This is a genomic window from Cohnella nanjingensis, assembly GCF_014212125.1.
Classification (GTDB): Bacteria; Bacillota; Bacilli; order Paenibacillales; family Paenibacillaceae; genus Cohnella; species Cohnella nanjingensis.
Genome location: NZ_JACJVP010000023.1, coordinates 47,775 through 105,445, shown reverse-complemented (window position 1 = coordinate 105,445; position 57,671 = coordinate 47,775). Strand labels below are relative to the sequence as shown.

The 57,671-nt window shown below is 61.3% G+C and carries 52 protein-coding genes and 1 riboswitch (1 of these 53 only partly in view); of the genes, 44 read left to right on the top strand and 8 right to left on the bottom strand.

Translation table 11 applies throughout. The features are described from left to right. A protein-coding gene (ligD, locus tag H7C19_RS13375) for a non-homologous end-joining DNA ligase (RefSeq protein ID WP_185143153.1) crosses the window boundary here: on the bottom strand, nucleotides 1-482 show its 5' portion. 415 nt of this gene lie to the left of the window's left edge; the window shows 482 of its 897 coding nt (coding positions 1-482); the start codon lies at nucleotides 480-482; its stop codon lies off the left edge, out of view. Nucleotides 483-574: 92 nt separating this feature from the next. Between ligD and H7C19_RS13370 the strand changes: the two genes are divergently transcribed. Then, nucleotides 575-1,525 carry an ATP-dependent DNA ligase gene (locus tag H7C19_RS13370; RefSeq protein ID WP_185143152.1) on the top strand — a complete coding sequence of 317 codons (951 nt, stop codon included), beginning with the start codon at nucleotides 575-577 and terminating at the stop codon, nucleotides 1,523-1,525. Between the two features lie 43 nt (nucleotides 1,526-1,568). On the opposite strand, the gene H7C19_RS13365 is transcribed toward H7C19_RS13370, so the two are convergent. Then, nucleotides 1,569-2,000, bottom strand: coding sequence for an Lrp/AsnC family transcriptional regulator (locus H7C19_RS13365; RefSeq protein ID WP_185143151.1), 432 nt, complete (start codon nucleotides 1,998-2,000; stop codon nucleotides 1,569-1,571). A gap of 167 nt (nucleotides 2,001-2,167) precedes the next feature. Between H7C19_RS13365 and H7C19_RS13360 the strand changes: the two genes are divergently transcribed. Both H7C19_RS13360 and H7C19_RS13355 read left to right on the top strand, forming a co-directional pair. Further along, the gene (locus H7C19_RS13360; protein WP_185143150.1) at nucleotides 2,168-2,914 is read left to right on the top strand and encodes an MBL fold metallo-hydrolase; all 747 of its coding nucleotides are present in this window, start codon (nucleotides 2,168-2,170) and stop codon (nucleotides 2,912-2,914) included. 28 nt (nucleotides 2,915-2,942) lie between these two features. Continuing rightward, a complete protein-coding gene (locus H7C19_RS13355) occupies nucleotides 2,943-3,092 on the top strand; it encodes a GNAT family N-acetyltransferase (protein WP_221469234.1) in 150 nt (49 codons plus the stop codon). On the opposite strand, the gene H7C19_RS13350 is transcribed toward H7C19_RS13355, so the two are convergent. Further along, nucleotides 3,087-4,247, bottom strand: a complete 1,161-nt coding sequence (locus H7C19_RS13350) for an SGNH/GDSL hydrolase family protein (RefSeq protein WP_185143149.1) — start codon at nucleotides 4,245-4,247, stop codon at nucleotides 3,087-3,089. The two genes, H7C19_RS13355 and H7C19_RS13350, sit on opposite strands and share 6 nt — an antisense overlap. A gap of 196 nt (nucleotides 4,248-4,443) precedes the next feature. Here H7C19_RS13350 and H7C19_RS13345 point away from each other — a divergent pair, with 196 nt between their 5' ends. From H7C19_RS13345 to H7C19_RS13305, 9 genes are all read left to right on the top strand, one after another. Then, complete coding sequence (locus H7C19_RS13345) at nucleotides 4,444-4,701, top strand: DUF6199 family natural product biosynthesis protein (RefSeq protein WP_185143148.1); 258 nt, start codon at nucleotides 4,444-4,446, stop codon at nucleotides 4,699-4,701. Between the two features lie 68 nt (nucleotides 4,702-4,769). Beyond that, the gene (locus H7C19_RS13340; RefSeq protein WP_185143147.1) at nucleotides 4,770-5,417 is read left to right on the top strand and encodes a GntR family transcriptional regulator; all 648 of its coding nucleotides are present in this window, start codon (nucleotides 4,770-4,772) and stop codon (nucleotides 5,415-5,417) included. 345 nt (nucleotides 5,418-5,762) lie between these two features. Next, a complete protein-coding gene (locus tag H7C19_RS13335) occupies nucleotides 5,763-6,764 on the top strand; it encodes a metallophosphoesterase family protein (RefSeq protein WP_185143146.1) in 1,002 nt (333 codons plus the stop codon). Nucleotides 6,765-6,767: 3 nt separating this feature from the next. Further along, nucleotides 6,768-7,595: a metallophosphoesterase family protein gene (locus tag H7C19_RS13330; protein ID WP_185143145.1), complete on the top strand. Its 828-nt coding sequence runs from the start codon at nucleotides 6,768-6,770 to the stop codon at nucleotides 7,593-7,595. Nucleotides 7,596-7,631: 36 nt separating this feature from the next. Then, nucleotides 7,632-8,999 (top strand): ABC transporter substrate-binding protein, encoded by a 1,368-nt coding sequence (locus H7C19_RS13325; RefSeq protein WP_185143144.1) that lies wholly within the window; start codon nucleotides 7,632-7,634, stop codon nucleotides 8,997-8,999. Between the two features lie 116 nt (nucleotides 9,000-9,115). Next, the gene (locus H7C19_RS13320) at nucleotides 9,116-10,081 is read left to right on the top strand and encodes a carbohydrate ABC transporter permease (RefSeq protein WP_221469233.1); all 966 of its coding nucleotides are present in this window, start codon (nucleotides 9,116-9,118) and stop codon (nucleotides 10,079-10,081) included. Between the two features lie 14 nt (nucleotides 10,082-10,095). Further along, entirely contained in the window at nucleotides 10,096-10,929 is an 834-nt protein-coding gene (locus tag H7C19_RS13315) for a carbohydrate ABC transporter permease (RefSeq protein ID WP_185143143.1), read from the top strand. Nucleotide 10,930: 1 nt separating this feature from the next. After that, complete coding sequence (locus H7C19_RS13310; protein ID WP_185143142.1) at nucleotides 10,931-11,671, top strand: tyrosine-protein phosphatase; 741 nt, start codon at nucleotides 10,931-10,933, stop codon at nucleotides 11,669-11,671. Nucleotides 11,672-12,239: 568 nt separating this feature from the next. Further along, a complete protein-coding gene (locus H7C19_RS13305; RefSeq protein ID WP_185143141.1) occupies nucleotides 12,240-12,908 on the top strand; it encodes a hypothetical protein in 669 nt (222 codons plus the stop codon). Here the strand turns inward: H7C19_RS13305 and H7C19_RS13300 are convergent. Next, nucleotides 12,905-13,582: a hypothetical protein gene (locus tag H7C19_RS13300; RefSeq protein ID WP_185143140.1), complete on the bottom strand. Its 678-nt coding sequence runs from the start codon at nucleotides 13,580-13,582 to the stop codon at nucleotides 12,905-12,907. The two genes, H7C19_RS13305 and H7C19_RS13300, sit on opposite strands and share 4 nt — an antisense overlap. Nucleotides 13,583-13,743: 161 nt before the next feature. Then, nucleotides 13,744-14,520, bottom strand: coding sequence for a CAP domain-containing protein (locus H7C19_RS13295; protein ID WP_185143139.1), 777 nt, complete (start codon nucleotides 14,518-14,520; stop codon nucleotides 13,744-13,746). Nucleotides 14,521-14,526: 6 nt separating this feature from the next. Then, a riboswitch (cyclic di-AMP (ydaO/yuaA leader) is annotated at nucleotides 14,527-14,657 on the bottom strand. A 376-nt stretch (nucleotides 14,658-15,033) separates the two neighbouring features. Between H7C19_RS13295 and H7C19_RS35485 the strand changes: the two genes are divergently transcribed. From H7C19_RS35485 to H7C19_RS13250, 9 genes are all read left to right on the top strand, one after another. Continuing rightward, nucleotides 15,034-15,798, top strand: coding sequence for a response regulator transcription factor (locus H7C19_RS35485; protein WP_185143138.1), 765 nt, complete (start codon nucleotides 15,034-15,036; stop codon nucleotides 15,796-15,798). Then, on the top strand, nucleotides 15,791-17,602 hold the full coding sequence (locus H7C19_RS13285) for a cache domain-containing sensor histidine kinase (protein ID WP_221469232.1): 1,812 nt from the start codon (nucleotides 15,791-15,793) through the stop codon (nucleotides 17,600-17,602). Before H7C19_RS35485 ends, H7C19_RS13285 begins: the two co-directional genes overlap by 8 nt. Before the next feature lie 249 nt (nucleotides 17,603-17,851). Then, entirely contained in the window at nucleotides 17,852-18,799 is a 948-nt protein-coding gene (locus tag H7C19_RS13280) for an ABC transporter permease (RefSeq protein ID WP_185143136.1), read from the top strand. Then, complete coding sequence (locus H7C19_RS13275; protein WP_376775357.1) at nucleotides 18,793-19,653, top strand: carbohydrate ABC transporter permease; 861 nt, start codon at nucleotides 18,793-18,795, stop codon at nucleotides 19,651-19,653. The genes H7C19_RS13280 and H7C19_RS13275 overlap by 7 nt, the downstream gene beginning before the upstream one ends. Nucleotides 19,654-19,685: 32 nt before the next feature. Continuing rightward, on the top strand, nucleotides 19,686-21,209 hold the full coding sequence (locus H7C19_RS13270; protein ID WP_185143134.1) for an extracellular solute-binding protein: 1,524 nt from the start codon (nucleotides 19,686-19,688) through the stop codon (nucleotides 21,207-21,209). Further along, nucleotides 21,206-23,515, top strand: a complete 2,310-nt coding sequence (locus tag H7C19_RS13265) for an FAD-dependent oxidoreductase (protein ID WP_185143133.1) — start codon at nucleotides 21,206-21,208, stop codon at nucleotides 23,513-23,515. The genes H7C19_RS13270 and H7C19_RS13265 overlap by 4 nt, the downstream gene beginning before the upstream one ends. Next, nucleotides 23,503-24,294, top strand: coding sequence for an SDR family NAD(P)-dependent oxidoreductase (locus tag H7C19_RS13260; protein ID WP_185143132.1), 792 nt, complete (start codon nucleotides 23,503-23,505; stop codon nucleotides 24,292-24,294). Before H7C19_RS13265 ends, H7C19_RS13260 begins: the two co-directional genes overlap by 13 nt. 90 nt (nucleotides 24,295-24,384) lie before the next feature. Next, entirely contained in the window at nucleotides 24,385-25,560 is a 1,176-nt protein-coding gene (locus H7C19_RS13255; RefSeq protein ID WP_185143131.1) for a hypothetical protein, read from the top strand. After that, the gene (locus tag H7C19_RS13250) at nucleotides 25,557-27,809 is read left to right on the top strand and encodes a hypothetical protein (RefSeq protein ID WP_185143130.1); all 2,253 of its coding nucleotides are present in this window, start codon (nucleotides 25,557-25,559) and stop codon (nucleotides 27,807-27,809) included. Before H7C19_RS13255 ends, H7C19_RS13250 begins: the two co-directional genes overlap by 4 nt. Before the next feature lie 142 nt (nucleotides 27,810-27,951). Here H7C19_RS13250 and ku read toward each other — a convergent pair whose 3' ends face one another. Further along, nucleotides 27,952-28,890 carry a non-homologous end joining protein Ku gene (ku, locus tag H7C19_RS13245; RefSeq protein ID WP_185143129.1) on the bottom strand — a complete coding sequence of 313 codons (939 nt, stop codon included), beginning with the start codon at nucleotides 28,888-28,890 and terminating at the stop codon, nucleotides 27,952-27,954. A gap of 133 nt (nucleotides 28,891-29,023) precedes the next feature. Here ku and H7C19_RS13240 point away from each other — a divergent pair, with 133 nt between their 5' ends. From H7C19_RS13240 to H7C19_RS13230, 3 genes are all read left to right on the top strand, one after another. Further along, the gene (locus H7C19_RS13240; RefSeq protein ID WP_185143128.1) at nucleotides 29,024-29,191 is read left to right on the top strand and encodes a hypothetical protein; all 168 of its coding nucleotides are present in this window, start codon (nucleotides 29,024-29,026) and stop codon (nucleotides 29,189-29,191) included. Continuing rightward, a complete protein-coding gene (locus H7C19_RS13235) occupies nucleotides 29,188-29,370 on the top strand; it encodes an H-type small acid-soluble spore protein (protein WP_185143127.1) in 183 nt (60 codons plus the stop codon). The genes H7C19_RS13240 and H7C19_RS13235 overlap by 4 nt, the downstream gene beginning before the upstream one ends. Before the next feature lie 150 nt (nucleotides 29,371-29,520). Beyond that, nucleotides 29,521-30,087: an FAD-dependent oxidoreductase gene (locus tag H7C19_RS13230; protein WP_185143126.1), complete on the top strand. Its 567-nt coding sequence runs from the start codon at nucleotides 29,521-29,523 to the stop codon at nucleotides 30,085-30,087. 68 nt (nucleotides 30,088-30,155) lie between these two features. Here H7C19_RS13230 and H7C19_RS13225 read toward each other — a convergent pair whose 3' ends face one another. Beyond that, nucleotides 30,156-30,569: a DUF1259 domain-containing protein gene (locus tag H7C19_RS13225; RefSeq protein ID WP_185143125.1), complete on the bottom strand. Its 414-nt coding sequence runs from the start codon at nucleotides 30,567-30,569 to the stop codon at nucleotides 30,156-30,158. A gap of 148 nt (nucleotides 30,570-30,717) precedes the next feature. Between H7C19_RS13225 and H7C19_RS13220 the strand changes: the two genes are divergently transcribed. From H7C19_RS13220 to H7C19_RS13200, 5 genes are all read left to right on the top strand, one after another. Then, nucleotides 30,718-30,918 (top strand): CsbD family protein, encoded by a 201-nt coding sequence (locus H7C19_RS13220; protein ID WP_185143124.1) that lies wholly within the window; start codon nucleotides 30,718-30,720, stop codon nucleotides 30,916-30,918. A gap of 174 nt (nucleotides 30,919-31,092) precedes the next feature. After that, nucleotides 31,093-31,509: a GNAT family N-acetyltransferase gene (locus tag H7C19_RS13215; protein WP_185143123.1), complete on the top strand. Its 417-nt coding sequence runs from the start codon at nucleotides 31,093-31,095 to the stop codon at nucleotides 31,507-31,509. Then, complete coding sequence (locus H7C19_RS13210) at nucleotides 31,506-32,303, top strand: APH(3') family aminoglycoside O-phosphotransferase (protein WP_185143122.1); 798 nt, start codon at nucleotides 31,506-31,508, stop codon at nucleotides 32,301-32,303. The genes H7C19_RS13215 and H7C19_RS13210 overlap by 4 nt, the downstream gene beginning before the upstream one ends. 26 nt (nucleotides 32,304-32,329) lie before the next feature. After that, nucleotides 32,330-32,794, top strand: coding sequence for an NUDIX hydrolase (locus H7C19_RS13205; RefSeq protein ID WP_185143121.1), 465 nt, complete (start codon nucleotides 32,330-32,332; stop codon nucleotides 32,792-32,794). Nucleotides 32,795-32,822: 28 nt separating this feature from the next. Further along, nucleotides 32,823-33,317 (top strand): hypothetical protein, encoded by a 495-nt coding sequence (locus H7C19_RS13200; RefSeq protein ID WP_185143120.1) that lies wholly within the window; start codon nucleotides 32,823-32,825, stop codon nucleotides 33,315-33,317. Nucleotides 33,318-33,595: 278 nt separating this feature from the next. On the opposite strand, the gene H7C19_RS13195 is transcribed toward H7C19_RS13200, so the two are convergent. Beyond that, a complete protein-coding gene (locus tag H7C19_RS13195; RefSeq protein ID WP_185143119.1) occupies nucleotides 33,596-35,524 on the bottom strand; it encodes a glycoside hydrolase 5 family protein in 1,929 nt (642 codons plus the stop codon). A gap of 221 nt (nucleotides 35,525-35,745) precedes the next feature. Between H7C19_RS13195 and H7C19_RS13190 the strand changes: the two genes are divergently transcribed. The 15 genes from H7C19_RS13190 to H7C19_RS13120 all read left to right on the top strand — a co-directional run bounded on the left by H7C19_RS13190 (nucleotide 35,746) and on the right by H7C19_RS13120 (nucleotide 57,173). After that, complete coding sequence (locus H7C19_RS13190) at nucleotides 35,746-36,669, top strand: helix-turn-helix transcriptional regulator (RefSeq protein ID WP_185143118.1); 924 nt, start codon at nucleotides 35,746-35,748, stop codon at nucleotides 36,667-36,669. Nucleotides 36,670-36,969: 300 nt separating this feature from the next. After that, nucleotides 36,970-38,625, top strand: a complete 1,656-nt coding sequence (locus H7C19_RS13185; protein WP_313731615.1) for a DUF4091 domain-containing protein — start codon at nucleotides 36,970-36,972, stop codon at nucleotides 38,623-38,625. Between the two features lie 224 nt (nucleotides 38,626-38,849). Then, nucleotides 38,850-40,007, top strand: coding sequence for a right-handed parallel beta-helix repeat-containing protein (locus tag H7C19_RS13180; RefSeq protein WP_221469231.1), 1,158 nt, complete (start codon nucleotides 38,850-38,852; stop codon nucleotides 40,005-40,007). A gap of 150 nt (nucleotides 40,008-40,157) precedes the next feature. Continuing rightward, the gene (locus H7C19_RS13175) at nucleotides 40,158-41,063 is read left to right on the top strand and encodes an ABC transporter permease (RefSeq protein WP_185143117.1); all 906 of its coding nucleotides are present in this window, start codon (nucleotides 40,158-40,160) and stop codon (nucleotides 41,061-41,063) included. A 34-nt stretch (nucleotides 41,064-41,097) separates the two neighbouring features. After that, entirely contained in the window at nucleotides 41,098-41,994 is an 897-nt protein-coding gene (locus H7C19_RS13170) for a carbohydrate ABC transporter permease (RefSeq protein WP_185143116.1), read from the top strand. 95 nt (nucleotides 41,995-42,089) lie between these two features. Then, nucleotides 42,090-43,739 (top strand): extracellular solute-binding protein, encoded by a 1,650-nt coding sequence (locus H7C19_RS13165; protein ID WP_185143115.1) that lies wholly within the window; start codon nucleotides 42,090-42,092, stop codon nucleotides 43,737-43,739. A 93-nt stretch (nucleotides 43,740-43,832) separates the two neighbouring features. Beyond that, a complete protein-coding gene (locus H7C19_RS13160; RefSeq protein ID WP_185143114.1) occupies nucleotides 43,833-45,365 on the top strand; it encodes a response regulator in 1,533 nt (510 codons plus the stop codon). A gap of 14 nt (nucleotides 45,366-45,379) precedes the next feature. Next, nucleotides 45,380-47,146: a cache domain-containing sensor histidine kinase gene (locus H7C19_RS13155; protein ID WP_185143113.1), complete on the top strand. Its 1,767-nt coding sequence runs from the start codon at nucleotides 45,380-45,382 to the stop codon at nucleotides 47,144-47,146. Nucleotides 47,147-47,280: 134 nt separating this feature from the next. Further along, entirely contained in the window at nucleotides 47,281-48,183 is a 903-nt protein-coding gene (locus H7C19_RS13150; RefSeq protein ID WP_313731613.1) for an ABC transporter permease, read from the top strand. Between the two features lie 19 nt (nucleotides 48,184-48,202). Continuing rightward, a complete protein-coding gene (locus H7C19_RS13145; RefSeq protein ID WP_185143112.1) occupies nucleotides 48,203-49,099 on the top strand; it encodes a carbohydrate ABC transporter permease in 897 nt (298 codons plus the stop codon). Nucleotides 49,100-49,186: 87 nt separating this feature from the next. Then, complete coding sequence (locus tag H7C19_RS13140; protein ID WP_221469230.1) at nucleotides 49,187-50,863, top strand: type 2 periplasmic-binding domain-containing protein; 1,677 nt, start codon at nucleotides 49,187-49,189, stop codon at nucleotides 50,861-50,863. 64 nt (nucleotides 50,864-50,927) lie between these two features. Next, entirely contained in the window at nucleotides 50,928-52,724 is a 1,797-nt protein-coding gene (locus H7C19_RS35480; protein ID WP_185143110.1) for a cache domain-containing sensor histidine kinase, read from the top strand. After that, a complete protein-coding gene (locus tag H7C19_RS13130) occupies nucleotides 52,717-54,306 on the top strand; it encodes a response regulator (RefSeq protein WP_185143109.1) in 1,590 nt (529 codons plus the stop codon). Before H7C19_RS35480 ends, H7C19_RS13130 begins: the two co-directional genes overlap by 8 nt. Before the next feature lie 266 nt (nucleotides 54,307-54,572). Next, on the top strand, nucleotides 54,573-55,757 hold the full coding sequence (nagA, locus tag H7C19_RS13125; RefSeq protein WP_185143108.1) for an N-acetylglucosamine-6-phosphate deacetylase: 1,185 nt from the start codon (nucleotides 54,573-54,575) through the stop codon (nucleotides 55,755-55,757). Nucleotides 55,758-55,826: 69 nt separating this feature from the next. Continuing rightward, a complete protein-coding gene (locus H7C19_RS13120; RefSeq protein ID WP_185143107.1) occupies nucleotides 55,827-57,173 on the top strand; it encodes a polysaccharide deacetylase family protein in 1,347 nt (448 codons plus the stop codon). Nucleotides 57,174-57,671: the final 498 nt, after the last annotated feature.

Genomic DNA, 57,671 nt, shown 5'->3' with positions numbered 1-57,671 from the left:
TCGAGACCGAGCGAATGCAGCAGTTCGCCGACGGCGGCGGCCGCCTCCATGATCCGCGGCTCCTCTTCCAGCGACGGGTCGATGTCGAGAATCCACCGGTCCGGCAGCGGCTCGCCGATCCGCTCGCAGGACACGTGGAATTCCAGCGCGTACAAGCTGCCCATCCAGAGCAAGGCAGGCAAGGAATCGAGCACGACATACCGGATGCTTCCCTCCATCGCGGTCCGAACGTAGGACGGCGTCGGCTGGGGAGCGTTTTTCTGATAGAAGGAAGTGCCGCCTACGCCTTCGGGATGGCGAATCGTCGTTAAGTAGCGATTCTCGCAATGGGGCAGCATATAAGGAGCCAACTGCGCCAATGTCTGAACGTATTGGAGCTTCGTGATGCCTGCATCCGGCCAGAGCGGTTTCTCGGGATGGGAGACGGTCAGCTCCTGCTCTCCAAGCCGCAAGATGACGGGGGTTTGCGCCGCCGGCGCCATGTTCATTCCTCCTTGTAAGGTGCGTTGCGCGTTAATCGGCTTAGGTTTCCACTTTCTCGCGTTACCATTCGCAATACGGAGGAGGAGCCCGCATGGAGATGAGACCCGTGCACCCGTTCGAGCCGGTGACGGCCGACCGCTTGCCCGCCGGCGGAGCGTGGACCGCGCAGATCAAATGGGACGGCGTCCGCATGCTGACGTATTACGACGGCGTCCATACCCGGCTCGTCAACCGCCGCTTGAACGACCGCACCGCGCAGTATCCCGAGTTGACGCACGCGCCCGACTTCGTCGAGGCTTCTTCCGTCATTCTCGACGGGGAGTTCATCGCCTTCGACCGCGCGCGGCCTTCATTCCACGAGGTCATGCGCAGGGAGAGCCTGCGGAAAACCGACAGCATCCAGCGGGCGATCGACGCGGTCCCGGTAACTTATATGGTATTCGACGTGCTGTTCGCGAACGGAAGATGGACGGTGGACCTGCCCCTGCGGGAACGGCAAGCGCTCCTGGAGCAGGTGCTGCGTCCCCATGCCCAAGTGCAGGCGGTCGCGAATACGAGCGACCCCGAAGCGCTGTTCGACGTCATGCGCGCCCACCGGATGGAGGGCGTCGTCGCCAAGGATCTGAACAGCATCTACGCGATCGGGGGCAAGGATAAGCGTTGGCGGAAGAAAAAAGTGATCCGCGACTTGACGGCGGCGGTAGGCGGCGTGACGCTCCGCGACGGGACGGTGAACGCGCTGCTGCTGGGCTTATACGACGAGGCGGGGGATCTGCACTATATCGGTCATGCGGGGGCGGGCAAGCTAACATACGCCGATTACCGCGCTCTGACCGAGGCGCTCGCGGAGATGCGCACGGCGGCTCGCCCGTTCAAGAACCGGGTGGAGCGGGAGCGGGAAGCGGTGTGGATCCGGCCCGGCGAACGGGCCGTGAAGGTGAACTATCTCGAGTGGACCGAAGGCGGCACGCTGCGCCAGCCCGTCCTCCAAGCGTTCGTCGACGCGGCGTCCGCTGACTGCACGTTTCGCCAGCTGCAGTAACGGACGGGCGTCGGAGCGGTTGGCGGGCGGGGAGCAGCGCGGCTTACTTGATCCGGGCGGTCGACAGGCTGCAGCGGTAATTGCCGAAGCGGAGCAGGTCGTCGAGGAACCGGTTCAAGTCGGCGTGATCCTGCGTGCGCACCCGCAGCCAGTAGCAGCCCTCGCCGCTGACGCGCTGCGCTTCCTCGACCCGGTCGTCCTCGCGCAGGAAGCGCTGGAACGTCTGGTGGGAGGAAGTCGGATGCATGAACACCGTCACCAGCGCCAACTGGGCGGGGGCGCCCAATCGCTCCTCCCGGACGCGTACGGTGTAGCCTTCGATGATGCCGGCGTCCTCCAGCCGGCGCACGCGCGCGCCGACCGCTTGCCCGGTCAGGTGGACCAGCTGGCCGATCTCTTTGTGGGAGCGGGTGGCGTTCTCCCGCAGGCTGTTCAAGATGAGCAGGTCGATCTCGTCAGGCGCATATTCGATCATGGCGTTTATTCTCTCCCGAGCGCTCCATTCCGTTCTTTCGTTTCATGGTGAAAGCCGGAGCGGGCTTTTTCTTTCATCGGACGATTCCCGCGGGAGTCGTTTTTCTTGTACCATTGTATCAAAAGGTACACCGGCAATGAATACCGGCCCGAGAAGGAGAGTGCGTCATGAAATTGCGCCTGATTCGCAACGCCACGTTATGGATCGAATACGGAGGTCTTCGGATCGTCGTCGACCCCATGCTGTCGGACGCGGGAGCGAACCCGCCGATCCAGAACAGCCCGAACGCGCGGAACAATCCGCTCGTCCCGCTGCCGGTCCCGGCCGGCGAGCTGGCCGCTGCCGATCTTCTGATCGTGACGCATCGCCATCCGGACCATTGGGATGCCGCCGCCGCCGCGTTCTTCTCCCGCGACCTGCGGCTCCTCTGTCAGCCGGAAGACGAGGAAGCGCTGCGCGGCCAAGGCTTCGCGAACGCGACGCCGGTGCCGGATACGCTGACGGTGGACGGCGTTACGGCGACGCGTACCGGCGGACGGCACGGCACCGGCGCGATCGGGGAGCGGATGGGCCCCGTCTCGGGGTTCGTGCTGCGCGCAGCCGGAGAACCGACGTTATATATCGCGGGAGATACGATATGGTGCCCGGAGGTCGAAGCGGCCCTGGCGGCGCATCGTCCGGATTGGACCGTCGTCAATGCGGGCGGCGCCCGGTTCCTGGAGGGCGATCCGATCACGATGACGCCCGAGGACGTGATCGCCGTCAGCCGGACCGATCCGGCCATGCAAGTCGTCGCCGTCCACATGGAGGCGATCAATCACTGCCTCGTCACCCGGGACGACCTTCGCGCGGCGCTGATCGCGGCGGATCTCTCGGAACGGGTACGTCTTCCGAAGGACGGGGATTGGATATGAAAGCTTAGGCCGGCTGATGGAGGCCATCATGGCCCATCCCGATCTGCAGGGCCTGCGCCGGTTCCTCTTGGTCACTTCGGATGCTGCGGGCCTATATGCCAAGTTCGGTTTCGATCCGCTCGCGGACGCGCCGCATTGGATGCAGATCTATCAGGGAAGCTACCCCGAAGAATTATAGATTCATCGCTTCATCGGCGGACCGTTCATTCGGCTCCGCCTGTTCGCCGTTGCCGCTCACGATGATGCTCTTGATCTTCACCGTTCCGCTCGACGCTTCGATCTCGACCGTATGGGCGCCTTCGCTCAGCGTATGGGAGACGTACTTCTCCCAGTCGACCGGGAAGGGGCAATGATTCCCGAGCGTGGCCGCCAGCTTGCCGTCTACGTAGACCTTGAAGTCTCCGCCGTCCGGATCGGCCAGCGTTTCGATGCCGAGCAGGGGCCCGACGAAGGATTGCGCGATCGTATCTCCCGCCATCCCCGTCGCCAGTCCATGCTCGTCGACGTCGAAGCCGTTCGCCCGGGTCCAGTCGGACTGACGTCGGCCGGATGCGAATGCAGCGGCATCCGCGTACAGCGGGGAGGCCGGCAGCGGCCGAATCGCTTCCGGCATCCGGATTCGCGAGTCGATCGCTTCCGCAATCGCGTTGGCGTACAGCGCGTATCCGGCGCTATTCGGGTGCACGCCGTCCGCGGTCAAGGAAGCGTACGGGACGCCGGATGCCTTGAACGCCGTTCGCGTGTCGACCGGGAGCAGTCCGTAATAAGCGGAGATCTTCCGGATCCGTTCGGCATATTCCGGCAGGGACAGGCTGCTCTCGATCAGCGTGACGATCTCCGCATGGGGATAGTCGGACTTCAACCGCCGGACCAGCGCCTCATAGCTGGCGCCGAATGCCGAGACAGGCGTGCCCTGGTCGTTCTGTCCGAAGCAGAGGACGAACAGATCGGGATCTGAGTCTGCCGGAGCGGCGGTGATGTAATCGATCCACCCGCCCAAGGCGATTCCGCCGGGCGTCGTCAGGAGGCGGGAGAAGAACGCGGCCGTGTCGTACTTCTCGTTCAGTATCCCGCTTAACCGCGAGTACCAGACGTCGCCGGGCTTGTCGAGCTTTCCGTCGCTCTGGCCAATACTGTCGCCGATAATCTGATAACGCACCACTTCCCCGGCCCGCAGTTTCTCATATAGCGTCTTGGTTGCCGGAGCGGCGGAGGGGAGCGGCGCAGCCGCCGCCTTCGGCAGCGAGGAGCGCTCTTCTCTGGCCGCTGCTCCGAACAGATAAGCAAGGCAAAGACAAGCAACGATAATAGCGGAAACGTTCCAACGGTTCACGGACAACACCTCCAGAGACGATGGACGTCGTGCGGTTGTACGCAGGCGCTTACTCTATTTTTTCTTCGATGAAAGGGATGGCATATCCTCCCTATATTTGTTAATGTAAGGGGGATTAATTGGCACATTCCGATGCGCGGCAACATAGATAGATTAGAGATGGAATCGACGCAACCATCATTCGAGGGGGTGCGCCATGGCAACGACCCAATCCATGCATACCGCGGCTCTGATGCTGTCTCTGGCGCTCGTGTTCTGGACCGGATCGGCGATCTTCGTCGTCCTGCATCCGCGCGCGGTCTGGCGGCTCGTCCAGGGGCGGCGCTGGGAGACGAGCCGCGAGCCGGAATCGGACAATCTATGGCTGATTCGGATTCAAGGGATCTTCATGGGGGCGGCGGGTCTGCTCCTGCTCGTCGTCCCCCAGCTGCGCGAGTGGCTGCCGTTCGGATGACCGTTTGCTTTTCAAGCGGGCGCGATTTTGTTACGATGATTGCAAAAAGGTAAAGGAATCGTGCGCAGATGTCCACCCTATCACTGGAAACGACTGCTTACCGCGAAATTTGGAATCGGATCGTACGCGCGGACTATATGCCGGGGCGAATGCTGTCCGAGAACGAGCTGGCCGGCGAGCTCGGCATGAGCCGCACGCCGATTCGCGCCGCGATCTCGCAGCTGGAAGACGAAGGACTCGTGGAATCGTACAAAGGCCGGGGCGTTCTGGTCAAAGAGATTTCGTTTCACGACTTTAGCGAGATGCTGGAAGTCCTCGTCTCTCTCCAGCTGTTCGCGCTCGATACGGCCGCCAAGCGGAAGCTGAAGTTCGATCTGGACACCCTCGGCGAATGCTTGGGGCGCCAACTGGAAGCTTCGCGCAACGGAGACACGCTCGGCTATTACGACAATTCGCTGACCTTCATCGAGACGATCCTGCGAACGATCCGCAACGAGAACATGATCCGGATCGTCGAGCGGTTCCGGGGCAAGTTCACGTTCAAGATGGTCTCTTACCGCAAGCAGTTCCCGCAATTCAAGCCGCAGAAATCGATCGGGACGAACGAGCGGGTCTTCGGCGCGCTCCAGGAAGGCGACATCGAGCGAGCCAAGACGGTCCTCCTCGAGCATTACTCCGATACGTACGAACAGCTCGTGATGAACGGCGTGATTTAACTTCGAATACGGATAGACGAACTCCGGGAGCCTTCAGGCTGCCCGGTCTTCGTCATGTCCGCGGACCCGATCGGTCGCCCTGACAGGACGCACGCTGGCGGCTGCCGGAGATCCCCGACTTACGCTTGTACGAGCCGCTCGCGTTGCGGTGCCGTTTCTAAATTCGGGAATGTCAGGCTAAATACGAATGCGCCTTCGCAATGTTTACATACAATTAGTCCAGCGTTGACATTCTACTTACATACAACCTGCATACTACTTGTGTGAAGCCATTAACGAGCACTTAGCGCTCACTTCGTCGGACATCGGACAGGAATCGGCAGGCAAATCGAGAGGAGCGATCGAATGACCACTTTACCTATTGCGCGGAGCAACGCCATTTGGTTTGACGAGCGGAGATTCCAGACGGACAAGCGTCCCTGGTTCGGCGAATGGCCGAACGTCGGGGGCGGCGACTTCGCTTTCGCCGTCGTCGGCGACCGCTGCGGCATGGCGACGGCAGGCGTGTTCGAAGGCGCGCTCGCGCTGCTGGCGGACTTGAAGCCGGACTTCGTCATCTCCGTCGGCGATCTCATCGAAGGCTATTGGAGAGAAGCCGAGGACGCCAGAGCCGAGTGGGAGGACATCGACGCCAAGATCGCGGCTACCGGTCTTCCGTTCTTCCACACGGTCGGCAACCACGACTATGGCAACGATACGATGCGGGACGTGTGGCGCGAACGCAAAGGCTTCGAATATTACGGCTTCCGCCTAGGCGATATCCTGTTCGTCACCCTGAATACCGAAGATCCGCCGATGGAGCTGTCGGACGCATTCATCGATATCATCAAGCGGGCAACGGCGAACGTCCAGGGCGATCCGGCGAACGCGGATGCCCATATGCAGGCGTTTTTCCAGGACATCATGAGCCAATTGTCGCCTGAGCAGTTGAAGGACATGGCGAAGATCGACCTGGCCATCGGCGACGAGCAGCTGGACTTCATCGGACGCTTGCTCGAGGACAACCGCGACGCCAAGTGGACGTTCGTGAACATGCACAAACCGGGCTGGAAGTCCGACAATCATCCGCAATACGCCAGGCTTCTGGAGATGCTGGGAGACCGCCCTTATACGATGTTCGCCGGTCACCTTCATTCGATGGAGTATACGGCGAACGGTCATCAGCACCATATCCAGCTGGGACGGACCGGCGGACATGGACACGGCAACGGCCGGGGCGACGAGAACCTCATCCTGTGGGTGAGCGTACGCGCAGGCGTTCCCTCCTACCGCGTCATTCATCTGGACGGCACGGCCGACATTGCATCCTATCCCCCCAAGACGCACGCCCAACACGAGGAGGCTTAATCCATGGAACCGATCTTCTTTCTGCATCTCACCGATACCCACATTAACGTCCCCGGCAAAAATCCGTTGTTCCAGCTCGACATGACCGACAAGCTGCGCGCCGTATTCGCGGAAGCCGCCAAGCTCGCCCGCAAGCCTGCGTTCGTCATCATCAGCGGCGATCTGACCCAGGACGGGGACGTCGACGACTATCGTCATCTCCGTGCGGTGCTGGACGAAGAGCAAGCGAAGCTGGGCGTGCCGATCCACGTCTCGCTGGGCAACCACGATTCGCGCCCGGCGTTCCGCGAGGGCTTCCTCGGCGAGGCGCCGTCCGAACAAAGCTACTACTACAACGTCATGGAAGGCGATCTTCGCCTTGTGGTGCTGAACACGCAGGTGCCGGGAACGAACGACGGCCGATTGGACGCGGAGCAGCTGGCTTGGCTGAAGGACACGCTCGCCGTACCTGCCCCTGCCGGCACCGTCGTCGTGCTGCACCATCCCGTCGTCAAGACGCCGTCCGCATTGATGGACACCCATCTGCTGGACAACCCGGACGATCTGGCTGCCGCGATCGCGGGCTCCGACGTCATCGGCCTCTTGTCCGGCCATATTCACTTCAACAGCATCGGCCTGTTCCACGGCATCCCGAGCGCGGCCGGCACCGGCGTGGCATTCGGCCTGGATCCGACCTCGACGGACAGCATGAAGTTCATCGACAATAGCGGCTACAATCTCGTACTCGTGAAGGAAGGGCGCATGATCGTGACGCCGCAGGCGATGCCGGGCGACCAGCGCGTGGCGTTTGAGTGGAAGATCGATCCCGACAAGCTTCATGCGCACGCTTAAGAAGATAGATCCAAGAATCGAAAAGGGAGATGGCTCATGACACGCAAAACAGGTTGGACGGCAGCGCTATTGACGCTGACGATGATCGCGACGGCGGCTTGCGACAAGACGGCCGCGGAGACGAATGGGGAAGCTGCGGGCGCAGGCGGCGATGCGAGCGAGACGGGAACGGCGACGTCGGCGGCTTCTGCCTCCAGTTCCGGCGATAAGATCACGATTAAGCTGTACAGCTACAATCTCGCGACGGTCGGCCAGAAGGAAGGGACGCAGCAACTGATCGACGAATTCGAAGCCGCGCACCCGAACATTCACGTAGAAGGCATCCCGGTCGCGTCGACGGATATCAATGCGAAGGTGCAGGCCGACATCGCCGCGGGTTCTCCGCCGGACGTGGCGCAGCTCGTATTCGACGGACTCGACTACGCCGTGAACAACTTCGGCGCCAAGCCGCTGGAGGATATCGTGCCGGCGGACGAGCTGGCGAAGAACTTCGAAGGCTTCTCGCCGAACGGCCTGAAGCTCGGCCAATTGAACGGCAAGACGTACGGGCTGCCGTTCACCTTCAGCACGCCGGTCTTGTTCTACAATGCCAAGCTGTTCAAGGACGCGGGCCTGAACCCGGATCAAGGTCCGGCCACCTGGGCGGAATTGAAGCAGGACGGCTTGCAGATCAAGGAAAAGACGAAGGCGGCGGGCTTCCATATCACCGGCGCGGTCGGCGCGGATTGGATCGTGCAGTCGCTCATCGGCAGCAACGGCGGCCAGGTGCTGTCCGACGACCGCAAGACGCTTCGCTTCGGCGAGCCGGAAGCGGTGGGCGCCATTCAAATGTGGCAAGACCTCGTGCAGAGCGGCGCGCACGACAAGCTGAACGACACGGAGGCGTTCGAGGCGTTCACGCAAGGCAAGACCGCTATGGTGTTGACTTCGAGCGCGGTGCAGAACATGCTGCTCGGTGCGGCGAAGGCCGGGGGTTGGGAGCTGAAGGCGTCGGCGATGCCTTCCTTCGACGGCAAGCCGACGGCGCCGGTCAACTCCGGCAGCGCGCTGTTCATCCTGTCGGGCGACAAAGCCAAGCAACAAGCCGCTTGGGAATTCCTCAAGTTTGCGACCAGCGAGCGCGGCTATACGATCATCACCTCGAAGATCGGCTATCTGCCGCTGCGTCCGGCCATCGTCGACGATCCGCAATACTTGAAGGACTGGGTAGAGGCGAATCCGCTCGTGAAGCCGAACTTGGAACAGCTGTCGCGGCTGCAGCCTTGGGTCTCCTATCCGGGACCGAGCTGGTACCAAATCGAGACCACGCTGCTCGAAGCGGTGCAGAAGTCCATCGCGAGCGCGGGCGACATCACGCCGATCATGCAGGATGCGCAGAATCGCGCGCAGGCCTTGATGCCTTGATGGCTTAACGGCAACTGCAACGAACGGCAATCCCAATTACGCAGCGTTCGAAGACAGGAGGCGTCCCGTCCTACTGTCTTCTCGCTTTTTTAACCTACATGAAGGAGGAGTAAGCCATGAGCATGGAAGCGGCGTCCGCGTCTCTGCCGGCCTCCCCGCCCGCTCCGGTCGTCCGCGAGCGCAGAACGCGCCGTCGGCGTCTCGGACGGCTCAAGCCTTACCTGTATCTGCTCCCGGCGCTCTTGTCGATCGGCTATTGGATCTACCGGCCCCTCATTCAGACCTTCCGCCTGAGCTTGTACCAATGGAACTTGCTCCCGACATCCCCTCAAGTGTACGTAGGGACGCAGAACTTCGAGCGGCTGTTCCATCTGCCCGAGATAGGCAAGGCGCTGCTCAATACGTTGATCTACACGGTAGGCGTAATGCCGTTCTCGCTCCTCATCCCGCTCGTCATCGCCATCTCGACGGACAATATCGCGCCCAAGGCACGCAATCTGTACCGCGCGCTCATTTTCGTGCCGATGATCATGGCGCCGGTAGCCGTCTCGTCGGTCTGGCGCTGGATCATGCACCCGACGAACGGGATTCTGAACAAAACGCTGGATTCGGCGTTCCACCTCAGCGAACCGATTCGCTATTTTACCGACGAACACCTGGCCATCTGGTCGATCACCTTCATCACCGGCTGGAAGCTGATCGGCTTCAGCACGCTGATCTTCTCCGCGGCGATGACCGGCATCAACAAGGAATATCTGGAAGCCGCTCGCATGGACCAGGCGAACCGCTGGCAGATCATCCGTCACGTCATCCTGCCGCTGCTCAGCCCGAGCATCCTGTTCATGGCCATGCTCAGCACCTTGTTCGCATCGGAATGGAGCTTCACCTACATTAACGTGCTCACGCAGGGCGGGCCGCTCAGCGCGACGACGAACATCTATTACCTGCTCTGGACGTATGGCTTCAAGTCGTTCTCGGTGGGCTGGAGCTCCGCGGCGGCGGTGGTCGTCTTCGTCGGATTCGGCATCATCGCCTGGGGCTTTATGAAGCTGAACCGCAAACTGTCGTTCTTCGACGACTAGAAGGAGGGACAGGTATGGGACAACATGCACGCTTCAGACGCCTGAGCGCGACTGCCGTAGGCAAGCACGCGGTGCTGATCGCGCTCAGCTTTCTCGCCGTCTTCCCGTTCTACTGGATGATCGTCACGTCCTTCAAGCCGGAGACGGATATCTTCGGCTCCAGCTTGCTGCCCGCCCATTGGACGTTCCAGAATTACGTGCAAGCCTGGACGGCGATCCCGATGTCCAGAATGATGGCCAACTCGCTCCTGACGGCCGCTGCGCAGACGGTCATGCAGCTGCTCACGAGCATCCTGGCCGCCTATGCCTTTACGCGCTGGCAGTTCCGGGGCAGCAACTTGATCTTTACGCTGATCGCCCTGACATGGTTGGTGCCGTTCCAAGTGATTATGATCCCGAACTACGTCGTCATCTCGGGTTGGGGCTTGCGCGATACGCTGATGGGGCTTATCATCCCCAACATCGCCTCGGCGTTTGCGGTCATGCAGCTCTACGCGGCCTTTAAGTCGTTCCCCAAAGCGCTCATCGAGGCGGCGCATCTGGACGGCGCTTCCGATTGGGCGGTGCTATGGAAGATGATCTTCCCGAACCTTCGCGCCTCTATCGCTTCCATCGCGGTGCTGCTGTTCATCACCGGTTGGAACGATTACTTCTGGCCGCTTCTCGTGACGACGAAGCTCGAGCACTCGACCCTCCAGATCGGCCTGCAGATGTTCATGTCTTCCGACTCCAATCTGTGGGGACCGCTCATGGCGGCGACGACCGTCGCCAGCTTGCCGATTCTCGTGATCTACCTGCTCCTGCAGCGACAAATTATCGAATCCTTCGTGAAAGGCGGACTGCGCTAAAATGAACGCATTGACCCACGTACCCGAACGTCGCCTGATCGTGGAAGGCGCGTATAACGTCCGCGATCTCGGCGGCTACCCGACGGCGGACGGCCGGACGACCCGGTGGGGGCGGCTGTACCGGGCCGACGGCCTGCACAAGCTGACCGAGGCCGGTCAACAAGCCATTCTCGAACGCGGCGTCGCGGCCGTGGTGGACCTACGCCATGCGAGCGAGCTCGAGACGATGCCGAACGTGTTCGCGGACTCGTCCCGCGTCGCCTACCACAATGTCGATCTGATCAATCCTACGACCTCGGCCCGTCCTACGATCAAGAACTTGGGCGATATGTACGTGAACATGCTCGACGACTGCCAGCCCGCGCTGACCCGCATCCTGTCGCTACTCGCGGACAGCGAAGGTACGGCTGCATTGTATCACTGTACGGCCGGCAAGGACCGCACCGGCTTGGTATCGGCGCTGCTGCTCGATCTCGCCCGCGTTCCGCACGACGTGATCGCCGCGGACTACGCGCTGACGGCCGAGTGCCTCCTGCCGATCATGGACGAGCTGCGCCAAGGACGTCCGGAGCAGGTTCCGGCCGAGATGTACGAGAAGTTCCTGGGCTGCGACCCGGAGAACATGGAGCTGCTGCTGGCACACCTGGTTGCGCGTTACGGCGGCGCCGAGCGCTTCATGCTGGAGATTGGACTGACCGAGGCGCAAGTAGATGCGTTGAAGGCGAAGCTGTTGGGGGAGTGAGTCAACAGTTTGCCATCGCATTGCACGAGATTGAGGCGGAAGCGTTAAAGGCGAAATTGTTGGGGGAGTGAGTCAACAGTTTGCCATCGCATTGCACGAGATTGAGGCGGAAGCGTTAAAGGCGAAGTTGTTGGGGGAGTGAGGGGCTTTTGTAAGCCCTGGGCTAACCGTCCCTTTTTCGCGCGCCCCCTCCGGCAGGCGTATATGACGCCAAGAGGCGTTGTGCATCAGAACGCTGCACGATAAGTTACGCCGACTGACGGCATTTTGACTTCGTTCGTGGATTTCCCAATTTTGTGGACATTCATAATCCGCGCGTGTTACATTAAAGCTAATCGGATTACGCGCGTGAAGCACACGCCGCTTGTTTCCCTTAGGGAGCAGGCGGCGTTTTTGCGTTGCGGGGCGATAGCGCGAAGAGCGGGCGTTTATGCGTTGCGAGGCGATAACGCGAATAGTCGGCGTTGTTCGCTGCAAGACCATTTTATTTTTCGCTTGATTCGCGTTAACGTCGAGGTTTCGCCATGCTGTCCAACCCCAAATTTTCTTTAGGAGGAGGATACGAATAATGAGTGAATTCGATCGGTTGTTCGAAGCGTACGTCGAGGAGCAGAAGCGTTCCGCCGCCGGGCAGCGGCTGGAGATGCTGGGGCGGGATTTGACCGGCACGAAGAAGATGCTCGAAGTCGCGTTGCTGCCGGCGTTGAAGTCGTTCAACGGACTCGTCTTGGAGTACGAGATGATGAGTTTGTCCGGCATGCGGATCTACGTCGACGCGTTTTACATGCCATTGGGCTTGGCCTTCGACAGCGACGGGTATGTCTCGCACGGCGAGAACCTCACCCGGGACCGCTTCTCGTTCGAGCGGATGCGGGTACGGTCCATCGGCGTACAAGGGTATCGTTACTTTCCGTTCAGCTATGACGAGTTGGACAAGAAGCCCGAAGCCTGTCGCCGCTCGGTCTACGAGTTGTTGGGCAGATTCGGGAGCGCGCCGGGAGCTGCTCTCATGTCGCTGCCCGTTTACGAGCGAGAGCTCCTCCGTTTCGGATGGATGCGGGGCGGGAATCCGTTTACTTTAGCTGAGGCGTGTACGTGTTTGCAGCTTCGGGACGATACCACGAGAAAAATCCTGAAAGCAATGACTGGCAAAGAAATATTGCTTCCACTGGGCGTAGGAGGGCAACGAACGCACTCTTACAAACTGACGGACAAAGCAGATTTATATTTATACTAGTTAAGGGGGGGATTTTGGAGTGATATTGGTGACACCGGTAAATTTGATGACATCCATTTTTTTTGGAACGGTTGCGGCGTGTAACCCGAAAAAATCGGGTTGCAGCCGAGAATGCGCGCCTTTGGAGCGTGTAACCCGAAAAAATCGGGTTGCAGCCCCGAATGCGCCGCCTTTGGGGCGTGTAACCCGAAAAAATCGGGTTGCAGCCCGCGAATGCGCGCCTTTGCGGCGTGCAACCCGAAAAAATCGGGTTGCAGCCCCGAATGCGCCGCCTTTGGGGCGTGTAACCCGAAAAAATCGGGTTGCAGCCCGCGAATGCGCACCTTTGCAGCGTGCAACCCGAAAAAATCGGGTTGCAGCCCGCAAATGCGCACCTTTGCGGCGTGTAACCCGAAAAAAACGGGTTGCAGCCCGCGAATGCGCGCCTTTGCGGCGTGCAACCCGAAAAAATCGGGTTGCAGCCCCCGAAAGCGCGCCTTTGGATGCGTGTAACCCGAAAAAATCGGGTTGCAGCCCGCGAATACGCACCTTTGCAGCGTGTAACCCGAAAAAATCGGGTTACAGCCGCGAATGCGCCGCCTTTGGGGCGTGTAACCCGAAAAAATCGGGTTGCAGCCCGCGAATGCGCCGCCTTTGGGGCGTGAAACCCGAAAAAATCGGGTTGCAGCCAGCAAATGCGCCGCCTTTGCAGCGTGTAACCCGAAAAAATCGAGTTACACTCCCAAATTGCGGTTCGCCGCCGGGTGCAGCACCCGTGCCATCATACGAGCATAAAAAAAGAGCCGAACAGGGGGCCCTGTTCAGCTCTTCGCATGATGATCTAACGTATGATTGCTCAGCCCGTGAACTCTTGAACCCATTCGCCGTTGTAGTAAGCGACGCCGATCGACTTGAAGTTGCCGTTCAGGATGTTCGCTTTGTGGCCCGGGCTGTTCATCCAGGCGTTCATGACTTCGGTTGGCGTACGTTGGCCTTTGGCGATATTCTCGCCGGCATAGTTATAAGATACGCCGAATTGCTTCATCATATCGAATGGAGAGCCGTACGTCGGCGAGTTGTGGTCGAAGTAGTTGTTGTTATACATGTCTTTTGCTTTGGCCGTGGCGACTTGCGTCAGCTTGCTGTCCGTTTTAAGGGCGCCAAGACCGGCTTTGCCGCGTTCTTGGTTTACCAAGTTAACGACTTGAGCCGCATAATCCGACACTTGGGTGTTGGAGCCCGAACCTGCGTTGCCAGAGCCAGCCGAGCCGGAGTTGCCGGAGCCCGTAGAAGGCTTGGAAGGCGTAGTTGGCTTGGAAGGCGTCGTTGGTTTCGAAGGCGTCGTCGGTTTCGTCGGCGTAGTCGGTTTAGAAGGCGTCGTCGGTTGCGAAGGGATAACCGGCTTCGTCGTGATATTGCCGGAACCGCCTTGGAGCTGCGCCAGCAGAGACTGCCAATCGAAACCGAATTGGCCGGCGATTTGCGAGATTTGATCTTCATTAAGCGTATATGTGTAAACCTTTGCCGTGGTCGTCGGAGTGACGCTTGCCGCGGAAGCAGCCGCACCTACGGGAACGGACAGCGCCAGAACGAGTGCACTCGACAAAGCCAATTTACCGATGTTTTTCTTCATGAAGCGAATTCCTCCCTTTGTTTAGCCTGCGAGGTTAGCTGCCGGGTTAGGGTCAAGAGGCGCCCCCGCCGCTTGCGCGGCTTCACCCCACGAACTTGGTTCCCCCGTGCCCTGTCGGGCTTCGGCTCGGATGTCTCACATTCTAGCAGGTGGAATGCGCCGGTTCACGGCATAAAAAATGGTAGACTCCAGAAGCTGGGAGAGGATGAGGAAAGCCAAAAAGCGCGGAAATGACAAAAACCGCGCGATGTTGGGGTTTTTATACGAGCGGAGATGGATGGCTAGGTCGAAAGATGAGGTTTATTAAGCTTTTCTCAGCAAACGAAAAGCAGCGAAAAGCGCCGTTCAAAAAAATAGATGGTCTTTCATTGGGCTTGTTTATCCGTGGCTGCGCCGAGGATCGTTCATTTTCTGACGTTTTTGCGAAGCTTCAGCCTGTTCCGGCGCAAGGCGCTCCATATATAATGAAAATACTGAGCCATCATATCGCCCTGAGCGAACGGAGGGAGCGCCGTGAACCGGACGAAGGTTGTGATCGCGGACGACGAGGTGCCGATTCGGGAAAGACTGCGTCTGTTTGCCTGGGACCGGCACGGATTCGAGCTTGCGGGCGAAGCGCGTCACGGTCAGGAAGCGCTGGAGCTGTGCAGCCGGGTTCAACCGGGCATCGTCGTGACGGATATCGTCATGCCGATGATGAACGGCCTTGAGCTGACGGGCCGCCTGAAGGAAAGACAGCCGGAGCTCCAAGTGATCCTGCTTACCTGCCACCGCGAATTCGACTATGTCCACCAGGCGCTGGCGCTGGGGGCATGCGGCTATTTGCTGAAAGCGACTTACCGCGATCAAGACCTGCTGGATGCGCTCCGCAAGGCGAAGGAGCGACTTCCTCGACCGGAATCGTATCCGCTTACGCAGCCGTTCGAAGCGGATGCTTCTGCAGCGCCGGCAACCGGCGTGCGTTACGAAATCCGTCAAGCGCTCGCCTTCATGGAGAAGCATATCGCGGAATCGGTGGATCTGCAGAGCGCAGCCGCGCAAGTCGGATTGAGCCCGAACTATTTCGGGCTGCTGTTCCGCCGGGAGACGGGCGTCAGCTTTCATGAATATGTGAGGAGGAAGCGTCTCGAGCGGGCCGCCTACCTGCTTTGCAACAGCCATCTGAAGGTGTACGAGGTGGCGGCCGAAGCGGGTTTTTCGAATTATCGGTATTTTACGGACGTGTTTTATCAAGAATATGGTGAAAGTCCGCGAGAATATAGAGGCCGTCATGGGTAAACCAGGCGGCTTTTTCGCTCAGCCGTCCAAAACGGGAAATCGTGTCCGGTTCATCCGCCCTTCGGCGGGAAGTCTTGCGAGGCCGTTTCTTTCCAGCATGTTTTTCAAGCTGTTTTTGGCGCTCGCGACCGCCAGCCTGCTTGTCCTGTCGGGGCTGCTGTACAGCGCGCTGAGCAGCTCCCGGGAAGCGCTGATCCGGCAAAAGTCGGACGATATGACGCTGTTCATCGAACGGACCGGCCAATACCTCGATCTCTACGTGCAAAATATCCGCAATCTCCTGATCAACGTCTCGGCCAGCATTGACGGTCCTCTCATGGAAGACGACGAGGGACTGCGCAAGCTGCTGCAGGTTCAAATCGGGCGGAACAGCGGAATCGTTGCCGATTTGTTCGTCCTGCGCCATGACGGGACGGTGCTGTCCAGCAACCAGCTGATGTACGACGTCGTCGGCCATTCGGAGCTGACCCGGGTTTTTCGGATCGTCGACGAACATCCGGGGCTGATCAATTGGAGCGAACCGTACTACTCCCCGCTGCAGACGAGACGGACGATCGCCTTCGCGGTCGCCTTGAAGGACGGAACGGGCGCTTTGCTGGCGGAAGTGAACACGGCGCAGCTGACCTCGCGGCTGAATGAGCTGCTGTACGACTCCGGTCAGGGGTTTACGCTGTTTACGGGAAAAGGGAATATCGTCTCGGACGATCCCAAAAGCCAAATCGTCCCGTACAAGACCGGTACGCTGCCGCCCGAAATGGAAGACGATTTCGTCAAGGAGCTGACCGGTCTTCCGAACGGCATCAATCATATTCAAGGCAAAGGCGGACCGCTCATGGCCGTCAAAAGCGAGCGGAATCAGTTGGGCTGGTACCTCGTGGCTTTGACCGATGAACGGACGTTCCGCGCGATGGACGGAAGACTGTATGTACGCTTTATGATCCTCGGCTCGCTCTGGTTTTCCCTGCTTCTCGCTTTGACGTTGGCGATCAGCCGGCATTTCACGAAGCCGATCAACCGCCTTGCGCTCCAGATGGACCGGCTGCGCGGGGAGCGGGTAGCCTTGCCATTCCGCCAAAGCGAGCGCCGCGACGAGATCGGCCGGCTTTCCCGCAGCTTTTCTACCATGCTGGAACACATCCAGGAGCTGCTGCTGGCCGTGAAGATGACCGAGGAACGGAAGAAGGAGACCGAGCTGAAGCTGTTGCTCAGCCAAATCCGGCCGCATTTTCTGTATAATACGCTTGCCTGCATCAGCAGCCTAGCTTTGCAGCACCGCGTTGTCGAGGTGGACGAGACGATCCGCTCCCTCGTCAAGCTGCTAAGCTACAGTCTCGGAAGAAGCCAATTCGCGCCGCTGGAGGAAGAACTGCAGGCGCTGCGCCAATATATGCAGATACAGAACGTGAGATACGGAGACGCTTTCCGTCTGGTCGAGGAGGTGGACCCGTCGCTGCTGCCGGTGCCCGTTCCGAAGCTGATGCTGCAGACGCTCGTCGAGAATGCGATCTTTCACGGATTCGCGTCGAAAGGAACGGGCGTCGCCCGCGTCGGCGCCCTTGCGGAAGACGGCAGGCTGCTGCTGACGGTTTGGGACGACGGGGAGGGCATGACCCAAGCGCAGATTGAAGCGGTACTTACAGGCCTGCTTCATGATGAAGGCGGGCAAGCGCAACGGTCGGGAGGCATCGGCCTGGCCAACGTGAGGGAGCGCATCCGGCTCCACTACGGGCCGGAGTATGGGCTTCGGATCCAATCCGAGCCGGGGCGGTGGACCAAAGCGACGATCGAATTGCCTTTGCCGTAGGCGACGCAGCCTGCGGCTTTTTTACCATTTAGAATGTAAAAGTTTCACGCTTACCCATGTCTAAATGGTCTCGATAAAAACGTATCGCCCTCTTCCGAGGACGGCGAAGCCGTTTTTACTTGCGTATGCGCGTCGACTTCAAACTTCATCGGCAATCTGACGATTTCACGAGATCGATGTATATTTTCCGAGGGTCTGACTCCTATAAAATGGGACTATCGCGAGGCACCGCGGCAGAAAGGAGAACGTATGGAGAAAACGATCGCCGAAGCGAAGGCGCCAAACCTCGGAACCCGATGGAGGAGAAATGCGTGGAGATACCGCGCGCTGTATCTGATGATGATCCCCGGACTGCTCTATTACGCCATATACGTGTACGGACCGATGTACGGCGCGGTGATCGCGTTCAAGGATTACAACGTAACCAAGGGCATATTCGGCAGTCCGTGGGCGGATCCGTGGTATCGCTATTTCAAAATGTACCTGGATTCGCCCTACGCCTGGCAAACGCTGCGCAATACGCTGCTCATCAGCCTGTACAAGTTGGTTTGGGGGATGCCGCCCGGTATTATCCTCGCCATCATGCTGAACGAGGTGAAGCACAAATTTTTCAAACGGTTCGTGCAAACCGTCAGCTATTTGCCGCATTTTCTGTCCATGGTCATCATTTACGGCCTCGTCGTCGCGCTGTTGTCGCAAACGGACGGCCTCGTCAACCAATGGATTAAAGCGCTTACAGGCGAAAGCGTGCCTTTTCTGACCTCCACGGATTGGTTCCGGACGATTCTCGTCTCGACGGGGATCTGGCAGAATATCGGCTGGAGCGCGATCATTTACCTCGCCGCCTTCTCTAGCATCGACCCGTCGCTGTACGAGGCCGCCCGTTGCGACGGAGCGGGACGGCGCCGCATGATTTGGCACATCACGCTTCCGGGCATCCGCAGCGTCATTCTACTGCTGCTCGTGCTCCGGCTCGGCCACGTGCTCGACGCCGGTTTCGAACAAATCTACATTATGTACAACGTACACGTCTATCCGGTGGCCGACATTATCGACACCTGGGTGTTCCGGGTCGGGCTCGTGGATATGAATTTCAGTCTGGCGACGGCCGTCGGCCTGTTCAAGACGCTGATCGGGGTCGTCCTGATCGTCGGCGCGAACCGGCTGGCCAAGCGATGGGAGGGGTCCATTTGGTGACGGTCTGGAAGGATCGGCTCTTTCTGTCCGTCGTTTATATCCTCCTTGCGGGGCTCGTCGTCAGCGTTATCTTTCCCCTTCTGTACGTCATCAGCGTCTCCTTGACGCCTTACAGCGAAGTGCTGAAGCAGGGAGGGTTTCTCGTCTTCCCGCGGCACGTTACGCTCGCGGCGTACAAAGCGTTTCTCCGAGACGGCCTTATTCCGCACGCTTACGGGGTCACGGTGTTCATCACCGTCGTCGGGACGTTCGTCAATCTCGTGCTTACTTCGCTGATGGCTTACCCCTTGACCAAGAAATACTTGCCGGGCCGCAACGCGTTCCTCTTGCTGATCGTGTTCACGACGCTGTTCGGCGGCGGCATGATCCCGACTTATCTGATCGTCAAAGAAACGGGCCTTCTTGATACGGTCTGGGCGATGATCGTTCCGGGCGCGGTCGGCTCGTTCAATCTGCTCGTCATGAAGGCGTTCTTCGAAAATTTGCCGGAAAGCCTGGACGAGGCCGCCCGTATCGACGGAGCGGGAGAGACGGGCATCTTGCTGCGGATCGTGCTGCCGCTCTCGATGCCGATCATGGCGACGATCGGACTCTTCTATGCGGTCGGCCACTGGAACGAGTATTTCGCTGCGATCATTTACGTCAGCGACCGCAAGCTGCATCCGCTGCAGGTGATGCTGCAGGGCATATTGAGGGCCGGGCAAAGTCCGGAGATGAACATCGAGGAAACGATGCCTACGATTTCTTTGCAAATGGCCGCCGTCGTCTTGACCGCGCTGCCGATTGTCGTGATCTACCCTTTCATTCAAAAGCATTTTACGAAAGGCGTGCTGTTGGGCTCGGTGAAAGGTTGAGGGATAAAACGAAGCGAAAGGGGAGTTTGGCCATGCATCGAAAGTGGAGCGCCGGGATGGTTCTGTTTGCGGGCGTATGCTTGACGCTGGCAGGATGTTCGGGAGGTTCGGGCAATCCTTCGGCGAAGCCGCCGGCATCGTCTTCGCCCGGCCAGCCGGAAGCCTCGGCGCCGGTTCGGCAGGAACCGGTGAAGTTCACCGTGTTCATCCAGGGGGGCGGGGGCAACCCGCCGCAGGACAAAGACCCGATCATCCAGCAGTTGAACAAGGATCTGAACATGGCGATGGACTTCAATATCGGCGTGACGGAGTACGATCAGGTGCTGACCGCGAAAATTACCGGCGGAACGCCGCCCGACGTTTTCTCGGTCAATAAGTCGACGATCAAGCAGTTCGCGGATCAAGATCTGCTGCTTGACCTTGGACAATATCTCGACAAGATGCCCAACGTCAAGCAAGCGTATACGGAAACGGATCTGAACAAAGGCAAATACAAAGGGAAAATCTACGCGCTGGATAAGCGGCCGACCATCCCGATGCATACGTACTGGATTCGTTCCGATTGGCTCCGTAAACTCAACCTGCAGATGCCGAAGACGATCGAAGAGTTCAAGAACGTGCTGGTCGCCTTCACGGAACGAGACCCGGACGGCAACGGCAAAAAGGATACGTTCGGCTTGACGGGGGCCGATCTCCCGGCTTTCAGCGGCGTTTTTACGGCGTTCGGCGTGGCGAATCCGGGCAACTGGCAGATCAAGGACGACCAAGCCGTCTACTCGACGACGGAACCGGCCATGAAGACGGCGATCGGCTATATCGCGGATCTGATCCGGACAGGAGCCGTAGACCCGGAAGTTTTGACGAACCAGAATCCGCACGACAAAGCGTTCAAGGGGCAAGCCGGCATCATCTGGACCAACTGGCCGTCGATCAGCGTGGACGCGAAAATGAAGGTGTGGAAGGACATCAACCCGAACGCCGACTGGGTGCAAATGGATGCATTGACGGGACCGGGAGGGAAATTCCAGGGGATCTGGGACGCCGGCAACGTGCAAGGGATGATCGCCATTTCGAAGTCGCTGGAAAAAGAGCCCGACAAGCTGAACAAAGTGCTGGAATACCTCGATTACATTACCGATCCGGGTAAAGGCCAATTGACCGTGAATTACGGCATCGAAGGCACGCACTACAAAATGGAAAACGGCACAATCGTCGCGCTGCCGGCCATGGGCGATTTGGGTTACGCGTACCAGGAGCAGCTGACGGGCCGATCCGAGCAGGATTATTTGAAAGTCAAATTCGCGAACCAAGGGTCTTATATCGAATTCGCGATGAATCAGCCCCGGATTCCGGTGTACAGCTCTTTCGTGCCGCTGCCGGAGGGGGCGATCGCCGACGACCGCTACGAATATGAAGAGCTGGTCAAATTCATGTACGGGAAGCGTCCGCTGACGCAATGGGACGATTACGTCAAGACGCTGAATACCAAGTTCAACATCACGGCGCGCACGGCGGAAGCGGAGAGCGCGCTCAAGGAACTGGGATACGTGAAATGAGTGTGCCCGAAATCGCGCAAGGGAAAACCGGAGGTCGTCCGCGTACGGTCGAGGAGCATTACGAAGTGGTCGTTTGCGGCGGCGGATTGGCGGGCTTTTGCGCCGCCGTCGCCGCGGCCCGCCACGGCGCGCGGGTTTGTCTCGTACAGGACCGCCCGGTATTCGGCGGGAACAGCTCGTCGGAGATCCGGGTTCCTCCGCAGGGGGCGGCGAGCTTTCACGCTTACGCCCGCGAGACGGGCATCGTGTCGGAGCTTTTGATCGAGGAGCGGGCGCGCAACCATGAGAACCCGACCTTCGACAACGGCTATATCAACAGCGTCTGGGATCTGGTGCTGTACGACATGGCGGTGAAGACGCCGGGGCTCTCGTTCCGGATGAACGCGACGGTGACGGACGTCCGGATGCGCGACGAGCGGACCGTAGAAGCCGTGATCGCGCGGGTCGGCCATGCCGAGACGGTGCTGATCTTACGGGCCGAGACGTTCATCGACTGCACCGGGGACGGGGTCGTCGCCGCCATGGCAGGCTGCGAATGGCGAATGGGAACGGAGAGCCGGGACGCGTTCGGGGAGCCGCATGCTCCGGAGCTGGCCAGCAATGCGGTGATGGGCAGCTCGATTCATTTCAAAGCGAAGGACGTCGGTTATCCGGTTCCTTTCACGGCGCCGGATTGGGCCGTCCGATACGACGATCCGGATTTCTTCTACAAGCAGGGCAGATGGCCGGGCGATCCGCGCAGCGGGTACTGGTGGATCGAGCTGTCCGTGCCGTGGCATACCATTTACGACAACGAAGCGCTGCGTCATGAATTGACGCGGCACGTGCTCGGCGTATGGGACTGGATCAAGAACCGCGATCCTCGACTCAAGCAAGAGGCGGAGACGTACGCGCTCGACTGGATCGGCCAGGTACCGGGCAAGCGGGAAAGCCGGCGGATCGTCGGAGAATACTTCATGACCGAGCACGATCCGCTGCGGAAGACGATGTTTCCCGACGAGATCGCGTACGGCGGCTGGTTTATCGATCTGCACGAGCCGGGCGGACTGCTTGCGCCGTATAGCGAGAGATCCGCCAAGGAAGGGCATGACGGCGGCGCGTACATGGCCAGAAGCTATGTCGGGCCGTATGGCATTCCGCTTCGCATTCTGATCGCCAAAGAGAAACGCAACCTGATGATGGCCGGCCGCAACGTTAGCGTGACGCATGCGGCGCTCGGCACCGTGCGCGTCATGGGCACGACGGCGCTGATGGGCCAGGCGGCCGGCACGGCGGCCGCGCTGGCCGTACGATCCGGCATCCCCGTCCGCGAGGCGCCCGCGCGGCTGGTTCGGGAAGTGCAGCAGGCGCTATTGCGCAGCGGCTGCTTCCTGCCGAACGTCGTAAACGAGGACGCTTGCGATATGGCGAGGTCGGCGGACGTTCGCGCGAGCAGCGAAGCGCTCCTATCCGAGTGCGGACCGGGAGCGTCGGATGCCGCAGCGGCGGCCGAGCCGCTGGCGAAGCGGCGCGGCCAGTGGATCGCCGTCGGCGCGGACCGCATCGAGCGGTTGGACGTCTTTCTCGGCAACGATTCGGAAGAGGCGCAGCGCGTGGAAGCGCGCCTCTACGCGGTCCGGCATGTATGGGACTATCGGGTTGAGCCGGGCGAACCGCTCGCGGCGGCCGTTCTCGAGGTGCCGCCGGGAGGCCCGGGCTGGGTGGCATGGCCCGTCGGCCTGGATACGGCGGCGTGGAAGGGAAGCTACGTCCGGCTGGATTTGCTGGCGAATCCGAATGTCCGCTGGATTGCCGCAGGCGCCGTGGAGCCGGGTCACGTGAGCGCCTCCGAACTCGGCAACGGGCAGATGCGCCGTTTCGGCCAAGGGGCGACGATGGGCTTCCGCATCGATCCCGCCCAAGCCTGCTACGGCGCGGGAAACGTCCTCAGCGGCGTAACCCGGCCTTGCCGGTCGACGAACCTGTGGCGCTCCGATCCATCCTTGCCGCTCCCGCAATGGCTGGAGCTGTCATGGGCGGAGCCGGTCGCGATCGGGCTTGTCGAGCTGACGTTCGCCGGAAACCTGCTGCGCGACTATCGGAGCTATCCGGCCCTGTATCGCGATCCGCAATGCCCGAAGGACGTCGCGGTGGAGGTCTGCGTCGACGGCAGTTGGATCGAAGTCGGCAAGCTGATCGGCAACTACCAGCGCAGGCGGATCATCGCGCTGGAGGAGCCGGTGCAGGCCGGCCGGCTGCGGGTGACGGTTACGGCGACGAACGGCGATCCGTCGGCCGCCATCTATGAGATCAGATGTTACCGGTAGATAGGAAGGATCGGAGGGGAAAAAGCCTGAAGCCACTGGACGGGAAAGTCATTCTCGTTACCGGCTGCCTGGGGACCGCGGGCCGTTCCGCCGTGACGATGTTCCTTCGGAAGGGAGCCGTCGTATTCGGCTGCGACCGCAGGCCGATCGACGGTTCGTTGGAGAAGGAGGCGGCCCGGGCGGCAGGCGGGAAGGAGCGGTTCGCCTATCGGCAAGCCGATCTATGCGAGGAAGAGGAGGTCATGGGCGTGATGACGGAACTGGACCGCCGCTTCGAACGGCTGGACGGCACGTATCACAACGTCTATACGAACGTGTGGAAGCCGGCGCTCGAGCTGACGCTGCCCGAGTGGGACGAGACGATCCGGGGAACGCTGACGAGCACTTTTCTCGTCTGCAAGCACGCCCTTCCTCTCCTGATCCGCTCCGGCGGGGGCTCGATCGTCAATGCGTCGTCGATTCTCGGCCAGCTCGTGCAGCCCGGCTGTCTCGCCTACGGAGCGGCCAAAGCGGGCGTCAACCAGCTGACGCGCGTGCTGGCCGCCGATTACGCGGCGTACGGCATCCGCGCGAACGCGCTCGTTCCCGGCGATTTCAAGCCGGACGAAGCGCTGGCTCGGCAATCCGGACAGGAGAAAGAAGCGATGCGCCGGCACAGCTGGCTTGGCCGCAGCGGGCGGGCGGACGAGATCAACGAAGTCGCCGCGTTTCTGTTGTCGGATGCCGCGGCCTATGTGACGGGTGCGCTATATACGGTCGACGGAGGCTTTCACGTATGACGGCGAACGATTTTCTCGCGAGCATCACGCTCGGGATCCGATCTCCGAGCCGGAGACCGTCCGCGTGATGGAGACGGAAGGAGGCGGCTCGTGAACGAATACGGCGGAGAGCGGAAACGGGTAGCCGCGATCGTGACGGAGTACAGGCACAATTCCCATGCGGAAATGATCGTCGGGCGGCTGCTGGGGGATTTCGGCTATCATCCGCGGGTGGAAGTGGCGACGATATACACGGACCAGGTGCCTGAAGGCGATTTGAGCCGGGCGGCGGCGGCCGAACATGGCATCCCGATTTGCGCGACGATCGGCGACGCGGTGCTTGCCCCGCACGCCGGGGGACCGGTCGACGGCGTCATACTCATTGGGGAGCATGGCGATTATCCGGTCAACGAGAAAGGGCAGATGCTTTATCCGAGGCGCCGATTCCTAGAGGAAACGCTAGCCGCGCTGGATCGGGCGGGACGGACGGTTCCGATTTTCTCCGATAAGCATTTGTCTTGGCATTTCTCCGACGCCCGGTGGATGTACGATCAGCTGAAAAAACGCGGCATCCCGTTTCTGGGCGGCTCTTCGATCCCCCATGCCGACCCGATTCCGGCTTACGATCCGGAAGTCCTGTGCGGCGTAAAGGACATCTTCGTCGTCAGCTCGGGAGGGCTCGAAGCGTACGGCTTTCACGCCGCCGACGTGCTGCAGTCGCTCGCGGAGCGGAGAAAGGGCGGGGAGACCGGCATCCGCTCGGTGCGACTGATGGGCGGCGCCGAAATGGCCGTGCCAATCGGCAGGCATGGAGAGGCATGGGCGGCGATGGACCGCGGGGAATGGCCGGAAGAGCTGCTCCTTGCGGCGCTTCGCGCTTTTCCCGGCTTGCCGCTCGTTCATCCGAGAACGGCGGAGCCGGATCCGGCGCTATTCGTGTATGAATACGCGAACGGGACCACCGGATACGTCCTTCAATTCCAGCGGCTGATCGAACAATGGGGCTTTGCCTGCCGCGACCGTAGAGGGCATGTGACGGCCTCGAGACTCGACAGCGGCCTCGAAAGGCCATTCGGTCATTTCGAGCGGTTGACCCGCTTCATCGAGCGACTCATCCTGACCGGGCGACCGCCGTTTCCGATGGAACGAACGCTGCTATCCACCGGGATGATCAACCTGGCCATGGAGTCGCTGCATGCGGGGAGGAAGCTGGAGACGCCGGAGCTCGCCATCGCCTATGCCCGCGCGGAAGCCGATTTGGATGCCACAGGGGAGGTTGACGAATGAAAAGCAATCTATGGGCGGGAATCCCGGAGACGCACATTCGTTTCGTGAAGCTGCCGAACGAGCGGGGGCATAATGCGGTTTGGGACTTCAAGCGCTCGCCCGACGGCCGGTTCTATCTCAGCATTTGCGGAGAAAACGAAAAGCCGCTTACCGCTTTGCTGTACGAATACGATCCGGCGACGGGCGGATTGCGGCTGATCTTCGACGTGGCGAAGGTTTGGATCATCGATCCGGAACAGATGCCGCCGAGCAAAATCCATACGAGCATCGATTTTTTGCCGGATGGAAGGCTGATCATGGCCACCCACAACACGGCGCCGGCTCCCGGCCACAAGCAATGGATGTTCGAGCAGCATTACGAGCATCCATGGGAAGGATACCCCGGTTCCATCCTGATGATCGTCGATCCCGACACGAACGCGGTTCAGGTGAGAGGCATACCGGTACCGAGGGAAAGCATCTACGGGGGCATGCTCGGGCGCGATCCGCGGTATTATTATTTTTTGGGCTACATGCGCGGGCACTTCTACAGACTGGATTTGGAGACGAACGAGGTGAGGGACTTCGGAAAGGTGTCGGAGTTTTCTTCCTGCCGTTTGGCGAAGGACGATAAAGGGCGTTTGTACGGAAGCTCCTATACGGGCGGTTTGTGGCGGTACGATCCGGATACGGACGAGATCGAGGATTTGAGGGATCGGTTTCGGTCGCCGAACGGAACCAAGCATCGGAGACAATTCATCTTCGCGCTGCATTCCCCCAGAAGCACGTTGTTCCTCGCGGACAACCTGGACGGGGAAATGCTCGAACTTCACCCTGAAACGCTGGAAGTGACGAGGCACGGTCCGATACATCTGCCCGAACAGCGACTGGCCAACGCTTACGGCATCGGAGGACTCGAGGCCGACGAGCAATTCGTGCTCTACTACGGGTTGAAAACGTACGAGGCTGACTACTGCCCGATCCGGCTCGTCCGATGGGACATCCTGAACGGCGGCTTGCCGGAAAACTTAGGGCTCGTCTCGCCGGGCGGGAAGGATTCGCAGTACATTTGCGAAATGATTTTCGGCCCTGACGGTTGGCTACACATGGTGGACGTTTGCGGGGCGTTTTCGCCGTATATCGTGGCCGTCGATGTCAAAAGCCTGCGGCCGCCGGAGGAGGACGCGCCGAGCCTTGCGCTTGCGCCGTACGCCGAGCCGGACTGGAACGGCGTCGGGCGCGCCGCGTTCATGCATATCGAGGCCGACGCGGTTCGCACGCTGCCGCTTCATCAGCATATGGATTGGCGGGATACGGCGGTGGCGCATATGCGGGCATGGAAGGGGACGACGTACGCGATCGGCGGCGATCGGCAGGTCACCTTGACCGCTTTCGACGCAGCCGGCGAAGAGCCGCTGCGCATGGCCGTCGTCTACGGCGGAGGAGGACCGGTATCGTGCATAGACGCAGGAGACCGATGTGCGGCTGTGCTGACGGCGGACGGGCGGCTCGCAGTCATCGATTTGGAAGACGGGAATTGCGTCTCCTGCAAGCCCGTGCCGGACGGTGTCCGGCTTACCAAGCTTCATGACGCGCAGGGCGGGGGAGGAGACTTGCTGGCCAGCGACCGGGAAGGAACGTTGTATGTCTGGGACGTCTATGCGGACCGCGGTCAGTTAAGACCGCTGGAGAACATTCGCCTCGCGACCGAAGATTCGCACGTCGTCCGGCTGGAAAATCGGAGACTCCTGCTCTCCGGCCGCGACGACGAACTCATCGTCTACGATATAGGTCTTATGCGAGCGGAGAAGCTGTCCGTTCAAGCCGCATCGATCCGGGGCAGGGCGTTCCGGGCGGCTTTAACGGGAGGCGCCGTGCTGGAAGGCGGGACGGTCGTTCTCGGCACGCATGACGGCATGCTGTTCACCCTGTCGCCGGATTTGCGGCAGCGAACCGTATATGGCCGGCTGTATGCGAGCGGACAGCTTCGCGGCTTCGTCAAGCGGAACGGGAGGGAAGTGCTTGGCATCTACGGCGGGGCAAGGGACGCCGGCCACGTGTTCCATTTCTCGCAAGACCGCGGGTTCGTCGATTGGGGCCGGCCTCGCGTGATCAAAGACAATGACGAGCTGCGGGACATCGAAACGGAATGGGCCCATATCCACTACTTATCCTGTCTGGCGTATTCGGAAGCGGACGATTGGCTGAGCGTGGCATCCGGGGAACGATACGGGTGCATCGTCCGGTACCGGGGGATGAGGGGGATTTGACGCTCGATCCGGGCGGCGTCATTCAGGCGGGGACGCAGAAAGGCGTCGTGCTCGGAGATGCCCCCTGTTAAGAACACCAGGAAGACGCTGGCTGCCATGGCTGGCGTCCTGATGAACTGAATTTAGCAGCGTGTCGTCGACCTTAAGGCTCCTTCGGCTTGCGGGCGCGCGGGCCCCCCGCCTTCGGCCCGGCCGGTGCGGCGCCGCTCTCGCCCCCTGCGGCAGCGGCCGGCTCGGTCTTCTTGGCGCGCGCGCTTTTTTTCTTGGCCGCGCCTTCGCCCGGATCCGTCGCGATCGCGCTTGCGGGCGTCTTGACGGCCTCGAGGCTCGCCTGGAGCGCCGCCATCAGGTCGATGACGTTCGTCCGCTCCGCCGCCGGCGCGGTTACGACGTCTACGCCCTGACCCGCTACCTTGCGCTGGATCGCATCGAGCATCGCGATGCGGTAATCGTCCGTGTACTTCTCCGGCTCGAACGGCGTGGACAGCTGATCGATCAGCAGCTTGGCCATGTTCAGCTCCCGGTCGTTCACCTGAAGATTCTGCGGCAGATTAGGCACGGCAGAGATGGCCCGAATCTCGTCGGGATAGAACATCGTCTCCATGCAGATGCAATTGTCCACGCAGCGGATCGCGGCCAGGCTGCTCTTGCTGCGGATGGCGACCTTCGCGATGCCGATCCGCCCGGACTGGCGCATCGCCTCGAGCAGCAGCCCGTAGGCGCCGGCTCCGGCCTGATCGGGCGACAGATAGTACGTCTTCTGATAGAACATCGGATCGATCTCTTCCAGGGCGACGAAGTCCAGAATTTGAATCGTACGCGTATTCTCCGGCTTCACCGCCTCCAGTTCCTCGTTCTCGAACAGCACGAAGCGCCCTTTCTCGTACTCGTAGCCGCGGGAGATCTCTTCCCACTCCACGGCTTTCTCGCAATGCGGGCAGCTGCGCGTATACGCGATCGGAGTGCCGCACGGTTTGTGAATGTACCTTAAATGCACGTCTTTGTCCTCGGTCGCGGTGAACATCTTCACGGGCACGTGGACGAGGCCGAAGCTGATGGCGCCTTTCCAAACGGTATGCATGGCGGGGATCCGCTCCTTTTTCGCAGGGATGTTATAGTCAGGGTGCCCCGCGCGCATGCAAAAAACCCGTCCGGGGCATATTGAAAAGGACTGATCCGACCTCGAACAATCCCATACGGACGGAGGCATGAAGATGACCGAGCTCGACAACGGCGATACGCGCTACGAAGGCCGGGAAGACTACGACATGGACATCGACCGCATGATCAACGAGGGCTTGGGCGGCGGACAAGTAACCAAGCATAACGGCCTTATCGAGGAGACGACGACGCATACGATGAAGGAGGACGGCGGGCTATGAACGCGGAACGCGCGCAGCAGATTTATGAATCGGCGGATACGATCGCGGTCGAGCTGGAAGGCGAGTCGGTGTGGATCGAGAACGTAGACGAAGCGAACGGCATGGCGACCGTGCAGGTCGGCCCTAAACCGATTAACACGAAGACCGTCTCGGTGGATCGCCTGAAGGAAACCCGTTGACTTAGGCAGGGCGAGTCGAAACCGATGCGAACGGGGCGAGCGCATCGCCTCGTCTATCGCGGTTCTTCTTTTTTTTGGAAACGCTCCATTCGGATGGTATAATAAGGCGGAAAGCGGACTTATCCATCGCTGAAGGGAGAGAAGTGTATCATGTATGACGTAGCGATTATCGGCGCCGGACCGGCGGGCGCGAGCGCGGCGATCTTCACGGCCAAGGCGGGCAAGAAGACGCTGGTCATCGACAGCGACCAGAGCATCACGAAGCGGGCCTGGGTCGAGAACCATTACGGCGTCGAGGGCATCTCCGGTCCGGATCTGGTGGATACGGGCAAGCGGCAGGCCGCCAAGTTCGGCGCGGAATTCGTCCAAGCCAAGGTTACCCGTCTGACGGCCGGCGACGGCTTCATCACGATCGAGACGGACGACGGCACGCACGAGGCGCAGCATGTCATTCTCGCCACGGGGCTGTTCGCGGATTTGGCGGAAGCCAGCGGCGTTCGGACGAAGCCGGGCACCGAGCCGCGGATCAAGACGGTGGTGGATGCCACGCCGGAAGGCAAGACGAGCATCGACAACATCTGGGCGGCCGGTACGGCGGCGGGCATCAGCGTGCATACGATCATCACCTCCGGCGACGGCGCCAAAGTGGCGATCAACGTCCTCAGCGAGCTGAACGGCGAGCGTTACGTCGATCATGACGTCCTGAAGCAAGCCTAACGCAGACACGGATTATTATTGTTAGCTCAAGCAGAAGACCATCCGTCGAGGATGGTCTTCTTCGGCATTTATTCGTGCTCCGGGACCGGGTAGGTGCGCAAGACGGTGAAGGCGTTCGCCAGCTTCTGCGCGAAGTGGAGGGGAGGCTCGACCGACTGCAGATGGATGTACAGCAGTTCGGGCTCGGTATAGAGCCAATGGTTGTGCAGCGCGGTCACGTTAAGCCCTTGCCGGGAGACGGACTGCGTAAAAGCGGGCACCTCTTCCGGCAAGAGGGCGATCTCGGACAGATTTAACGCGCGTCCGTCCGGACCGAGCGATTCGAATTGCGCCTCCGCAGACGCGACCGAGACGCTCGGCCGGCCTTGTACGAGAACCGGAAAGCCCCGGTTAAGCGATACGGAGCAGACGCCTCGGGTCAGCCGGCTCTTGCCCCGGAGCAGTTGGCCGAACTGCCGGCAGATCGAATGGATATCCTCCATCGATTGATTTCACTCCTTTTTTCGCTGGGTCGTATAGCGTATTCGCCCATTCCGATTGGGGTTCCCGCAGTCGGCATGATTGCCGAACGGACGGCGGGGGTAAGAGAGAGTGAACGAGAGATTCCCCATCCGAGAGGAGAGATTCGGCATGAACCACGCGAATGATGGCATGAGCGATAAAGTCAAAGGCGCCGTGAACAAAGCGAAGGGCGAGGCCAAAGATCAATGGGGCAACGCGACCGACAATCCGAAGCTACAGGCGGAAGGCAAGTGGGACAAAGCCAAAGGCGAGGTGCAGCACCGCATCGGCGAATGGAAGGAAGCCCGCGAGGAACGTTCCGGACGTTAAAACGATAAGGAAGCGGTGTGGGAGAGTCCGGACGGGCTCTCTTTTTGCGTGTATTCATGCCGTTCGGGGGGCTGTCGGATTAGCCGCGCGCTGCCGCGCGTTCGTCCGTTTCGCCTGTTTCCTAATGGCCGAATCTGGGCTATGATGGGAAAAAGAGTTGGGGGGGACAAGACGATGCGGCATGCGGATTACGGGGATTACTTCATCAGCGACGACAAACGGCGGCTCGACGAGGACACGATCGTCGCCTTTCTCTCACGTAGCTATTGGGCCGACAAACGCTCGGCGGAGCGGACGCTGAAGTCGATCGCGAATTCGCGATGCTACGGCGTATTCGCAGCGGACCGGGGGCAGATCGGATTCGCGCGCGTCATCACCGACGGCGCCACGATGTACTATCTTTGCGACGTCTTCGTGGACGAGGCCTGGCGCGGGAAGGGCGTCGGCAAAAACCTGGTCGCCTTCATCGTGGAAGCCGAGGAGCATCAAGGTATGTCCGGTTTGCTGGCGACGAAGGACGCGCATGGTCTCTACGAATCGTACGGCTTCGTCCGCGACAGCGAGGCGTACATGAGGAGGCCGCCCCAATGATCGATCCGCAGGGGCTGCAGCTGCCTGCCAAGCTGTCGGAACGGCTGAAGGACAGCGACCTGACGCCGAACCAAGTCGGGCAATCCGGCGCATCCGTCTACCGGGTCGATCGCGTCGGGGGGACGAACGCGTCCGCCTATCTGAAGGTAGCGCCGTCGTCCTGGCATGCCGGACTACAGTCCGAAGCCCAGGCGCTGAGATGGCTGCAGGGCCGATTTCCCGCGCCGCGGGGGCTGCACTTCGAGACCTTCGAAGGCTGCGACTACCTCCTCATGACGGAACTCCCTGGCCGCGACGGCTCGGACACGGAGCTGCTGGCGGAGCCCGAAGCGATGGTCCGTCTCTATGCCGAGAGTCTCAAGGCGCTGCACGCCCTTGACATCCGGGACTGCCCGCTCGATCAGCGGCTGGAGAAGAAGCTGTACGCCGCATGGCGGATCGTGCGCGAAGGGCTCGCGGACGACGACGTGGAAGCGGAGAACGCCGGCCGCACGCCGGACGATATCTACGCCCAACTGCTCCGGGACCGGCCGGCGACGGAGGACCTGGTCTTCGCGCACGGCGATTACTGCATGCCCAACCTGATCATCTCCGAGGGTGTACTGTCGGGCATGATCGATCTGGGGAGAGCGGGCGTGGCCGACCGGTACCAGGATATCGCGCTAGCCATTCGCAGTCTCCGGCACAACTTCGGATCGGACGCGTACGCGGAACTATTCGCGGCGTCCTATGGCTTGGCGGAGCTGGATCGCGAGAAGGTCGACTACTACATCCTGCTGGATGAGCTATTCTGATGGATGGATAGGGGAGAGAGAAACGTATGCGCAATCCGATATTCTACGGTTCCGTACATCTGTTGTTCTACCGGGACGAAGACCGCGAGACGCTGCTGCTGAAGCGGCAGAACACCGGCTTCGCGGACGGGCTGTGGAGCGTCGTGGCCGGCCGGATCGACGGGCGGGAGGAAGTGATCGCCGCCGCGATCCGGGAGGCCAAGGAGGAGGCGGGCGTCGTGATCGCGCCGGCGGACCTTGAAGTGACGGGCGTCATGCACCGGCGAAACGGGCAAACCGAATGGATCGACTTTTACCTGAAGGTACGGATGTGGAGCGGGGTGATCGCGAACATGGAGCCGCACAAGTGCGAGGAACTGCGCTGGTACCCGGTCGACGCGCTGCCCGAGGAGATGGTGCCGTACGTTCGCGCCGCCGTCCTCCGCGAAGACCGGTCGCTCTGGTTCGAGAGCTACGGCTGGGCGCCCTCGCCGACCGCCGCGAACGAATAATCCGGGCCCGTCCCGCATAGGATGGAGCATGGACAAGCATTCTAGCGGAAGCGGAAGGACGGAGATCGCGATGTCGGGCAGAGGGACGATGGAGCGCCGCTTGGCGGTTCAATATCCGATGGGGATCAAGCAGATGTCCGGATTCGCTTTTTTGACGCTGTATGCCGTATATGCGCTGCTGCGCGGCGGGGCCGGCAGCGGCTTGTGGCCGGTCTACGGCACGTGGATGCTCCTCTGCGGCGGCACCCTGATCTATTTGTTCCTTAGGCGTCGGCTGGGCCGACCCCGGCTGCAGATAGGAGCTGACACGCTGACGGCGAACGGCGCCGCGCTGCGACCGGATCGCATTCGGGTCATCCGGATGGACCGCGACCTTTTCGGCATCGTACCGGAAGGCCGCCGGATCGCGCCGACGACGCTGTGTCTGCGGATCGTCGATCTCGAGGACCGCAAAGCGCTCATTCGCTGGGCGACGAGCCGGGGCGTCGAGATTCGGGAAGGTACGTTCCTGCGCTGGTTATAACAATGGCAAATAATCAACCTCCATCCCCCGCGTCGTTAGCGGAGATGGAGGTTGAATTGTTTTATTTCGAGCGGCTAAAGAAGCAAACGGTCGCCGTAACGATAGAAAGTATCGTTACAGGAGCATCGCCGGTGCGATCTGGCGCTGTAACGATAGTAAGTATCGTTACAGCTCGGTGCCGCGAGGAAGCCGGCTTGGGTCCCGCCCCGCCGCCGCTTGTTCACGCATTCGCGCGAGACGAACGTGCCGTCGCACAGGCGCTAAACCGTCGTCCCTGTTCACCGCCTGCGCAGCCGGACGACCGCGCCGTCGTTCGCGGCAAGCGCGCAAGCCGGAACGGCTGCCCGCCGGACTTCGCCATATAGACAGTCCTCGTACGACCAATCCTCGGAGAGCAGCAGGTCCATCGTAGCCGGCTGGTCCGAGTAGTTGACGATGACCGCGATCCGGGCGTCCGCGCCTTCGTCGTGCTCGGTGATGCCGACAAGCGGGTGGGAGGCGCGAATGGCGCGGTCCGAGCGGGCGCGGCGGGAGAGATCCCGATAGATTTTCCAATACGGGAATGTCTCCGGATCGTAGCAGGCGCCCGGCCGGCGGATCAGATCGAGCTCCAGCGGCAGCGAGAGGAAGAAGATCCGACCTTGGCCGTAGGTCGACACGGTGAACACCGGGTTGCCGTCCGCTTCCGTCGCCAGCACCTCCGCATCCACGGCGCGCACCGCCCACTTGAACGCGCCGGCCAGCCGGAAGCCAGCCGTATCTTCCGCGCCTCGGAGCGTCACGACGGCTTCGTCCGTCCGGCGGCTGCGGGCGCTCACTTGGAGGCCCGTCGTCTGCTCGAACTCCAGGAAGTAGCCGTCCTCGATGGAGATGTACAGATCGGCCCCCGCCCGAACGCGGCCCAGGATCTCTTGCCACCGCTGCTTCGGGATGCCCCTCGTCCCGCTGAGGCAAGGGAGCAGGAGGAGCTTCGCATCCGGGATCGGCTGATCCTCGAAGCGGTAGTCCAGATCGAAGCCGGCTTGCTTGGCAAGGATGAAAGCGCCATAAGCGACGGGCCAATGCTCTTGCGACGTATTGAGGATGCAGACCGCCTCCGTTCGCCTAGCCGGCAGCTCGGGCAGCCGGCCGATGGCGCGGCCCAGCCGGCCCATCTCCTGCAGCGCGGGCTTGACGCGTCCCTGCTCCGTGACGAGACCGAGCTCGCCTTCGCACGCATTCGAATCATAGGGCGCGTGAGCGAGGCGCGTCTGATCGAACGAACACCACCAGAGCAGGCCGTGGCACCCGTGCGCCCAGAGGCTCAGCATGCTGCCGCGCAGGAACGCAGCCGCTTCCGCCTCGCCGGATACCATCGGCCCCATCGTGCCGATCTCTTCGGCGAAGCAAGGCTTGCCTCCGATCTGTGCGTAGTACAAGCTCTCCGCGGTCGCGTGCAGCTGCGGACGGATCGTCGTGATCGGATCGTAATCGACGTAGGGCGTCCAGTAGGGATACGGATGCGTGGTGAGAATATCCGTCAGCTCCCCTTGGTCCTGCATGCGCCAGTTGCCCGTAGGCGACAGGCCGTGCATGCCGGAGATGAGCGGTCTGCCGGGGTCCGCGGACTTTACCGCGCCGGAGAGGGCAGCCGTCCAGACATAAGCTTCTTCGCTCGACGCGACCGGCCCCATCGCGTTGCATTCGTTCCCGAGATCCCAGGCGACGATCGCCGGATGGTCGATCATTTGCCTGATGAAGCCTTTGATGAATCGAACCTGCCATTGGATCGCCAGCGGGTCCGTCAGCACGTTGCGGCCCTGCAGCGCGGGCGGCACGAACAGCCTGCCGCTCATCCAGCCGGTGACGAGGCCGACGATGAGCTTCAGTCCGTGCCGCGCGGCGAGATCGGCGAACGTCCGGAATTTGTTCAGCGCCTCCCGCGAGAGACCGAAACGCCCCGATTCGTCGTCCGGCAGCTTCCGCTCGCCGAACCGCACGTCCATCGCATGGCCGTGCCCACCGTACAGCGTCGCGATCGGCTGGAAATCCGGCCATAGCGGGAACACCCGAAGCACCTCCAACCCCTGCTCCGCCAGCAGTTTCAAATCGCGTTCGACGACGTCCGGCCGCCAGTCCGACCACATGGCCGTGCCGGCGTGGGACGCCCAATAGTTGCACCCGACAAAAAAGCGGTCTTGACCGGCCCATAGATGTTGCGTTCCCATGTGCTTAGCCTCCTTTTATGCGGATCGATTGGTTCCCATCCTATTGATCCCGCTCGCGCGCTCTAGATCCCATTCGGCTCAAGAAGCGCCCGGCCGCTTCGGCAGACAGCGGGCGCGATTCGGTCGCTTGTTTTCCACCCTACTAGAATCCGAGGCAGAGAGATATAATGGAGGTGCGAAAAAATATAACGATTCTATGATGCCGATACGGAGGTGCACGCATGAACGCCACGATGCCAGCCGTCAAGACGCTGGCCGAACAACCGTATTTCGAGGCTCACAAAAACCGGGAGGGCGGGTTCGAGTTTCCTTTCTATACGGCTGCAGTCGAAGCCGAGGCGGAAGGCTACGCGGTTCCTCCGCATTGGCACTATCATACGGAGCTCCTGATCTTTGCCGAAGGATCGGCGGACGTGCTCGCCGGCAACCGGACGGTCCGCGCGTCCGCTGGCGATCTGCTGCTCATCCCGCCTTGCGGCGTGCATGCGGTGACCGTCGCGCCGGGGGAGAGGTCCAGGCACTACGTGATCGGCTTCGATCCCGATCTGCTGGCGCCTATGCCCGCCCTGCTCGTGAACGTGAAGTACGTCCTGCCGCATTCGTCCGACGCGTTTCTTCATCTGCATACGGGCGCTCTCGAAGCCGATGGAGTCGCCGGCATATACCGACAGGCGGAGGAGCTGCTGACGGAGTACGGGCGGAGGGCGCCGGCGTTCGAGCTGGCCATCACCGCGGGCATCTACCGACTGCTCGGCGGACTGATCCGCGCGTTGCCGGGGCTCGGGTTGGAGGGGAACGCGCCGGGGACGGACCGGTTCCGGTTCCGGCTCCGCGATACGCTGGCCTATATCGACGCGCACAGCCACGAGCAACTGACTGCGGCGGACATGGCGCGCGTCAGCTTGATGAGCTACAGCCACTTCGCCGCCTGCTTCAAGCGGACGATGCGCACGCCCTTCTCCGCCTATCTCCGGTTCGTGCGCGTGCGGAAGGCGGAGCGCCTGCTCCTCGATCCGACGCGCAGCATCACCCAGATCGCGCTGGAGACGGGCTTTAACGACAGCAGCTACTTTATCAAGCATTTCCGGTTTGTCCGCGGTATCACGCCCTTGCAGTACCGCAAGACCGTCCTGCAGTTGGCTTAACCGCAAGCAGAAGCACGCCAAAGTCCCTTGATTCAAGGGGCTTTTTCGTTGTTTTCGTCGCTTGCGGACGGAGCGGGAGGACTTGTATGTTGAAGGGAGTGCCGGGCGCGGCCCGCGTCGCCGTCCTGCATTCGGGCGGGTAGACTCCTATAGGCCGGCGGGTTTCCCCGGCGGCCGTCTGCCGCCATAATGGACGCGTAAGCGCCGGTGACGCTCTCCTCGCGGCGAGATCCGGTCACTCCCACGCGAGAGAAAGGACAAGTGATCCCTTTGACATCCACCCCGTTTGAGATCCGCTGCGTGAATTCCTTGTGGAAGGTATTCGCCGACGAAGAGTTGGCGGCTCCGGCCTATGAGCGCGGGACGACGCTGAAGAACGAAGTATATGCCTTTCAGGTCGCCTATCGCGCCCCCTGGCTGCATAGAGGAATCCGCGTCGAGGTCGACTCGCAGCTAGCCGACCGGATCGAAGTCCGCTTCGTCGGGCTCGCGCCTTCGGACTTCCCCGCGCGGGACAACCATGACGACGACTTCCTGCGCGAGACCCCCGGACTGTACCCCGATCCGCTCCTGCCGATCGACCCGGCCGAAGGCATCCATGCGCCGCCGAACCAGTGGCGCGCCGTCTGGGTGACGATCGACCCGTGCGATGCGCCGCTGCCGAAGGGCGAACATCCCATTCGGATTCGATTCGTCTCCGAAGAAGGGGAGGCGCTCGGCCAAGCCGAATTCGCGCTGGACGTCATCCCCGCGCTCCTCCCGCAGCAGCGTCTCTTGCATTACGAATGGCTGCATTTCGATTGTCTGGGGACCTACTATCGCGTGCCCGTGTTCAGCGAGCGTCACTGGGAACTGCTGGAGAATTACGTCCGCAAGGCCGTCCGGTACGGCATCAACACGTTTCTGACGCCGATCGTCACCCCGCCGCTGGACACGAAGATCGGCGGAGAGCGTCCTACGGTGCAGCTGGTAGACATCGAGAAGACCGGCGACCGCTATGCTTTCGGCTTCGACAAGCTGAAGCGCTGGGTCGACCTGTGCAACCGCTGCGGCGTCAGCCACTTCGAATTTTCCCATCTGTTCACGCAGTGGGGGGCCAAGCACGCGCCGAAGATCGTCGCGACCGAGGACGGCGAGGAGCGCCGCATCTTCGGTTGGGAGACGGACGCGACCGGTCCGGCCTACCGCGGCTTCCTCGACCAGCTCCTGCCGGAGCTGAACCGGTTCATCCAGGATCACGGGCTGGCCGAGCGCTCGATCTTCCACGTCTCCGACGAACCGGAGCCGCAGGACTTCGAGGCTTATAGCCAGGCCAAGGCGATCATCGCCAAGCATCTGAAGGGGTATCCGATCATGGACGCGCTCTCGGATTACAAGTTCTACGAGAGCGGTCTGGTAGAGCGTCCGATCCCCGCGAGCGATCATATCGGTCCGTTCCTCGAGAACGGCGTGCCCGGCCTCTGGACTTATTACTGCAATGCCCAGCAGGACCAGGTGGCGAACCGGATGTTCAGCATGCCGTCGAGCCGCGGCCGGGTCATCGGGCTGCAGCTGTACAAGTTCGGCCTGGAGGGCTTCGCGCACTGGGGCTACAACTTCTGGTACACCCGCTATGCGACGATGGCCATCGATCCTTATCGGGTCACGGACGCCGGCATGGGGTTCCCGTCCGGAGACTCGCATCTGGTCTATCCGGGCGACGACGGGCAGCCCGTCAGTTCGATCCGCTTCGAGGTTCTTCGCGAAGCGCTCCAGGACCTGCGCGCCTTGCAGCTGTACGAGTCGTTCGCGGGCAAGGAGGCGGCGGTCGCCTTGCTGGAGCAGGGCTTGACGCGGCCGATCACGTTCGCGGACTACCCGCGTGGCGACGCGTGGCTGCTTGCCTTCCGGGAACGGTTGAACGACGCCATTCGGGAGCGGGCGACAAAGCGCGAGGTTGTGAACGAAGAAGAGTAGACTCCATTGATTACGGGTAGCTTTCGTTGGATTCGGGACTTATGCCGGCTTCGGACCGCCTCTTATAATGAGGGTAACCGGTTCAAGCCGGCTTCCCTCCTCGAGAGCCGGCAGTACCCGGGCAACAGGGCGGCGTCGGGAACCGCCAGAGTCGCCGGAACGGGGTTGCAAGCGCATTCTTCTCTCTGCATGCAGCAAGGCCAATCTCGAAAGGAGTGTTGATGATGAACCTGACATGGAACATGAACCGCTTCTCTCTGAAAAACCGCCTGCTCGCACTAACGCTAACCGCTGCGCTGATCGCTTCTTTCGCGACCTTCGGCCCGACGCGGGCGCACGCGAACCAAGTACCCGTAGGCTGTACGAACACGGCTTCGGACGCAGCCACGATCAACTCGGCCATCTCCGGCAGCAACGTCGGCGACGAGATCGTCTTCAAGGGGACCTGCTTGATTAACGCGCCGATCAAGCTGAAGCCCAAGCGCTCCTATCGCGGCGAGAGCCGTACCGGCACGGTGCTGGTGCAAGCGAGCGGTTCGACGCCCGCCGGCATCCTCGTATCGGAAGGCTTCCTGACGACCGGCTCCACCAATACCGACGAGCCCGTGTCCATCTCCTCGCTCACGATCCAAGGACTCGCCTCGGGCTCCACGTCCGGCATCATCCTGAGATCTTGGGAGAGCACCGTCAAGGACGTCCATATCACGAAGATGGGCGGCAACGGCATCCGCGTCACCAATGTTAACAAAGACGGCGTGGCGATCACGAATACGCAAGTCAACGGACAAATCATCGGGAACATGATCGAAGAATCCGGTCAATACGGCGTCTACGTCGAGGATACCGGGAACTCCGTGACCGACTGGCAAGTGACCGACAACTGGATCGCCGACTCCGGCATCGACGGCATCCACATGGAGAACGCGGCCGGCTGGTACGTCGAACGGAACCATATCTACGGCGTGCCGAAGAACGCGATCTACGCCGAACGCCTCTACGGCACTTCGATCTCCGACAACTACATCGAAGGCTTCGGCGAATCGACGACTTCCGGCACGTATTACGGCATTCAAGGCACGGTCCAAGCCGATACAGGATCGACGATCGCGAACAACCGCATCTTCCGTCTAGGCGCAACGGGCAACACCGGCAGCACTTTCCGTTTCATCGGTTTGACGCAGGTCAATTATGACGGCACCGGCGTCGCCAACATAACGGGCAACCTGATCCGCGGCAAAGCCGTCGCCAAAGACATCGGGCTCTACTATGCGGGCAGCTCCGCGGCAAGACCGCTGCAAGTGCTGTCCACGGGCAACCTCGTGACCGACGTAGGCACGGCCAAGACGGTGGGCGCCAACGTCACCGTCGCCACGAACAACTAAGCCGTTCAAGCCTCGATCTTAACCGACTAGTCGCTTGATCCACCCGTTCCGGCGACGCTGGGGGGACCCGACGCCCCCCTTCTTTTTTCCATCCGGCGCGGCGCGCTTCGTGCCGCCACCCGTTCGCCAGGCATGCATATGGAGGTACAGATGAAGGCACGTTGGCTTAAACAATGGGATTTGCAGCTTATGGTCATTCCCGCGCTCCTCTTCGTATTCCTTTTCAGCTACATTCCGATGTGGGGCATCATTATCTCGTTCCAGCAGTACAACTTGTTCAAGGGCGTATTCCACAGCCCCTGGGTCGGCTTCGACAACTTCGAACAGTTCTTCAACGCGCCGGAGTTCTGGCAGATCATGCGCAATACGATCGTCATCAGCCTGCTGAAGTTCGTCACCGCCTTCCCCGCGCCGATCGTGCTGGCGCTTCTCCTGAACGAGATCCGCAGCATGCCCTTCAAGCGCTTCGTACAGACGGTCACCTACTTGCCGCACTTCATGTCCTGGGTCATCGTCGCCACCTTCGTGACCTCGCTGCTCTCCGTGGACAACGGCAGCCTGAACCTGCTGTTCCAGAAGCTTCATCTGATCGGAGAACCGGTCAACTGGCTGTCGATCCCCGAGTACTTCTGGGCCATCGTCACTTCCGTCGGCGTCTGGAAGGAGATCGGCTTCGCCGCCATCGTCTATCTGGCCGCCATCGCCGGCGTCGATCCGTGCCTGTACGAATCGGCGGCGATGGACGGCGCGAGCCGGTTGCGCCAGATGTTCTCGATCACCATTCCGTGCATCTCTCCCGTCATCGTCATTTTCCTGATTCTGGCCATCGGCAACATTCTATACGCGGGGTTCGAGGACTTGCTGCTGCTCGGGAAAAACCCGGTGCTCAGCGACGTCGCGAACGTCATCGACACCTACGTGTACCGCATGGGACTCAAGGACTCCCAGCGCTACTCCTACGCCACGGCGGCCGGCTTGTTCCAGGCCATCGTGAACGTCATTCTGCTGGTCATCGCGAATCGGACGGCCCGCCGCTTTGGACACAGCCTATGGTAAGTCCGATTTTTTGGAATAGAAGAGGGATCCCGTCATGCGATTAAGTCCAAGCGAACGCGTCTTTCAAACCGTCATCTACGTGCTGCTCGCCCTGCTGTCGTTCGTCACGTTGTATCCGTTCTGGAATTCGCTCGTCATCTCCTTCAATCTCGGCTCGGACACGTCGCTGGGCGGCGTCACGTTCTGGCCCCGGTCCTTCACGCTCCAGAATTACGAGGTCGTGCTCCGGGACGGCCGGATCGCGCAGGCGTTCCTCGTCTCGGTCGCGAGGACGGCGGCGGGCACGGCGCTCTCGATCATGGCGACGGCGATCTTCTCGTACGGCATGTCGAAGGCCGAGCTGATCGGCCGCAAGTATTACATGATCTTCTGCATCGTCACGCTGTACTTCAGCGGCGGCCTCATCCCGTACTTCCTGCTGATTCACGATCTCGGGATGATGAATACGTTCTGGGTGCTCATCGTGCCCGGCATGATCAGCATCTGGAACATGATCATCTTCCGCACGTTCTTCAAGGAGATGCCGGCGGGGCTCGAGGAGTCGGCCCGCATCGACGGCTGCGGCTACTTCAGCACGTTCGTGCGGATCGTCCTGCCGCTGTCGGGGCCGGTGATCGCGTCGCTCTCCCTGTTCGTCGCCGTCAATCTATGGAACGACTGGTTCTCCGCGACGCTGTTCATCAACAATCCGAAGCTCGTTCCGATCCAGTCGCTGCTGCAGGAGATCATGAACGCCAACACGGTCACGGAGCAGCTGCGGTCGCAGGGGGGCTCCAACTTCCTCGACAAGATCTTCCAGGCCCGCACGGTCACCACCAAGTCGCTGACGATGGCGACGATGATGGTGGCGACGATCCCGATCATCGCCGTCTATCCGTTCGTGCAGCGGCACTTCGTCAAGGGCGTATTGGTCGGCTCGCTCAAGGGGTGAATCGGGACGCGCATACGGCTTCTCGCCGCAGACCGGAAAGGGTGCAAGACTGCTATATTCGTTCACGTATCCGAAAGTCTAAGGGGGTCCAAGATATGAGATTGCGCAAAGGGATGGTCCTGCTGATCGGCCTCGTCGTCCTGTCGATCGTCGCGGGATGCAGCGGTTCCAAATCGAACGATACGTCTTCGCCGACCGCATCGGCCTCGGCGTCCGGCAGCGCGGATCCGACGGCGTCTGCCGCCGCGGAGCCGCTGACGTTCAGCATTTATCCGAACTACGATTGGTGGACGATGCAGGCTTGGGGCGACGACCCGATCTCCAAGTGGATTCAAGACAACAAGAAGGTCACGCTCAAGCCGATCTCTTCGGGTGGCGCGGCCGCGACGAAGCTGAACACGATGGAAGTGTCCGGCACCCTGCCGGACGTCATCATCCTCGACCGGCGGGACGTGCCGCGGTTCGTCGAGAACGACCAGCTGGTGGCGCTCGATCCGTACCTCGACAAGTACCCGAACGCGAAGGCCGCGATCGGGGAGAAGACGCTCAACATGCTCCGTGCCAAGGACGGCAAGATCTACATGCTGCCGAACTGGTTCGCCACCAAGCCGACGAACAACGCCGGCTGGGTCGTGAACATGAAGATCTATGAAGCGCTCGGCTCGCCGAAGCTGGAGACGTTCGACGACCTCGAGTCCTATCTGAAGCTCGTCAAAGAGAAGTATCCGGACGTCGTGCCGCTGGAGATCGGCTTCCAGGGCGACGGGATCGACACGCTTATCTATGCAGGCATGGCGGAGGACCATCCGTCCTTCTACGCCAACGAATCGATGTTCGTCTATCCGGACGGAGACCGGCTGAAGTCGGTGCTCGAGGACCCTGCGCTCAAAGAGGCCTGGCAGTATGCGTCCCGGCTGTTCCGCGAGAAGCTGATCACGCAGGACGCCTTCACGCAGACGAACGACCAGTACCTGGAGAAGGTCAATACCGGCCGGGTCGCCGTCTTCGCGACCGGCAGCGTCGGCAACGACGGCGAACAGGCGCTTCGCCTGTTGAAGGCGAAGGACCCCTCGTTCAACTACAAAGTGTTCTGGCCGCTCCACAAGGCGGGGCTCGATCCGAACAAGATCTGGCCGGGCAACTGGAACTCGCTGGGCTGGAATGCGGTCGTCATCACGAAGAAAGCCAAAGATCCGGAGAAGATCTTCGCCTTCTACGATTGGCTGGTCTCCTCGGAAGGGCAGACGGTGACGTTCTTCGGTCCCAAGGGGCTGCTCTGGGACGAACTGACGCCCGAAGGCGTCCCCGTCCCGAACGAATACTCGAAGACGGTCTCTCCCGAGGAGCTCGAGAAGATCCATCCGGGCCAATGGACCGACCTGTTGGGCAATTCCGAGATGATCGACCGTATCAAGACGAAGCAGGAAGAGCTGAAGCCCGCCGAACAGCAGAGCTGGCTCGTGCGCAGCCAACTCGACGTGCTGTGGAAGACGTCCATGAATGTCGACCCGTTCGTGAACAGCGATCCCGATCCGAGCTCGCCGGAGGGCATCGCGGGGACGCATATGATCGAATTCTTCAAGCAGACGTTCGCCAAAGCCATCTACGCGAAAAGCGACGAGGAAGTGTCCCAGATCATGGACAAAGCGGCTGCAGACGCGGCTAAGTTCGGATTCGACAAGTACGTGCAATTCAAAAACGACAAATGGAAAGAAAATTTGCAAAAAATCAACGGCAATTCATGATGTGAATCGACAAAGGGTATATACTCGCCTATATACCCTTTTTTTCTCTATCATATGACGGCTATCCGCTCCGCTGGGGAGGTGACCGGTACCGTGTACCAAGTACTGCTCGTCGACGACGATCGCATCGATCTGGAAGGTCTCGTGCGCCTGATTCCTTGGGAGCGCTTGCGCATGCAAGTGTGCGCCGTCGCTTCCGATGCCTATGAAGCGCTGGACCTTGCGGCCGTTCATCCGGTCGACATTCTCGTGACGGATATCAAGATGCCGATCATGACCGGCTTGGAGCTGGCCGAACGGATCGTGAAGCTTTATCCGGCCGTCTCGATCCTGTTCGTCAGCGCTTACGAGGATTTTCATTTCGCCAAACAGGCGATTGCCCTGAATGCCAGCGGCTACGTAACGAAGCCCTATGACAACCGTGAACTGGTCTCGGCGCTGGAGCGGATCCAGGGCGAATTGGACAAGGAGCGCCAGCGCCAGCCGATGCTGGTCGGCGAGACGATCCGGCAGTGGCTGGAGGGCATGCTCGACCGGCAGGCATTCGCCGCCGGCCTGCGGGAATACGGTCTGACGCTCGGCGCGAGACATCCGGCGGTCGCCATCGCGGAGATGGACGACCTGTGGCAGATCAACGCCGACCCGGCGCACCCCTTCCACGGCCGGATCGGCGAAGCGGCCTGGCAGATCGTTCGGGCCTGCGGCGAAGCGGGCATGCCCCTCGCCTGCCCGTTGGACAACCATCGGGTCGCGGTCGTGCTCGACAGGCCGGATTACGCCGAAGCCTTGACGGAGCTGGTGAAGACCGTCGAGGCGCGCGAGCCGTTCACGATTACGGTCGGCATCGGCGCGCCCGTAGAGGACGGGGACGTGCGCGGTTCCTACCTGCAGGCGGCCGAAGCGCTGACCTGCAAGCTGTTCTACGGCAAGAACCGCACGATCGACATCCGGATGGCCAAGAGCAACAACCACCAGTCGAACGCTTCGGATCTCGACGGGCTGTTCGAAGGGCTCTTCGTCGCCGCCTCCGGCTACGATCTGCCCCGCATCGACGACGGCGTCGAGGCGCTGTTCCGATACGCCGCGGAGCTGAACGGCCGGATTCGGGCGAACCACTTCGCCATGTTCGTGCTCTCCAAGCTGGACGCCTATCTGAATACCCTCAACGTGGAGCTGCTCGATCTGCCGGGGACGGACTGGCAGGCCTTCGACGTGCTGGCCAGGCTGGAGACGATCGCGGAGATGAAGATTTGGTTCCGCCGGCGGATGTTCGAGGCGTCCGAGCTGCTGCACAAGCGGAAGCTGAAGAAGGGCCGGCTGATCGAAGAGGTGGAGGCGTTCGTCCGCGAGCGGCTCTCCGACCGGCTGACGCTGCGCGACGTCGCGGACCGGTTCGCGTTCTCGCCCAACTACTTCGGCCAGATGTTCCGGGAGGAGACGGGCGAGAAGTTCAACGACTTCTTGACCCGGCTGCGGATCGAGAAAGCCAGGGAGCTGCTGCGGGATCCCAAGCTCAAAGTGTTCGAGGTCGCCCATCAGGTGGGCTTCAAGAAGATCGCCAATTTCAGCGTGCAGTTCAAGATGGCCTACGGGCTCAGCCCGGGCGACTACCGCAAACAATGCTGAAGGAGACGGAGCCGATGCAGCGGAGGCGCGCGAACGGAAGCCAGATCACGTTCCAATACAAGCTGTTTCTCACTTACTCGCTGGTGGTGCTGCTCCCGGTCGTCGTTCTCGGCACGCTGGCGTATCGGTTCTCCCTCGACGCCGTTCGCGAGCGGACCGACCAGTACATCGCCGGGACGGTCAATCAGATGGTCGACAATATCGGCTACCGGCTGGACGCGTTCGGACGGATGTCCGACCAGATCTTCTTCGACGAATCCATCCAGGAGGCGCTGCGGCTGAGCGAAGCCGGCTGGGAGATGCAAGAGGAAGCCACGAAGACGATCTTCCCCAAGCTGGAGTCGGCGCTCAAGATCGCGCAGGAGAACGTGGCGCTCTCCCTCTACTTGCGCAACGAGACGTTTCCCGAGCTCTATTACGACCATACGAAGATCAAGGCGCTGACGATGGGCAAAGTCTACGAGGTCTATCATTTCAGCCGGCTGAACGAATCGGATTGGTATGCCGAAGCTTCACGCTCGTTGGAGAAGTTCGATCCGATCTGGCGGCAAGTCGGCGACGACCGGGCCGAGGGCAGCATCTCCCTGCTCCGGCAGACGGCGGACCTCAACAACCAGAAGCCCATCGGGCTGCTCCGCATCCGCGCGGAGATGAAGGATGTCTTCCAATCCCTGTTCCTCGAGAAATTCGGGGTGCCGGGCTATTTGTTCGTCCAGGACGCTTCGGGCAAGATCCTCTATGGCAGCGATCCGAACCGCCAGCTCCTCATGAGCTGGACGAAGCCCGACGACGGCTACTATACGATCGATCACGCCATTCCCGATACGGCGTGGACGCTGGTCGTCAAGATCCCGTATGCCGAGCTGCGCAAGGAGAGCGTGAACGTGCGCAACGTCACGATCCTCTCCTGCTTCGCCTGTCTGCTCCTCCTGCTCCTCATCAACTTCGTCGTCTCCGGCTATTTCTCCAAGCGCATCCGCAAGATCGTCTCCTTCCTCGGCGTGCTGAAGGACGGGGAGCTGTCCCGCCGGTTCCGGTACTCCGGCCAGGACGAATTCGGCTATATCGCCTTCGCCTTGAACGAGATGGCGGAGAACATCGACGATCTCATCCGCAAGGTCTACGTAGCCGGCCTCGAGAAGAAGGAGGCGGAGCTGCGGGTGCTCCAGTCCCAGATCAATCCCCATCTGCTGTACAACGCGCTCTCCTCGATCACCAAGATGGCCAAGATGAACATGAACGAAGAGATCCACGATATGGCGCTCGGGCTGGCCAAATTCTATAGGCTGACCTTGAACGAGGGCAAGACGCTGATCGGGATCGATCAGGAGATCGAGCAGATCAAAGCCTATATCGGCATCCAGCACATCCGGTACGGGGACCGGTTCTCGGTGCATTACGACCTCGATCCGGCGGCAATGGGCTACCAGACGATCAAGCTGATCCTGCAGCCGTTCGTGGAGAACGTGTTCGAACACGCCTGGTACCGGGGCCGCGTCCATATCCGCATCGTCGTCCGCAAGGAGGGGGAGCGGATCGTCTTCAAGGTGATCGACGACGGCGCCGGCATCCGTCCGGAGACGACCGCGCAGATCCTCGGGGACGGCGAGGTGAAGCCCGGCTACGGCATCCGCAACGTGGACGAGCGGATCAAGCTGCAGTTCGGAGAGGCCTACGGCGTCGCCATCGCGAGCCGCCCCGGGATCGGCACCGGCGTGCAGATCGACATTCCCGTCTCCCGCCAAGCCCCGCCTGCCTCATCGCCCATCTCCGCCTCCTGATTTCCTGCCGCGCATGCCCCGCTCGTACCCGCCGCCCGCCCATAATCGCGCGGGTACGGTCCTATATTTCCCCCGGTTCCGGTCCGCCTCGGCCGCCTGCATAATGGAGTCAAGAAGGGGGGCCCATCTTCGCCGTGTATCGAAAATGGTTATCGCAATACCAACTGCTGCTCATGTCCATCCCTTTCATGGCTCTGCTCATCCTGTTCACCTATGTGCCGTTGTGGGGCTGGATCATGGCGTTCCAAGACTACTCGCTCAGCAAAGGGATCGCCGGCAGCCCGTTCAGCGGGTTCAGCCACTTCGCGGACCTGTTCCGCGACGACCGGTTCTACCTGGTGCTGCGCAACACGATGGTCATGAGCGGACTCAGCCTCGTCGCCGACTTCGTCGGCGCGATCGCGCTGGCGCTGCTGCTGAACGAAGTGCGCGCGCGCTTCTTCAAGCGGACGGTGCAGACGATCACCTACATCCCGCACTTCGTCTCCTGGGTCGTCATGGCGAACATCGTGCTGGGCAGCCTGTCGCCCGACGGCGGGATCGTGAACGACGTGCTGATGAAGCTGGGCTTCATCGACGAGCCGATCCTATTCATGTCCAAGGGCTCCTGGTTCTGGGCCATTCATACGATGGCCGGGTTCTGGAAGGAGCTGGGCTGGAGCACCATCATCTACCTGGCCGTCATTGCCGGACTCAACCACGACCTGTACGAGGCCGCAGACGTGGACGGGGCGGGAAGGTTCCAGAAGATGTGGCATATCTCCATCCCCGGCTTGATGCCGACGGCGATGCTGCTGCTCATCCTGGCGACCGGCAACCTGATCAACACCGGCTACGAATCCCAGTTCCTGCTCGGGAACGGGCTCAACATCGACTACTCGCAAGTGCTGGACTTGTATGCGCTCGATTACTCCTTCAGCATCGGCGACTACTCGTACGGGGTCGCGATCAGCGTGTTCAAGTCGGCGATCAGCATTCTGCTCGTGGTCTCGGTCAACATGGCAGCTAGACGCTTCGGGGACTTCAAGGCATTCTAGGCCAAAGGAAGTGACGACGATGAAACGCGGCTACGGCGCCGCCGACTACGCTTTTCTCCTGTTCAACTACGGCTTCCTGTTCCTGCTGGGATGTCTGACGCTGTATCCGTTTCTCAACCTGCTGGCGATCTCGCTGAACGACTCGATCGACTCCGTGCGGGGCGGCATCTACTTGTGGCCCAGAGACTTCACGATAGGCAACTACCGGGCGATCTTCCAGACGGACAACTTGGTCGCCGCGACGCTCGTCTCGCTGGCGCGGACCTTGATCGGCACGTTCCTGTCCGTGCTCTGCACGACGATGCTCGCCTACACGATCAGCCGCAGAGGGTTCGTGCTCCGCAAAGCGCTTAATCTGATTCTGATCATGAGCATGTACGTCAACGGGGGACTCATCCCGTACTACCTGCTGATCAAAAATCTCCACATGACCAACAGCTTCTGGGTGTATATCATTCCCGGGCTGATCGGCGCGTTCAACGTCATCATCATCCGCAGCTACTTCGAGCAGCTGCCCGACGGCCTGGGCGAATCGGCGCGCATCGACGGCGCGAGCGACTTCGCGGTGCTGTTCCGCATCCTGGTGCCGCTCAGCATGCCGGTCCTCGCGACCATCACCTTGTTCGTCTCCGTCGGCCATTGGAATTCCTGGTTCGACAACTATCTCTTCAACAGCAAGCAGAATCTATCGACGCTGCAGTATGAACTCATGAAGATTCTGCTCAAATCGGTCCAGCAGGTATCGACGGACGCGGCGCGATCGGGCAAGGTCGACCGGGCGGTGGCCAATACGCTGACGCCGCAGTCGATCCGGGCCAGCATGACGATCCTCGTGACCGCGCCGATCCTCTTCGTCTATCCCTTCATGCAGCGCTACTTCATCAAAGGGATTACGGTCGGCGCCTTAAAAGAGTAAGGGGCAAGGCCACAGCGGGGCCATCGGCCCAATGAACGATTCCGAATAGAGGGGAAGACCGCAACCATGAGGAAACCGCTACTCGCAATGCTATCTGTCGTTACCGCCGCCGCCCTGGCGATCTCGGGCTGCTCGGGGAACAAGAACGAGCCGACCGCCTCCGGCGAGAACGGCAGTCCGGGCGCCAGTCCGGGCGCATCCGGCGAAGCGTCCAAAGCGCCGGACAAGAGTCCGATCAAGATCTCGATCAACAGCATCGATCCGAAGTTCTCGCCGGACAACGACGTGGCGCAGAAGCTCGCCGAGCTGACCGGCGTCACGTTGGACCTCCAGTTCGTCGTCGGAGACTTGACCCAGAAGCTCGACCTGTGGCTGGCCGGGGGCGACTACCCGGACATGGTCGTCATGCATCCGAAGGAGGTCGGCAAATATATCGACGCCGGCGCCGTCATTCCGCTCGAGGATCTGATCGACCAGTACGGCCCGAACATCAAGAAGGCGTTCGGCAAATATTACAATCTGCTCAAGGCGGAGGACGGTCACATCTACACGCTCCCGGCGCCGTATCTCGCCGAGGAGACGCCGGCCGACTGGGAAGCGCCGTGGGCCGTGCAGTACGACGTGCTGCGGGAAGCCGGCTATCCGGAGATCAAGACGCTCGATCAGCTGTTCGACATCTTGAAGGCGTATTACGAGAAGCACCCGACGATCGACGGCAAGCCGACGATCCCGTGGTCCGGCGTCGGCGGGGCGGACCATCCCGACTGGATCCTGAACAATCCGGCGTTCCAGGCGGCCGGGAAGCCGGACCACTCCTGGTTCCTGATCGACGCCAGCAACAACGTCACGCTGAACATCCTGTCCGACTACCAGAAGCGCTACGACAAATTCCTGAACAAGCTGTACCTGAACGGCATGCTGGACAAGGAATTCTTCACCATCAACTATGACGAAGCCGAGGCGAAGACGGCCCAGGGCCGCACGCTGGCGGGCAGCCTGCCGGCCTGGTTCCTCAAGTATCCGGAGCAGTCGCTGCGGGGGCAAGGCAAGCCGGAGCGGCAATTCGCCAATATCGAGCTGCTGTTCGACGAGAACACGCCGGATCATTCGAACACGATCACGCCGATCAACTCCAACAACAACTGGCAGATCTCCAAGAACGCCAAAGACCCCGCCAGGATTATCCAATACGTGGACTTCCTGCTGACCGACGAAGGCCAGAAGCTCATCAACTGGGGGATCGAAGGCAAGCATTACGACGTCGTGAACGGCAAACGCGTCGTGAACGCGGCATGGAAGGCCAAGAAGACGGAGGACCCCGAATACGAGTTCAAGAGCGGACCGACCGGCCCCTTCTACTGGTTCACCTACGGGGACGGCGCCAAGCTGTCGGACGGCGATTACGCGACGCCGAATACCAAGGATTACTGGGTCTCCACCTACGACGACGCGACCAAGGAGCTGCTGTCCAAGTACAATAAGAAGGTGTTCTCCGACTTCATGGCGCCCGTGGAGCGGGTACCGGCCTGGATCTGGCAATTGGCGGAGCCGACCGAAGGACGCGCCGAATTCAAGCGGGTGCAGCAGGTATACAAGAAGGAGTCGCCGAAGATTGTCTATTCCAAGACGGACGAAGAGTTCGAGGCCAACTGGAACCGCTACGCCGAGGAGATCCGCAAAGCGGGCTCGGCGAAGGTAGAAGCGGCCTACGACCGCATCTGGAAAGCGTATATCGATCAGTACAACAAAACGATGGGCCAATAACCGAGCGCCTCATGCCCCGCGGGGCGTGGGGCCGCTCCGGTTCCATCCCCGGGAGAGGACTGCCGTGAGCATTCGGATCAAATGGTTCCTCGCGAACGCGCTGGTCGTCCTGCTCCTGCTGGGCACGCTGACGCTCGCAATGACCGTCTACAGCCGAGACTTTATCGATCAGAAGATCCGGGAGAACTCGCGATATTCCGTATCGCAGCTCGCGCTGAACGTCGACCATCTCATGCAGTCCTACGAACAGATCATGGACTACCTCTACACGAACAACAACCTGCAGGAGCGGTTGCTCGCGCAATACGGCTCCTTTCCGGAAGCGGAGCAGATGTACTTCGAGACGGTCGATCCGGTGCTGCAGTCCGTCAGGGGCATCAGCCAGATGACCCGGCTCGTCTTCTATACCGAGAATCCGCTCTTCGAATTCGCGGGATTCGTGCCGATCGACGAGGACGTCAAGCGTTCGGATTGGTACGCGGCCTTCCGGGCGAATCCGGAGCGGGTTAAGATCTGGTGGCCGCCGCGGCAGGATGCCTTCCGGCATCAGGGCAACTTCCGGCTGACGCAGCGGCTGAACAACTTGAACGAAGACGCGGAGCTGTACGTCACGATGGATCTCGACGTCCGGCTGTTCGACAACCTCATCGCCAACGAGAACAAGCGACACCGGTTCATCGTGACGCTGCCGGACGGCAGCGTCGTGCTCGACAGCCACCGCTCCGAGACGTACGGAGCTAATCTCCGGGATTACGACTTCGCCGACCGGATCGGGCAAGCGGACGCAGGCAGCTTTCGGGTGCGTGACGGGGAGGATTCCGATCTGCTCATCTATCAGACGCTGGTAGGGCGCAGCAGCGTGCGGGGGATGAAAGTCATCTCCCTCATTCCGGAAGACGAGCTGATCGCGAATGCGAACGAGATTCGGCGGATCGCCGTACTGCTCTTGTGCGGGGCGGTCGCGCTGTCGATCGCGCTCATCTACGCCCTGTCGCTCGGGTTGACGAAGCGGCTGACCAAGCTGGCGAGCGCGATGCGAAGCGTGAACACCGAGCAGTTGAAGCCGATGCAAGGGATGAAGGGCAACGACGAGATCAGCGCGCTCGGCCGCATCTTCAACGGGCTCATCGACCGGATCGACCGCCTCATCAAGGACGTGTACCAGTCCGAGATCAACCGGCGCGAGCTGGAGCTGCGAACCAAGGAATCGGAGCTGTACGCGCTGCAGACGCAGATCAATCCGCACTACCTCTTCAACACGCTGACCGCGATCCGCGGCAGCCTGCTGGAGAAGGGGGACAAAGAGAACGCGGAGACGATCAAGCTGCTCGCGCTGTCCTTCCGGCAGGTGCTGGGCAAGAGCGGCCAGGTGATCCGGCTGCAGGAAGAGCTGGAGACGGTAGACACCTACTTGCGGATTCAGCGGTTCCGCTTCGGCGAGCGGCTGTCGTACGAGATCGCCGTGCCGGAGGCGTACCGCGGCTACGCGGTGCCCCGGCTTGCGCTCCAGACGCTCGTCGAGAACGCCGTCGTCCATGCGCTGGAGCAGAACGAGAACCCGACCGCGATCGTCATCCGGGCGGAGGAGGAAGCGGGAGGCGCGCTGCGGGTCACCGTGGCGGACGACGGGCCGGGCATTCCGGCGGCGGCGCTCGCCGAGATCCGGCGGGGACTGGACGAGGCGGCGCCTACGGGCGAGAAGCACATCGGGCTCCGGAACATTCATCAGCGGCTGCGGCATACGTTCGGGCCGGACTACGGGCTCGTCCTCGACAGCGAAGCGGGCGCGGGGACCCGGGTCTCGATGCGGCTGCCGGGCGATCGGCACGGGGATGGCCAAGGAGGGAAGCAGGATGGATAAGGTACTGATCGCGGACGACGAGCCCGGCGCGCTGAAGGCGCTCAAATACTTGCTGGATTGGGAGTCGTACGGCTTCACGATCGCCGGAGAGGCGGCGAACGGCCGGGAAGCGCTCGATCTGCTGAAGGACGGCGATTATGCGCTGCTCGTGACGGATATCCGCATGCCCGGCATCGGAGGGCTGGACCTGATCCGCGAGGTCCGTTCGTTCTCCGGCATCCCGATCCTCGTCATGAGCGGGTTCGGGGAGTTCGAATACGTGAAGGCCGGTCTCCGGTACGGGATCAAGGACTATCTGCTCAAGCCCGTCACGGAGGAGGACATGGACCGCGTGCTGCGGGACGTCCGCGAGGATCTGGCCCGCGAACGCACGCTGCACCGGCAGCTGTACCACGGCATGCAGGCGATGCGGAATCAGGCGTTGCGGAAATGGGCGAGCGGCGCGATGCGCGCGAAGGACGCGGAGGAGCGCTTCCGGCTGCTCGAGCTGGGGCTCGATCCGAATCGCCACGCCGTCTGCTGCCTGCTGGCCGAGATGGACTTCATGGACGAGTCCGACGTCTCGCTGACCGACGCCGAGATCCAAATCCGGCGGTTCGCGGTCCTGAACATCATGGAGGACGTCGTCGGCTCCGGCGGCTACGTGTTCGAGCAGTCGGAGGAGCGGTACGGCGTGCTGCTCTGCGGCGGCAGGGACGGCTTGAACGGCGAGGACGCGCTGGCCGCGGCCGACGCGCTGCGGTCGCAAGTGTCCCGGTACGCCGGCGTCTCCGTCACGATCGGGATCGGAGACGTGGTCTGGCCCGCCAGCCAGGTGGCGCGGTCGTACGCCGTCGCGGAGCGGATGCTGGACCGCAAGTTCTTCGCCGGCCAGAACGCGGTGATCCGCAGCGGCTCGTTCGACGAGGAGGCGGCCGACGGCGGGGAGGCCGACGTCCGGGAACTTCAGCCGCTGCTGGATGCGGTGACGGCCGGCGACGAGCTCCAGGTCCACCTGTGTCTGAAACGCCAGATGGAGCGCTTCGCGGCGGGGGGGCGGACGCCGGCCCAAGTCCGCGCGTTCATGCTGGAGCTGCTCGTGCTGCTGTTCCACTTGCTCATGAAGGAAGGGCACCGGCCGGACCGCCTGTTCAAGACCGACCCGAACGATTACAAATCGCTGCTCGAAGCCAAAACGATCGCCCAATCGTTCGCGTACGCGGAGCGGATGTGCGTGGAAGCGATCGCGCTGCGGACGGCTTCGCGGCCGCCCAAGCCGGTAACGACGGTCCAGGCGGTCAAGGATATCGTCGCCGCCGAGTTCGGGTCGACGGCGATCAGCCTGAAGGCGATCGCCGAGCAGATCTATATGAATCCGGCCTATCTCGGACAGCTGTTCAAGACGAGCGAAGGCGTCTCCTTCAACGACTACCTGCTCCGCGTCCGGATGGAGAAGGCGAAGGAGCTGCTGCGCCGGACGGACAAAAAAGCGTTCGAGGTCGCGACGGACGTCGGCTATCGCGAGCTCGACTGGTTCTACAAAAAATTCAAAGCCTACACGGGGCTCAGCACCGGCGAATACCGTTCCGCCCAAGACCGTTGATTGTTGGCGTTTTTCGTTGATTTGATCACTTGCGGGCATCGCGCGAGGCTTGAGATGATCATAGGGCGGGCAAGGGAGAGGAGAACAAGCAGCGATGGAACGATTGTGCAACTGGATCGGAGGACTCCAAGGCCAATGCGCTGACGACGGACGAATTCGGCGACCTCTCCAGGGGTCCGACCTTCTCGGACACGCGGGTCGAAATCGCCGCCTTGGATCCATGATCGAGCTACGCGCTAGACAATACACATCGGGAGGTTTTACGCATGCGCAATACCGCATCCTTCGACTTGGCGGGCGCCCGCCTGTACACCCCATCCGCCGTGATCGAGAAGGGCGTGCTGGAAGTCCGGGAAGGCCGGATTCATTCGGTCCGTACGCAGGAGGAATGGGAACGAAGCCGCGACAGCGGCACGGCTGTCCGCGACGCGGGCGGGGCGAGGGTCGTGCCCGGATTCGTCGACGTTCACGTCCATGGCGGCGGCGGCTACGACTTCATGACCGGGCATGACGGCAGCCTGGAGGAGATCCGCCTGTACCATGCCGCCCATGGCACCACCTCCCTGCTGGCTACGACCGTCACCGCGGGGCGCGAGCCGATCGCCGAAGCGATCCGCATGATCGTTCGGGAGATGAAGCGGGGGGGCCCCGGAGCGGAGGTCGCCGGCATTCATCTGGAGGGCCCCTACTTAAACCCGGTCCGCTGCGGCGCGCAGAATCCCGAGAACATTCGCGCGGCGGACTTGGACGAGATTCGCGCGTTCTGGGATTTGTCGGAAGGAACCGTCCGGCTGGTCACGCTGGCGCCGGAGCTTGAAGGGGGACTTGAGGCGACCCGGTTTTTCCGGGCACGGGGGGTGACGGTGTCGATCGGCCACTCCGACGCCTCTCTCGCCGAGACCCGCGAGGCCGTGCGGGAAGGCGCCTCGCATATTACCCATTTGTTCAACGGCATGCGTCCGTTCCATCACCGGGAGCCCGGGCTGACCGGAGGCGCGCTTCTGCTCGGCGAACTGACCGTGGAGATGATCTGCGACGGCATTCACATTCATCCGGAGGCCGTCCGCTACGTCTGGGAGACGAAGCCGCGCGACCGGATCGTCTTCATCACCGACAGCATGGGACCGGCGGGCCTGCCGGACGGGACTTTCCGGTTCGAGGGGATGACCGCGGCGATGCGGGACGGTATCCTGCGGCTCGTGCAGGCGGACGGCACGGAAGGCAGCTTGGCGGGCAGCACGCTGACGATGGACAAGGCGATGCGCAACGTGATGCAGTGGACGGGGGCGTCGCTGGAGGATGTGCTGCCCGCGCTCACGCTGCACCCCGCCCGGCAAGCCGGGCTGGCCGGCCGCAAAGGCTCGCTCGAAGCCGGGAAGGACGCCGACTTCGTGTGGCTGAACGATGACGATACCGTTGCGCAGACCTGGGTAGGCGGCGTCAGGGCGTGAGGGCGCATCCATTGAAGAGAATCTAATACGGATAAGTTAGCGAAAATCAAGATCCGGGAGGAGATACGCTTGGTTCAGGTCGTTTTTTTGTTCGATACGGAAGACTATACGTCGCCGGTCTCCGACGACGCCATCCTGCGCTTGGCGGAGCTGCTGCGCAGCGAAGGCATCCGCGGCAGCTTCAACATCGTCGGCGAGCTCGCCCGCATGCTGAAGGAGCGGGGACGGGAGGATATCGTCGCCGCGCTCCGGCATCACGAAGTGAACTATCATACGTATCGCCATTCCTGGCACCCGACGATCGCGGAGTACAGCGACGACGCGGTGTGGGAACGGCCCTACGAGCGTTATCTGGACGAGGAGAGCGAAGGCTCGGCGATCGTGCGGCACGTGTTCGGCGTCGGCGAACTGCCGGCTTACGTGCCGCCCGGCAACAACATCTCCGCCCAATCGCTGCACGCGGCGGCGAAGCTCGGCATGCCCGTGGTCGCCGGCTCGCTCTTCAAGGAGACCGGGGGCAAGGCGGTCTGGTACTGCAACGCGCTGAACCTGGAGTGCAACGAATATCTGGACGATCTGCTGCTGCGGGACGGGATCGAGGAGGCGAACCGCCGGATGCCGAAGTGGCGGACCTGGGACCGGCTTATCCTGTGCTGCCATCCGAACATGATCCCCTATGAGAAGTTCTGGGACGCCGTCAATATGAAAGGCGGCAATCGCGTCCCGTGGGGCGAGTGGAAGCTCGCGGAGCGGCGGCCGGACGAAGCCGTCGAGCGGTTCTACGGCGATCTGCTGACGCTGATCCGGGCGCTTAAGGCTTCCGGCGAATTCGAATTCGTCACCTGCCGCGAGATCTGGGAAGCGCACGACGGGGCGAGCGACAGGCATCTGGGGCGGGACGCGCTGATCGGTCTGTTGAACGGGCTGGACGGCAGCTTCTTCTACGGAGAGGACGGGGGCGTCAGCTACTCTCTGGCGGACCTGTTTCAAGCGGCCGTCTTTTATTTGAACGGCGGGGTAGGGACATACCGCGCGGCGCATCCGATCGGACCGATCCACGAGCCGGTCGGGACGAACGGCCGTCTGAAGATCGATGCGGCGGTCTTGCGGCAGGCGGCCGCGGCGCTGGCGGACGCGGAGATCATTCCGCATCGGATTCCGCTCGGCGAATCGTCCGGCGGCGGATCGGAAGGCCCTGTCATCGGGCCGGGCGACTTCCTGAGAGCGGCTGCGCAAGTGCTGTCCGGCGCAGCTTCGGCCGCGATCGAGCCCGGTCCCCAACTGCCGGACACGTCGGATTTCTACCGGTTCGACGATTTTCGTCTGGCGGGGACCTGGATCTACGCGGATGACTTCAAGGACGAATGGGTGACGCGCAGGCTGCGCTGGCAGTCCTGGACGATCCGCGGGGCCTGAGCGGGGCGGAGCTTCGACTGCGCCGGTTCGCATCATGCTGAAGCGCTAGAACGGCTTTTCGGCATCCGGACACCCCGAGGAGCGGCGCGCGGAGCGGGAACGGTGGCGCCGCTCCGCGCGTCGGCGGAGGGAGAACGAAACCGGCGGGTATGGCAGGAGCGATTGAATAGAATCGATCCATCGACAAGAGTTTCCCTTATTCGGGATTCCATGTAAAATGGAAAAATAACCCGAAATATGGAGGGGGCTCTTTTTTTATGAAAATGGGTCTTGGCCATTATAGCTTTCAGGGCTTACACACCTAATAATCGTAGGGAATATTCGTATTCGGTTGTGCAAAGGTCGCCCGGAATTCATCGGCTGGGACCTGTCCGGTGGTGCTCGCTGGTGGTGGTGCTTGATGGTGGTGCTCACTGGTGGTGCTTGCCGGGGATGCTCGCCGTGGTGCTCGCTGGTGGTGCTTTCTCGTGGTGCCTGCTCGTGGTGCCTGCTCCCCAA

Coding starts and splice junctions, on each gene's coding strand:
- H7C19_RS13370 (WP_185143152.1), top strand. CDS start 575: ATGGAGATGAGACCCGTGCACCCGTTCGAGCCGGTGACGGCCGACCGC.
- H7C19_RS13365 (WP_185143151.1), bottom strand. CDS start 2,000: ATGATCGAATATGCGCCTGACGAGATCGACCTGCTCATCTTGAACAGC.
- H7C19_RS13360 (WP_185143150.1), top strand. CDS start 2,168: ATGAAATTGCGCCTGATTCGCAACGCCACGTTATGGATCGAATACGGA.
- H7C19_RS13355 (WP_221469234.1), top strand. CDS start 2,943: ATGGCCCATCCCGATCTGCAGGGCCTGCGCCGGTTCCTCTTGGTCACT.
- H7C19_RS13345 (WP_185143148.1), top strand. CDS start 4,444: ATGGCAACGACCCAATCCATGCATACCGCGGCTCTGATGCTGTCTCTG.
- H7C19_RS13340 (WP_185143147.1), top strand. CDS start 4,770: ATGTCCACCCTATCACTGGAAACGACTGCTTACCGCGAAATTTGGAAT.
- H7C19_RS13335 (WP_185143146.1), top strand. CDS start 5,763: ATGACCACTTTACCTATTGCGCGGAGCAACGCCATTTGGTTTGACGAG.
- H7C19_RS13330 (WP_185143145.1), top strand. CDS start 6,768: ATGGAACCGATCTTCTTTCTGCATCTCACCGATACCCACATTAACGTC.
- H7C19_RS13325 (WP_185143144.1), top strand. CDS start 7,632: ATGACACGCAAAACAGGTTGGACGGCAGCGCTATTGACGCTGACGATG.
- H7C19_RS13320 (WP_221469233.1), top strand. CDS start 9,116: ATGAGCATGGAAGCGGCGTCCGCGTCTCTGCCGGCCTCCCCGCCCGCT.
- H7C19_RS13315 (WP_185143143.1), top strand. CDS start 10,096: ATGGGACAACATGCACGCTTCAGACGCCTGAGCGCGACTGCCGTAGGC.
- H7C19_RS13310 (WP_185143142.1), top strand. CDS start 10,931: ATGAACGCATTGACCCACGTACCCGAACGTCGCCTGATCGTGGAAGGC.
- H7C19_RS13305 (WP_185143141.1), top strand. CDS start 12,240: ATGAGTGAATTCGATCGGTTGTTCGAAGCGTACGTCGAGGAGCAGAAG.
- H7C19_RS13295 (WP_185143139.1), bottom strand. CDS start 14,520: ATGAAGAAAAACATCGGTAAATTGGCTTTGTCGAGTGCACTCGTTCTG.
- H7C19_RS13285 (WP_221469232.1), top strand. CDS start 15,791: ATGGGTAAACCAGGCGGCTTTTTCGCTCAGCCGTCCAAAACGGGAAAT.
- H7C19_RS13280 (WP_185143136.1), top strand. CDS start 17,852: ATGGAGAAAACGATCGCCGAAGCGAAGGCGCCAAACCTCGGAACCCGA.
- H7C19_RS13270 (WP_185143134.1), top strand. CDS start 19,686: ATGCATCGAAAGTGGAGCGCCGGGATGGTTCTGTTTGCGGGCGTATGC.
- H7C19_RS13265 (WP_185143133.1), top strand. CDS start 21,206: ATGAGTGTGCCCGAAATCGCGCAAGGGAAAACCGGAGGTCGTCCGCGT.
- H7C19_RS13260 (WP_185143132.1), top strand. CDS start 23,503: ATGTTACCGGTAGATAGGAAGGATCGGAGGGGAAAAAGCCTGAAGCCA.
- H7C19_RS13250 (WP_185143130.1), top strand. CDS start 25,557: ATGAAAAGCAATCTATGGGCGGGAATCCCGGAGACGCACATTCGTTTC.
- ku (WP_185143129.1), bottom strand. CDS start 28,890: ATGCATACCGTTTGGAAAGGCGCCATCAGCTTCGGCCTCGTCCACGTG.
- H7C19_RS13240 (WP_185143128.1), top strand. CDS start 29,024: ATGACCGAGCTCGACAACGGCGATACGCGCTACGAAGGCCGGGAAGAC.
- H7C19_RS13235 (WP_185143127.1), top strand. CDS start 29,188: ATGAACGCGGAACGCGCGCAGCAGATTTATGAATCGGCGGATACGATC.
- H7C19_RS13230 (WP_185143126.1), top strand. CDS start 29,521: ATGTATGACGTAGCGATTATCGGCGCCGGACCGGCGGGCGCGAGCGCG.
- H7C19_RS13225 (WP_185143125.1), bottom strand. CDS start 30,569: ATGGAGGATATCCATTCGATCTGCCGGCAGTTCGGCCAACTGCTCCGG.
- H7C19_RS13220 (WP_185143124.1), top strand. CDS start 30,718: ATGAACCACGCGAATGATGGCATGAGCGATAAAGTCAAAGGCGCCGTG.
- H7C19_RS13215 (WP_185143123.1), top strand. CDS start 31,093: ATGCGGCATGCGGATTACGGGGATTACTTCATCAGCGACGACAAACGG.
- H7C19_RS13210 (WP_185143122.1), top strand. CDS start 31,506: ATGATCGATCCGCAGGGGCTGCAGCTGCCTGCCAAGCTGTCGGAACGG.
- H7C19_RS13205 (WP_185143121.1), top strand. CDS start 32,330: ATGCGCAATCCGATATTCTACGGTTCCGTACATCTGTTGTTCTACCGG.
- H7C19_RS13200 (WP_185143120.1), top strand. CDS start 32,823: ATGGACAAGCATTCTAGCGGAAGCGGAAGGACGGAGATCGCGATGTCG.
- H7C19_RS13195 (WP_185143119.1), bottom strand. CDS start 35,524: ATGGGAACGCAACATCTATGGGCCGGTCAAGACCGCTTTTTTGTCGGG.
- H7C19_RS13190 (WP_185143118.1), top strand. CDS start 35,746: ATGAACGCCACGATGCCAGCCGTCAAGACGCTGGCCGAACAACCGTAT.
- H7C19_RS13180 (WP_221469231.1), top strand. CDS start 38,850: ATGAACCTGACATGGAACATGAACCGCTTCTCTCTGAAAAACCGCCTG.
- H7C19_RS13175 (WP_185143117.1), top strand. CDS start 40,158: ATGAAGGCACGTTGGCTTAAACAATGGGATTTGCAGCTTATGGTCATT.
- H7C19_RS13170 (WP_185143116.1), top strand. CDS start 41,098: ATGCGATTAAGTCCAAGCGAACGCGTCTTTCAAACCGTCATCTACGTG.
- H7C19_RS13165 (WP_185143115.1), top strand. CDS start 42,090: ATGAGATTGCGCAAAGGGATGGTCCTGCTGATCGGCCTCGTCGTCCTG.
- H7C19_RS13155 (WP_185143113.1), top strand. CDS start 45,380: ATGCAGCGGAGGCGCGCGAACGGAAGCCAGATCACGTTCCAATACAAG.
- H7C19_RS13145 (WP_185143112.1), top strand. CDS start 48,203: ATGAAACGCGGCTACGGCGCCGCCGACTACGCTTTTCTCCTGTTCAAC.
- H7C19_RS13140 (WP_221469230.1), top strand. CDS start 49,187: ATGCTATCTGTCGTTACCGCCGCCGCCCTGGCGATCTCGGGCTGCTCG.
- H7C19_RS13130 (WP_185143109.1), top strand. CDS start 52,717: ATGGATAAGGTACTGATCGCGGACGACGAGCCCGGCGCGCTGAAGGCG.
- nagA (WP_185143108.1), top strand. CDS start 54,573: ATGCGCAATACCGCATCCTTCGACTTGGCGGGCGCCCGCCTGTACACC.